Origin of the sequence: Paraburkholderia silviterrae (genome assembly GCF_004353915.1) — a bacterium.
In the GTDB taxonomy this organism is placed as follows: Bacteria; Pseudomonadota; Gammaproteobacteria; order Burkholderiales; family Burkholderiaceae; genus Paraburkholderia; species Paraburkholderia silviterrae.
The window spans coordinates 1-57671 of record NZ_SMRP01000012.1 but is presented as its reverse complement, the minus strand read 5'-3'; the positions used below and the strand labels follow the sequence as shown (position 1 = coordinate 57671).

Sequence of the window (57671 nt, the reverse complement as noted above, 5' to 3'; positions counted from 1 at the left end):
AAAGCTGGACGCTCGCGCAAGAGCGTGGCGACTGTGAAGAAAGCCGCAGCGCCGCGCAAAGTCGCAGCGAAGAAGGGCGCTGTTGCCGTCCAGACGACCGCCGCGCCTGAAGCCGCCGCAGAGTGAGTCCCGGTCCGGTTGTCGCGGTCAGGTCGTTTCTCTCTGTACATGTGTGACAGGCGACGACGACTGACGACACCGGTTCCGTTAAGGTGAAGCGCTGCATCGCTCTGGCGACGCGGTGCTTTCATCAGGAAACGCGGACCAGGATTCAGCAGCACCCGAGACATCCATGGTTACCCGTTTCGAGCTCGTTGCACTCGCGCCGCCTCATGACAGCGCACCGGAGTCCCATCCCCTGTCGGTCACCGAGTTGATCGCAGTTTGCTAGCCCGGCATGAGCCGCGCCCAGCTCATGGAGCGCGCCCGCAGGCTGGGGATGCGTACGTCACTGCGTGCCGAGCCCGGCTTCGGTGTCGATTGCCTGACGCGTTTCAGGCTGACTCTTGCCCTGGCCGGCGCGAGCAGTCGAACTGCGTGCGCATTTGAGTACTGTGCACAGGACGCGGAAAAACGCCCGGCGCCGGAAGCTGTCCTCACCTCCCGCGCGTGATGTCAGGCAGGGCAGCCTCTTTTAGCCCCTTCATAAAATAGCTCCCCGGCTTCGCCGTTCCGGGGGAGCGCGTCTGGGTCTCTGGAAGATGTTTTCGTCTTGCCCCGGCGCAGGCCCGCGTCCGTGCATGGGCCGCTTTCGAAGTGCGGTGGAATCGGTTAATCTGGTCACTCATCCCGATCAACGCTTCTGAACGTATCGACCATGCAGCAGCTCGATATCTTCGCCGACAGCCGTGACGTCATGTTGCGCAATGACGTACTGGAGAGACTGCAGCAGCGCGATGCAACACCCGCACGTGCCGCGCTGATGCGACTCACCGACGAATACCCGGACGATGAAGCGTCGCCGGCGCTGGCCGCGCTGGTTCGCGCGCTGGAAGCCGGGTCAGCGGCTCCCCTTGTTGACCACGAGGCCTTTGCTCAAACTCATCGCGTCCTCGCAAACGAGGTGGTACCGGCCGCGCAGCGTGTGCTGTCCAGGCAGACCGTCCAGGCCTGGCTGGCTCCGCTCTGGCGATCGCTTGCCCGACGGGCGGCGGGGCTTGCGTTTCGTGCTGCCGCGGAGGATTGCCACGCAGCGCCCGTGTGGCTTCGGGCAGGTGACTGGGAATCGGCCCGGGCCAGCGTCGAGGGCATAGAATCCTGGTGGCGCATTCCTGCCCCGCTCGCGTGGATGACGGACGCACGCTACCGGTCTGAGGGGCTGGATGCCGCCTGGCCGCTCCTCGCCGAACTGGCGTGGCTGGCACCCGTGCGGTTCGCGGCGTTGCTGTCCGGACTGGGTGACGCGTCGCTTGACGCGCTGCGCCGCCGCTTCGATGCCGGGTTCGCAGGCACGGGGGACGTCGAAGACTTCATGTGGTTCCCGGCCTTACGCGCAAGAGGAAAACAATGGACACCAGTCGGAGCCTTGAAAATACTGGGATCAGCTGTCTGCGAGGTGTCCATCAGATTAGCCGAAAAAGTGGACAGAACGACCGTCGGAGTGTCCATCTTCCGCCGCAAGTTTCGCATGGTCGGAAGCCCGATCAGGCAAGGCTTCCGACTATGCTAGAGCGTGTCAAGCCATCGCCCATCAAGGGTTCACCTCGCCGGGCTTCGGCCGCCCTTGACCCGTTCAGCGGTGTCACAGAATCACGATCGAATTTGATGCGACACTACGCCGGGTGACCCGTAGCGGGAACCTTCGCGAGCACCAAGTCGACGCAGGCGAAGCAGCCCAGACGACCTTTCGGGCGAAGACGCCCACCCGGATCTAGCGCGGCTGCAAGGGCAGGACGCTACCACCACGCAGTGCGGCCAGTTCTTTGCGCAGGCTGAACACCTGATGTAGCAGTGCGAGCTCACGAGCCAGCGATTCGTCAAGCTGTGCCTGCAGGTCCTTTGCGTCGCCCTTTGCGCGGTTCAGACGCTCGGTCAGTTCGAGCTTCGGGCGCCCGGCTACCGCGTTGGCCGCGTCGATTGCTGCGATCAGTTCGGTGAACTGCGGGCGCGACTTCTTGATGCTCCCCTTCTTGCGGCCCGCCTCGATCGCCACGGTGTCATTGTTGATACGCACACCTTTGCGTTTCTTCAGCCGCTCAAGGGCCGCGTAGTAGTCGGTCATGGCGTCGCTCATGCCGCCTCCGGTTTGATCAGTTTCTTCTGCGCGTCAAGCAGTCGTTGCAGCGTCTGGGCCTCGATACGGTATTCGACGCTCGCCTCATCGACAGCGCGCAGCTTCCCGACCGTAGCCTGCTGCGCCTTGATCACGCGCTGAAGCTTTGACGGCACAACCACGAGGTTACGGCAGTTCGATTCAAGGCAATCCAGCCGCATCCAGTCGAGCGGCGTCGACGTGCACTGTTCGACGCTGGCACAGCCGCCCAGCACTGTCTCGCGGTACGCCAGCTCGCCCTTCTCGAACATCCTGATCGTCTGCTCGCGCGAGTAGACCGACACAGGCGAGGCCTGCACGGCACGGCTCTGCGTCCACGCTGCATGCCCGCCGAACAGCCGCTCGTCAGAGAACAGCACCTGCTCGGCGTACGCAAGGTACTCGGACAGGCCCTGTGCCTCGGCCCATTCCTTCGCGAAGTGGGTCTTGTCGGTGTCGATGAAACCCTTCGCGAATGCCGAGCCACGAGCGTAGTACATGCTCATCTCCTGCGTGATGTGCTGCAGCTGACGCTTGAGCGTCGGCAGCGTTACGAGACCGCTGCGGTGCGCGTACAGCGCGAGCGTGCGGCGAAGCTGATGGCGCGTGAACGGCCACTGTTGCCCGGCCGCGTACTTCGGCTCGTCTTCCCAGGCGCGGTGCATGTCGACACGCTTCAGCTCAGCGATGTCCTCGACCGTGATCGTCGGGAAGACGCGCTCGCGAAAGGCTTCGATATCGTCATGTACGTTACTCGCCGCCCGGGTTGCCACGTACCCATAACTCAGATTCAGACCCATCCGGCAGAACAGCAGGTGCGAACCGTCCGTCGATTCGGCGTAGCCTTGCGCGCCGTGTGCTCGGTGCGCCTCGCCCGACAGCCGTTGCGCGAGCCTGACGGCGCGAGCAGCGAGCAGACTGGTCACCCAGCATGCGCGCCTGGAACGACCGCCCGACAGCTTGGTCGTGACGCCCTCGATGGTGTAGTGCGTCACGCCATCGAGACGGGTCTCGCTCAGGCAGTCGTACGGCAGGTTCTCCGCTTCCGCCGCGCGCATGCCGGTGAACGACACGATGACAAGCTGACATAGCGCGCTAATCGACGCGACAAGCGACGACACGACGTAACGGCGGTCCTCGCACCGGAAGTGCACAGCAGTCCTTACCAGTTCCGCAGAGACGCCCGGACTCTCGCCAGCATACCAACGTGCGAGGTAGTCCGACAGAACGTCAGCGACGCCCTCAGCGATGCCGAGGTCATGCTCACAGGTCGACAGGAAGTGCTGGTAGATCCGCGTCGGGATGACAGGGTATTGCGAGTATCCAGCGTGTTGCGCCCAGCGTTCAAGCAGAGGCTTATACAATTGGGCCAGCGGTACGCGCAGCCCTGTGGTCTCGACGCCCAGACGGTGAAGCTTCACCAGAATCGAATGAAGGCGTTGGGCCTTCGCCTCCATCCCGGCTTGCGCCGCATAGTCCAGAACGACGGCGACGTTGGACAGGCCCTCGTAGAGCGTAAGCTGACGTGCGGCGGCAAAGAACGTGAACTCCCTCAGGTACATTGAACGAGCTTGAAGCGTGCCGGACGCCGGTACAGTATCGGTCGCTTCGTGCATCAGGAAGTACATGACCTGCTTCCATTGACGCGTAGTCGCTTCTGAAAGCGCGCCGCTCACGCCGTCAGGCGAGTGACCCCTGAAATAGATATGGGTGCTGCGTGGCCCAACCGCGTATGCACGGATGTCCCAGGCATCGTCACTAAACAGCGAAACAGTGTTCCCAGCCGTGTCGCGCGTGACGACCGTATCGTCCTCGACCCGATACCAGTCGGGCCGCTCAGCGATCGGCGCGAAAAGCGTGTTGTTCATGCCACTCCCAATTCGTAAAGCTGGTCGAGCTTGGCCGTCCAGAAAGCGTCAAGATTCCCTTCGATATCAACGTCCTGCTCGATCTGATCGACCAGCGCGGCGTCGCGCTTGCGCAGTTCATCCAGCAGGAAGTCAACGCGGCGCAGCACCGCGCCGAACGAGCTGTCGTACTGCTCGATAGATCCAGCACGCCCGCTCACGAGCCTGACGCAGTGACGACAGCTCAGCAGCTTGCGGATGTCGGCGGCGTCAGCGTGCATGCGGTACTGGTCGCAGAAGAGACACCCTTCGGTCGAGCGGCAGTCAGGCTGAACGGTGACCGACGCCGCGATCGGCGCAGGCTTGTGGAACTCGATGCAGACGCCCACCGCGCTCCTGATGCTGCCCGCCGGGTCGTTGCCGAGCTTGAGCACGGTCTTTTCGACCGAAGCGAGGAACGCGCCCATCTCTGCCTTGTGCGCGGCGTCCGTGCCGTTCGAGTACGAACGCAGTGCCGTGGCCAGCGAGTGCCCCATCAGCCTCGCTGCGACGACGGGGCCGTGGTTGCTCACCGCCCAATCCTGCTTCGCCGCGCGCCACTGACGTGCGTTTATTCGCGGCAACTCGATCCCGAGCTTGTTGAGTCGTATGTAAAGCAGAGCCAGGAATTCGGTTGGAAGACCGATTGGCCGTCGTCGCTGTACATGATTGCCGACTACGATGAATAACCCGTCGCATTCTGCGTCCTGCACCAGATAGTCGCGCAACGCCAGATACGTCTTGAGCTTCGGCATGAAACTCAACGAGACGGTAAACGTGACGTCCTTCCCGGATGCACGGTACTTGACTTCGCGAAACTTCTGACGTGCAACTGTCGCATCCTGCAGGCTCGCGGCAAGCCCCGGGCTCCACTTCATGGCCAGCAGTTGCGCGAGGTTGATGCCTGTTTCTGCGAGAAACAGCGCGGCGAAACATGAGACCGCTATCGAAGCGTGGAAGCGGCGGATCGGAGACTGCGCGTCCGCGTTCGCCGCCGCAAGATTTTTAGCCGTTAGCCTGGCGATGCTCCACGAACTCGCTCGAGGATTTTTAGCTCCTGCCCCGGCCATGCGCGTCGTGAGTTCTTCGCGAGTGCGCGGTTCTCCCGTCTCCAGATTCCAGCCAAGCAGGCCACGCGAGTCGTCGCCTTTATTACGGCCGAATGGGTGCGGCACAAGGCAAAGATGCTCGCCTCGTGCCGTGGTCACGTGCATCGGGTACGGCTTGAAGTCGAGTACGAGCGTGCTGATGCTGTTGAAGAGTGCGTCAGCCCATGCGAGCAGGGAGGCTTGTGCTTCGGCATCTGGCACAGCCGTTGGCACAGAAGCAGCCTCTTGGTTGCGCAGCACCCTCGCATCGGAACAGAAGTCGTCGTTTCTGAAGAGCTCACGTAGCATCGACAACAGATCGTGCTGATAGCGGGCGACGGAATTGCGGTGTAGGCTGCCCAATGAGACCTGTTCGCGCTTCTCACGGAAGTAGCGATGAACCGCGTCCGCGGTAGCCTTCTCGTCACAGAGCACCTGATGCAGGCCCTGCATGTCGGCCCAGTTGACGAAGTCAAGCACGACGCGCAGAGCAGCGTAGACCGTCTTCGGACGCATCGCGCCAAGGGTCATACGCCCGGAAAGCTGCGTCACCAGCAGGCGTACGACCCTGGCCCGTTCGCTGCTGAAGCTTGTTTGGTCGAAAGTGCGTCGCGTGCGCTGTCGGCTCAACGTGTCACGCTTCAGGTAGCAGATCCGCCCGATATCGGAACTGCTGGCAAGGCCTTCCCACTTGAGCAACGCGCGCTCGGGGTGCAGCAGCGTTGTGCCCTCCGCGAGCGGCATGCACACTTCCTCGTACAGGCGGCTCATGCTGCCACCGCAGTGTCGAGGGCGCGCGTGACCAGTGTCGACAGGTGCGTGCCCCAGCCGTCCTGCACAGCGTCGAAGAGTTTTCGGTTCTCGCGGTAGCCGAGGTAAATCTCGGTCGTAGACGGCCGGGCGTGCCACATCAACTGCCGCAACTGATCCAGTGCCCGGGCGTATTTCGTCTCGTTCGCTGTCATCGTGTCGACCATGTTCAGCCCGTAGGTCGCGCGCAGGTCGTGGAAGCTGAACTCGTACCTGGGGTTGCCGAGCTGCACGCGCATCATGGGCAACAGTTCGTCCCTGATGAACTGGCGTACGGCCTGCCCTGTCTTGATATGACGGCGTACGTGCGGGCCAGTGCTAAGCGGGGCGCGCGACGCGCGGTCCTCGTAGAGCGGCGCACCGCGATGGCTCAGAAAGAGCGGCTGGTCGAAGTGATCGCCGCCGTCTGCCAGTTGGCGACGCTTGCGCGCCCGATCGCTGTGCACATAGATGTATAGCCGCTCGTAGAATCCGCGCGGCAGGTGCAACACGCCCTTGACACCGCCCTTCGTGTCGATGCCTGTACCAGGCCCGCAGGCGAGCCGGATGTCGTCGCCGTGAAAGTCGCGCGGCTTGCGCCCGACGTGTTTCGCACGCACGGTCAGAACCGTCTGGATGCGAGCGCCAGTCAACAGCGCGAACAGATGAACGAGCGTCATCTCCGTGTTGCCGAGAGCGGCTAACGACTCAAGCAGCACTGACTGCTCGGAAGAGGGGAGCGGGCGCAGGCGGCCGCCATCCTGAAGGCGATCGTCCCACGGGTCCTCTGCGCGCCGACCACTGATCGACAGGTCGGTGGTCTTGATCTCGATCACGCTGCTGAAGCCCTTCTGGTCCTTGAACTCGATGAACCGGTCAGATTCGACCCACGGCGCGTTCACTGGCCTGAAGCCTGCTTCGGTCATTAGCCAGCGATAGAAGCGCACGATAGTGCCCATACGACGTCTGGCGACGCCAGGAGACAATACGCCTGCCTGCACGGCCAGCTTGATCGACGCGCTATAGCGGTAGGTCGGACGTTGCCGCTTGTTTACGGGGAACACCAGCCAGTCGATGCCCTCGTCATCCAGATAACGACGGAACGCCACCAGATCGTCTGCGATGCTGGCGAAGGTCAGCATGTTGGGCGACGACTTCGACTTCATCATATCGATGAGCCAGATGTTCGCCTCAGCCCACGGCGCGCCGTCCGCGAGTCGGACAACAGGAAAGAGAGGGAAGGTGCCTGCGATCCACTGCGGGCGAGCGTTGCGTCGCCTGCCGGTATCGGGGTCTACGAGCGGCACCGTGTGATAGATGGTTCCGCCCTCGGGCGTGGTGATGCTGACCGGCGTTGCGCCGGGGGTGCCGCGGTCAGCAACCTCGGTCAACGGCAGTTGCCGGATGGTGGTTCGTCTTGCTGTCATCGCCCAGATCCTCATGCTGTGTTCGAGTGGGCGGCCTCTTTAACACAGCCTGCGAGTATCATGGAATCGTTCTTGGCTTGCGCATACGGCCTGGCTGCTGGTGGTCAAGCCGGCGCTTGCCGACCGCCTGGGTGAGGCGAGGGTCCAGCGCGATCACGCGCCGTCGCGCGCGACTGCCCTGATTGGGGAGCTCCTGCGCCGCGAGCACGAGGGCGACCAGCACGAACTGGTCGGCCTGCGTGAGCAGCTGTGCCGTCTGCACGGCGGACTGTTCGACGTGTACATGAGCACGCGAAAAGTGCAACACCGGTGAGGGGCAGCGCATTCCGCGCGCTCATGGGACACCGTTATGGTGAGGATCCTGGCTCAACCAGGTCGAACGCTGGTTTGCCGCGCTTGCTGCAACGTACCTTCGACACGGAATCCATCACATGCGACACGCCAACTCGAAGACGCGATCCGTGACGATCCTGAGGTCAATAGCGCGAATCATCGACCGTTCGTCTGGAGTAAATCGGCCGATGAATTTGGCTGGCCGTCGCACGGCTCTGTGCACCGCGCGGCGACGCATCGGAGTGAATGCCATGGACATCGATACTGCTGCCGTTGACGATGCAGTTCTCGCACTTCTTTACCTGACGCTGCATGACGATAACCGCGCGTGGAAAAGCTTTGAATGGAATGTGATGAACCGGCTTTTTGAACGAGGCATGATTGGCGATCCCGTCAACAAGGCGAAGTCCGTTGTGCTCACCGACGAGGGTTTGCGCGAATCCGAGCGCCTCTTCAAACAATACTTTGTGCGCGCAGGCAAAGGTTAATAACGGCGGAAGTAGCCGGGAGCGCCGTTCAGCCCCACGGCCGCACTAGCCGAAGGGGATATTTCGCGCTCGCCAGTGAAGAGCCCGTGGAGGACTGACCTGGCCGGCGGCGCTTGGGGCGCTGGCGTGCCCCAATATATGTCCTAGACACCGATGCCAAGCGACCGTTCCAGGTGCGCCTCGCCCTCTGCAATCAGGTCGGTAGCCGTCTCCAGCACTTCCGCCAGTCGATAGAGCAGTTCGTCGTGCCACTCCATGCCGTCGTCAAACGCCGGAGGCTTCGCGAGGGCTTCAATCAGTGAGTCGGCCGTTTCGAGAAAGAGGAGTGCGTTCTGGTAACGCTGGATGGCAAACGTCGCTTCGCCGATTGCCTCCTTCATCACGCGCATATACTCGTCGGCATGCCCGTTCGGCGGCAACTGCACCGCGGCGGCGAGCTGGTCGATGCGTGACGCGCCATGCCCTTCCAGCTGCAAACCGCGCTGTTGAAGGATCGCATACTGCTCGCGCAGTTCGGTTTCACTGAGCATCGGGATATCCGCTGATTCCATATTCATAGGCGCATTTTACGGCACCCAGAAAAAGAGGCCGCAGGGCTACCTCTGCGGCCATGCCATACACACGTCGCAGCTCAGGGGATCAAGTCGCGTAGCAAGTCTATGCAGGCGCACCGTCGCGAGGCGAGGTTAGGAAATCTCGCGCTTGCCGTCAGTCAGAGCGTTTTACCTTGACCAATATCCTCTGGACGCTAGCTTCCTGCTCGGGCCGTAGCTGCTGCTTGACCTCGCTGATGGTGTAGTCCACCATCAGCGGGGATTCGTCGTCGTCCACATTCTTCGCGATCAGGATTGTCCCGCCCGGCGTCAAGTGCTCAAGCGGCTCGTTCTTTTGCAATGTCAGCAGTAGCTCGTGCGGCGCCCTGCGACGAAGGCGTATTCATAGGTTGTCGTCATGACTGGCCTGAGTTTCTCTTTTGCTAGCGTCAACTTACTGCACAGTCGACGTGGCGAGTGATTGCTGGAGCGCGGCAGCGCATGCCGCCGCGTAGCGTTCGTCTGCGTGATTCAGCGAGAGCTCCGCGCAGTGCACCAGATGAGCCAGGCGCTTGTGTGCATCCTCTGCCGCATCGTTCCCGATTGCCGCACGGTGGTCCAGCTGCGCCATCGCTGTGACCGCGAGAGCGAGGCAGTGCATGGCGTTTTCGCAGCCCTGTAGCGCGCCGCCAGCGTCGTAGAGCGCACTGTGAAGCGGAGAGAGCCGTGCCGCTTCAGGGCTCTGGCGCCGCGCAATGTCCTCGAAGCGCTCTTCGATGTGGTCGCTCATTGGCTCCGCCTTCGCGTGAAGCGTATCAGCCCGTTTGCGTAGCTGGGCGTGCCTCTCCCTGCATTCGTTTTCCGTCGGCAGCGGCCCGGCGTTCTCGTTGAGGTTGTCCGGTGGCAGTAAGAAGTCGAATTCCTCGAGCTCGCTCATTGCGCGGCCCCGTCACACACCTTCGGGCTGTTGATCGCACCTGCGACGATGTCCACTGCGCGCGAGGGGGTCATCATCCTGTGGTAGTAGACGTTGCCCCGGATATTCCAGCCGCCTTGCTCGTCAGCGTCGACATCAAAATCCCCACACGCGCGCGTCTGCGTCCAGCCTTCGCCTTCCTCCGTCAGCACGATGCGCTTCTGTCCGCTCGGGTCCACTGAGATCGTGCCGAGCGATCGGCAGTTCGTCACATACTCGAATAGCGCCTCATGGATCTCAGGGATCGTCTTGTCGATGTGCACCACCTTGGATGCGTATTCGGGCTTGCGCAGGTCGTTCGCCGAAATGTTTCGCAGGTTCGCGCGCGCAGCGTGGGACAGCACGCATGCCGCGCCGATTGCCAGTTTCTTCATTGATTCCCCGTATTCCAATTCGTTTTTTTCTACCACGCGGACCATCCGGCATTCTCGAGATCCGCGTCTGCAAGCAGTGCGTCTGCCACTTTACTGAGGTCGTCCTGCTCGCCCGGCGGCTGGGCAGATGACGCAGGGGCGGCATTTTGCACGATTTCGGGCTCGCTTGCCTCTGTGGGCGGCAGGCCCGCGCGCTCGCGCAGCATCGCTTCGATATGGATCAGGCACGGCTGCGTCGCGTCGCCCACGAAGTGCATGTAGCGGCGCTCCTTGTCGCGCAGCGAAGCGGTCTGGATCGTTCCCGCCGACGCAGAAATGGACCGGTTACCTACGGGCCGGTGATCCGTTCTGCGAGTTCGCTATGCCGCCAATTCTCGGATCAGGTCGACATCGGGCCGGCGCACGTAAATCCCGGCATCCGGCTCAAAACGGAGTCGGCGAGTACACACCAGGCCAAATCAACCCTGGTACAGGGATACTTTTATTCATGGCGCTCGGCGAGGGTTGCGAGACGATCCGGAGTGATGCCGCCCAGCCGAATTCGCGGAGGGCGAACCCAGGCGCGTGGAGGGCCAACCCGGCGTCCTCTTTGACAGGCTCGCGTCGATTGCGCGAGTGCACGCACCTGAATGCCGGCCGTTCGATGCACCGGCCGGGCGGACGGAGGGACAGGAATTTTTGACGGTTCCGCTGTAATGTCAAGATTCGAAAGGCGAACAATTTGACGCCTCGGACATGTCCGGCGAGCCGGTGAGCCAGACATCTGCAGCGTAGGCAGGCAATTGACGCCCGGAAGAGGGGAGGGCTTCTGAGCGAATGCGAACGAAATATATGGGCATCCCGCAGAGTCAATCGACGGCAGGGCATCGGCCTGAGGCAGAAACTAACTGATACAGGGTCAATGTCCGCTTCGAAGCGGCGAACCGACACCGCAAAGCATTTGCATGTGACCGAGTGCTCGAGGCGGCAGTAGTTCGGAAACGCCCAACCCGCGGCCGCGGCGCGTGCCGGAGAGACACGCGAGCAACGGGTCGTCGGAAACCACGCATTCGATTGCATGGCGAGGGGCCCAGTTAATGTTCAATTCGTCTCAATCCTCTTTCTTATGTTATAGGACGGCGAGATCCATCACAAAAAAGCCACCGTAAGGTGGCTTGGTGGGCAGATCAGAGGTCGCCTGCCCACATCTCGGTCACTCATGCGTTCATTTTTTCTTAGGATCGTGAACGGGGAGAGTTGGATGCTTGGGTTTGTTGGGAGGATTTACATGATGTCTCCGATCATCTTTTCCATCTTCTCGCTTGGGCTTTGGACCTGGATTGATAGTCGTCATCGTTGAGTCTCCTTTCGGCTTTGGTGTGGCCACAGATTGGCGAACAGTCCAAGGGATCATGAGGGCTGATTGCTTCATTTTGATGCGAGCAAGCCAGCGCTATTGTTGGGTTGCCGTTAGTAGTTTGCCTCAGTTTCAGTAGTGAGGATACCTGATTCGATGGTGATTGATTGCGTAACCCCTACGCGATGCCTTGAGTCGATGTCGTTCGCACGTTCGGGCTCGATATCGATTCTCCTCTTCCGCTAAACTTGAGGATAACTTATTCACTCCTCCTGTCGACCATTGACGATCTAGATTCCGAAGTGAATGAGCGTTGTTTGCGGGAGGGATATTCCTCAATTGCATCACGCATGCCGCGCGTTTGCGCGGCTAGACACTTCTTTGTGTCTAGTACGAAGAGGACGACCGGATTGGTATGCACACCGCCCCGTAACGTAGATATTCGTCATCGCATTGCCACTGGCCATCTTCCGACACGCGATGGGCATTTGCCGGCATCGCCGTGGGTACACATCCACCAGGACCGGAGGTCATGCCAGCCGGACAGTAGGTAGGGTATCGTTGCTGCGACGAGGGGCAGTCTAGACGGTCGACACCTGGCGGACAAGACGAGGCGCTCGCGACAGAATCTTGACGTGGCTCGGCCGGGGTTGACTGCGGTTGAGTCGTAGCATGGTTGGATGCCGGTAAGTTCTGAGTGGCCGCAATCTGTGCGGGCCCGAGCGTTACGGGCCCGACCGGTTTGCCGCGAAAAGCATTGAGAAATTGCTCAACCTGGCCTGCCTGGCCACTTGCGTCCTGCGTATGTCCAATCATTGAATAGGAGGCGCAGGCCATCACAGCGAGTATGCTCAAAAGCTCGAATATCGTATGGCGATGCACTTCTATCATGGCTTCCTCAATGCGACGTCCCGGTCGGCCTTGGCCTGTGACAGAACCTGATGTGCTGCTTCCAGGGCGCCTCTCGCATTGTTCTGTCGGGCGATGATTTCGTTGCGTACGCTATGAAGATGCACACCGCCGTCACGTAGCTGTTGCTCGAGCCGTGTCCGCAAACCAGCAATTTTTGAGTTTACCGAGCTCACGTCTTGCGGATTGGGGGTGATGTTGCTGGACGGTACGAACCGCTGCTCCAGCGTTTTTCGCCACGCCATCAGATTGGCCGTCAGTCCGGCGCCGAATCCGGGTACCGACGCGATGGCAGAAGGCGAAATATCCGCGGCGGTCTCGATGCCAAAGGACGCGAGCGTCTGCTTGCGCTGTTCGCCGACGCCGGAAATTTTGGCCGCGCGGATGAAGTGTCGATCAAGGAAGTCATGCAGTTGGCGAGCCAGCAGTGTCGAATGCAATTGCTTCATCTCCCGTGCCAACACTTGCGGGAGGTCATCTATCTGGGCTTTGATATGGCTAAGGTCCCGCATGATGTCTGCGATGCGCCGATCAGAGCGTAGGCGTTCATACTCTTGAAGCAAGCCATCGTAGGTCCGTTGAGTTGCATCGACCTTTGCTTTGCGGGAGTTTAACTCAACAGGTGAGGGCGGATTGACGCCGTTGATAGCGAATGCCCCAGCGACTAACCACAGCCACCAAAGCTTGGGCGCAACGATAGCCAACGCGAATGCGGCAAAACAGATGAGTCCATACGCGAGTGCGGGGTTCAATATACCTTTGCGCACAGACGCGGGCATCGGGGCGCCTGTGAGGTCAAGCACTGGCGGTGAAAAGGCTGGCAGAGGCGGCAGCGCTCCAAGCGATTGAATCTGTGACCACAACGCCGCGATATTTGCGCCAACGTTCTGGAAGTTGATGTTCGGGCCGGTGGCCGCGGCGTGCGTGAAGTAAGGGGTCCCAGCCTTGTCTTTCTCGCACCAGATGCACGTATGAAGATGACCCGGATACTTGTGTTTCGGTTCGACGCTACACGCGCGCAAAGAATGCAACAAGCCGTCAAGCGCGGCAACCCATACCTTTGCTTTGGGGCGCCCCTGTTTAACTCCGAACTCCGTAAAAGCTCGCCAGAACAGATCGCCCAAGTTAGGCGGCAGATAGTCTAGGCCTAATGCCTTTGGTGGCATATCGTTTTGCCGAGCGACTCGATCAGCGCCATACGCGAATCGGAATTCCTTGATCGACCGTTCAAGCGGTAAGTCATGCCCCGTCTTCGGAACGCCGGAGAACGGATGTCGGGCCATGAAGAGCAACTGGAATATCAGGACGGCGAGTCCGAAGTTGTCGTGGTTCGCCGTACGGGTGACACCATGGAACGAACCAAGCCCTTGAAGCTCCGGCGGCGTGTAGTGCGGAACACCCACTGTGCAGGGGTAACTTGCAGTCAACGTGTTGACGTGGAAAGAGTCGCAGTCCAGCAGTTTGACTGTGCCCTGGTGGCTGACAATGATGTTGTTCTCATTGACGTCACCAATCGCGTGGCCATGCGCATGGATTGCGTCGAAGGCCGCTGCAACATTGCGTGCTGCACCTACAAGGAATGCAAAGTCGGCTTTCGGAAACTGATGGCGACGACTTCCAACGCCGTAGAGTTCGTGTACCGGGTGATAGCCGGAGAACTTCGGCATGGTAAAGCCGCTGACCGGCCCGGGACGCTTCGAGAGCAGAACACTGATCGGCCATGCCGATATCTCTTTGAGATAGGAGTCGCCGACCTGCGCCATCGCACGAAGCTTTGCTTGACGCTCAGACGGCAGCGCATGCAGATAGATTTTTGCTGCAACGTTTTCGCCATTATGCATGGCGTCGAACACTGCGCCTTCTCCACCTTCCCCGAGCTTCTTGCCGAATTGAAGCTGGTTTCCTTGCTCATCAAACGCCGACGACACTGCCTGCTCCTGACCTGCGCGTGGCGAGAATCAACGTCTTGTCGTCGTCCGTGCGCTCATTTATTGCATCACTACCAAGAAAGCGTTTTAGGGCCGCGCAAAGCTCATCGGTCTGTTCATCCGAGGAAGCACGTAGCATCTTGAACATCGGGTCAAAAAATGGCGCGTGAGCCGTTTCCGTCGCGAAAACCAGCGCCAGTCGCTGCAATCCGTCTGTAAACAAGGCGATTTCGTCGGTTGCGCCACGCGTTTCGTAGCGGAGGTGTTCGGCGGCACTGGCGTCGGTAACGAAGTAAGTCATGTTGGCGTACTCGCCTGACTCCGGCCAGAAAACGGGCGAGAGGTCGTCGTCATGACGTACCACAATTGCCCCGTCGCCGATCTGGAAATACATGGCTTGGGTTGGTCCTACGACGGCGCCAAGCAATGTGCAGGCGAGTTCGCGCGCCGAGACCTCCCGTGCCGAGGCCGCTCTTTCTATCTTTGCCCTAACGGCGTGCAGGACGCTCGACGCAAGCGACAGGGAAAATGCCCGTTCGCCTGACTCTTCAACGGCGGCGAGAAGCGTTTCCCCGCCAGTCTCGCATGCCAGCTCGGAGCCAACTTCGCCGAACTTTGCGCTACCGGCGCCGTCGGCGGCCAAGGCGATGAGGTAGCTCGCGCCTGTGGCGTCAGCGGTCACGTAATAGAAGCAACTGTCCTGACACGGGTCTGAACTGTGGCTGTGCGAGCTTCCTGCAACCGAGGAACCAATAACTGACCAGCTCACACGGACGCCCAGCCGGTAGGGGCTGCGAGCGGAACCTCTGTACCTGGCGTCGAACGGGAGACGGCACCCATGGACGACGACAGCCACTTGAAGAGTTCACGGAACTTGAGGCCTTGAAGCGAGACAGGCTGGCGCGACGAGATCTGTGTCAGGACGTCCATATTCGCGCCCTGGATCCCCACGGCGAAGAATGCGAACTTCTTCGAAGCTTCGCCCTCGCGAACGCGTGCGGCAGCCGCTTGCCATGAATCGGTCGGGCCGCCATCCGTAATTAGGAAGACCCACGGGCGATAGTACGAGATGCCGTTGGCCTTGTACTCCGCTTTACGTGCTTCGAGCGTATCGAGTGCGAGATTGATTGCGGACCCCATTGGTGTATCCCCGCCAGCCGTCAGTGTCGGTGGGAAGAAATTCGGAGCCGTGTGGAAGGGCATTTCCAGTGTTGCCGGGCCAAAGCTGACAATCGCCGTGTCCACACGCTTCATCGCGAGCGAGTCGGCCGCCAGTTCGTCCTTAAACGTTACCAATCCTGCATTCAATTGCGCAATCGCATCGCCAGCCATTGAGCCAGAGCGATCCAGCACCAGCACACAGGGGCATCGTTGTTCGGGATTTTCGGCAAAGTTATCCGTACCAAATGCTACCTGCGTAGCGAAATCATTATGTTCGTTCATGGTCTTCTCGCTGCACGGTGCTAGCTATCCTCGGAACCGCGCGTTAGTATTGAATACTTGAGGTGATAATAATCCAAGAAACATGTCCGCAAGTAAAGTTCCGGCGTACTTTTCTTTGCTGGTTGCCGTCGCTGCGGGCGTGCTCATTTCCGGGGCCAACAGGACTACGTCAAGCAGCGTCATTCCTACTCCAGAGATTGCGAGCGCGCCTGTGGTTGCGACTCAGCAGCCTGAAGCATACGTTGGCAAACCCGTCGTCTGGAGGTCGCAGACTCTGAGTATGGGGTCGTTGCGGCTCCACGCGACGCTCCCAGCATTGCCGGGAAATGCAAAATGCATAAAGCCGGAGCCGACGGCAGACGAGGTCAGTATCTGTCAGCCGTCTGAAGCAGGCCCTGATGATCCACACTGGCAGGTGCGCGTGGTTACCCAGAGAGACCGCTTTGTGCCGGTGACATGGTTTGAGGATGAGATCCAGTCGTTGCGTACGCTGCCAGCAGACGTACTAACCCGGCAACTCGGCAACGAGGCGAACCGCGTAACAGGTGCCGCTTTTACAGAAGCCGAGCTCGTTCCTCAGGCAAGTGCCCCGGGCGCGGTGGCGATTCAGGGCGCCGCGTCAGGACCGCCTGCTTTCACGTCGTCGAAGCAACAGTCATGCATCTACGCGTACCTGCTGGCGGCCAATCGACCAACGACTGTGCTCTATTGCACTGCAAGTTTCGGGGATGCGCTTGTCGGAGCGACGACTATCATCGCGTCCCTGATGAAGTCGAACCCTTCGCTTGAGTACAAGCGGTCGAGTGCGCAGGCCGCGGAGCGCGGCCTCTATTTGAAGCGCCTGAAAGCCGCTGGCGGGGCAGCCAATTCACCGGACCTTGTGGCATCAGAGCAGGCATACGAGCAGGTGACCCAGAACGAGTGCCAGAAATATCCGCCCATATCGCAGGAGCGGTTCCAGTGTTTCGAGGGATTCGCGGCGAATCGCCTGTCGACACTGTGACAAGATTTCGACGTAGAGATTTGGCCAACTGCGGAACGTTAACGGTTGCGCAGTGGAAAACACGGTTGGCTACCGCGTGAATGCGCTGTAGTTCAGAAGAATTCAAGACCAGCTTTTAGCGCACTCAATGTGCTTTCGGGGAATAGTATGGCAGCGCTGGGAAGTGGTTTGATGGTCGTCGGTGTGCTGACTGCGCTGGTTGGCATAGGGGGATTCGTTGACACGCGCAAGGTTGATCGACGATTCAAGACGGGCTACAAGAACAACGAGACCGACAACAGGAATTTTGGCCGTGCAGGGAAGATTTTGCTGTACGGAATTGGCATTTGTATCGTTGGCGGGGCCATCAATAGCTTCTTTGACACCAATAGCGGCTCGGCTGCGCCCACGATCGCCCAAAGTCAGGCCGCGTCTGCCCCAGAACCGGTCCAAGCGGTTGCGAGTGAAGCGGACGCAACCGGGGCGGGCATGGTCAAGCTCGATCCGAATGACGCACAGCCGTCACAGCAAAGCTCTGACGCAATTTCTTCTAACGAGCGCGTGCTGAATGCAGATGTCAATCCTGCAGATACAAGTGCGCAGGGAGGATCGACGCCGGGTTCTGACAGCACTGGGGCAGGCCCGACAGGGACGAGCCAGTCGCAATCGTTCTTGACGAGCTTCGATTGCAGACGTGCAACGCATGATGATGAGGCTGCCATCTGCGGTGACGCAGGGCTGGCGGCCATGGACCGACAGTTGAGCCAGTTGTATAGCTCCGCGATGAAGACAATCTCGGATCCACGAGCTCTAAAGCAGTCGGAGGCTGATTGGGTGCTTACGCGGCGCATGTGCAATAGCGACGTTGACTGCCTTCGCCATCTATACGGCGAGCGTATTGGTCAGTTCCTGGGATCGCTGGGTTCGAAGCCGTTGCTTGCCACGGATGCGCAGGCCGGCAATCCGTAACAGCCAACCACCCGAAGCCCTATTTCCAAGGCGCCATAATGCATTTGATTGGTACTGGCGCCTCTCTACGTTACCGTTGAAAGGTGCATCTATGTCACGCGTGGTTCCCGCTATTCCAGTGTCAGGAGACATCAAACTTCGATTTCTAGAGCTTTGTCAGTTCCGCCGACTCGGCAAGGTTCAATTGGACATCGACAAGAAGACCACCATTTTGGTTGGCGCGAACAATAGTGGGAAAACCTCGGTGCTTGCGGCTCTCCGCCATTTCCTTGCGGACGGTAGTCCATTTGGAGCGTTCGACATCAGCCTCTCACAGTGGCCAACACTGCGATCTCTTGGAAAGACGTGGGAAGCACTGACAGACGATCCCTTAACTGTCGCTGGAGATGAGGAGCAGTGGAAAGAGCAGTTTGAGACTCTTCTATCGACCATGCCGACTTTGGATCTCTGGTTCGACGCTGAGCCGGGTATGTATCACTACGTGGCGCCATTTCTTTCCAAGTTCAGCTGGAAAGGTGGTGCCGTGGGTATTCGACTGCGTTTGGAACCAGCCTCGAGTGTTGAAGAGTTAAAGCAGCTCGCCTGGACGTATCACACGGCACGCGAACCCGTGAAGGATATGGGCGCGGACTCCTTGGCCTGGCCTATTGACCTCCTGGATTTTTGGCTTCGAGAGCCGTCAAAGCTCGGCCAGGTGTGTGCGTACAAGCTTGATGCAGAAAACAATCCGCTAGCTGGTTGCAAAACCTATATTACCCAGAAGCTTGCCGCAGATGCCAGCCCTATTGAGCGCAAACACCTGTCTAAAGTAATACGCGTGGACTTTGTCGCTGCCCAGCGAGGCTTGGGTAGTGAGGAAGCTGAATCGCGGTCCGCATCCGGCCCTCATCGAGTCGGTATGTTCTCCAACCAGCTCCTCAAGTTTGCCCGTCAACACTTGAACGTCGCAAGGACAGGGCATGGTCATCGAACGGACCTCATCAAAGCCGTGGCCGAGGCTCAGAGGGAGCTTGACAAGAAAATTCACGACGCTATTGCCGATTCAGTTGAGGAAGTGAAGGAGCTTGGCTATCCAGGTCTACACGACCCACAAGAGATCCGCTTCCGAACGCGCATCCAGACAGCGGATCTGTTAGACCATGGAACTGCGGTTCAGTACAGCATGCAAAAGGATTCGCTCGAAGAACTCCTTCCCGAACATTCCATCGGACTCGGCTACCAGAATCTACAGTCCCTTAGCTACCAGCTGGTTTCGTTCAAGGCAGCAAGGCTCAAGCCGGAAAAGGGGGCTCCTGCGCCCGTTCACCTTGTAATGATTGAGGAGCCGGAAGCACACCTCCACGTCCAGGTGCAGCGTATCTTTCCAGATAAGGCACACAAGCTCATCAGCCCGACAGACGCAGACGCTTCGGCCCTCAAGAGCCAGTTACTCATTAGCACTCACTCGAGTCACCTCGCGCATGCTGAAGATTTTGACCGCCTTAGATATGTTCGTCGTATTGCGAAGAGCGCGGCGAACCCGATGCCGACCACTGAAGTGGTCAATCTTGGACAGGTCTTTGGTAATGACAAAAAGACGCGTCAATTCGCCGAGCGGTACTTCCGTGTCCAGCACACCGACCTGCTTTTCGCCAATGCTGCCATCTTTGTGGAAGGCGTCGCCGAACGCATGCTCGTTCCTCTCTTCATGGAGCGGGATTTTGAGGAGCTGAACAGTCGTTACATATCGTTTCTTGATATCGGTGGGAGTCATGCCCACCGACTCAAGCCACTCGTCGAAAAACTCCGGATCCCCACTGTCATCATCACTGACGTCGATCCCTGCGAAGAACAGGATGGCAAGCCAAAGAAGAATGGTGAGCCCACCAAAAAGCTGGTTGCGGTTGCGAACATGGGCCAGGCAGGACTTCACTGTGGCAACCCGACGCTGCGTGGTTGGCACCCTAAGCTCCAAAGCCTCGAAGACTTCAAAAATCCTACCGACGCTCAGCTGGTATGGAGCGAGAACGCAGACTGCCTCGTACGGTTCGCCTGGCAGTTGCCAGTTGCTGAAGCAGGTGGCAGTTGGCCCAGTTCCTTTGAAGACTCCCTCGTTCTTACGAACATTCCTTGGTTCAAGAGCCTAATGGAAGAAAAGGTCGATGATGACGGCGTAGACGTCGAGCCGCCGACCGGTGCACTCGGCTCTGTGGCCAAAGCGGTGGCCGAGTCCGGAAGCGTTGCCGACATGGTTGCGGAGCTCCATACGGTAATGCACAGCTCGCTCAACAAAGGCGAGTTCGCCGCAAGTATCTTTGAGAAGCTGTCCTTCGGTGAGCCGGTTGCTTGCCCAAAGTACATCGCGGACGCGCTGTGCTGGCTGCAGGCGCAGCTTGAACCCAGCAAGGAGTCGACGGCATGAGCGCGATTCCCAGCTTTGCCGACAACGACCGCGATGCTGGAGTCGTCGAGGAAATTTGCGGGTATCTCACGGATGAGCCGCCGCGCAGCTACTTTCTCTTTGCCGGCGCCGGTTCCGGCAAGACGCGTACCTTGGTTGAGGTGCTGCGTCGCATAACGGGCGTCGTGCCGCACGAAAAGGGCGGGCAACTCGCCCGACGACTGCGCATGTATGGTCGCTCTGTACGTGTAGTAACGTACACGAAAAACGCCGTCGCGGTCATCAATGGCCGTCTCGGAGACAACGACCTGGTGGAAGTCTCTACAATTCACGCGTTTTGCTGGGGGCTCATCAGCGGATTCAACGACGACATCCGTGCAGCGCTTGTCGCCATCAAAAAAGCTCAGTTAGAAAGGGAAACGGCGGAAGCGGTGGCCAAGCCGAAGGGCATCACTCCTGCGAAGCAGCGAGACCTTGATGAAATCAAGGCAGACATCGAGGCATTCGAGCAGACGGATATGTTCATCTATCATCCGGACCGCGAGACACACGGCCCGGGTGCGCTTGCCCACAAGCACGTGCTGGACGCGACGGCTTGGCTGCTACAACACAAGCCTACGCTGCAGATGATTCTGAAGGATCGCCACCCCATTGTTCTCATTGATGAGTCGCAAGACACAATGAAGGGAATGCTTGATGCCTTGATGAGCTTTTCGGAACCGAGGGGTAGCGGCCTCACCGTTGGACTGCTCGGCGATCATCGGCAGCGCATCTATCCCGAAGGCCACTCCGACCTCCCCGGCCTGGTTCCAGCGAGCTGGGCGACGCCAGAGTTGCAAATGAACCATCGCAGCCAGCGTCGAATTGTTGATCTCATCAACAGAATTTGGGAAGCGGAGCTCGAGGGTCGGACGCAACCGGCCAACGGCGTGGAGCAGCATGCGAGAACGGAGAAGTCGGGAGGAGTGGTTCGACTCTTCGTTGGCGACACATCACGCTCACCGGAAGAGAAAGTAGCTGGCGAACAGTGGTGCGCAGACCAGATGCGGCGAGCGACTGGGTCTGACGCCTGGAGCCAAGGTCAGTATCAGCTGCTTGCGCTGGAGCACAAGCTCGTCGCAACTCGTGGTTCGTTTCTCGACGCATACAGCGCAATGGCACTGATCGACCCGAATTCGGCCGCGCCCTCGGGGAGCGGGGAGAACAAGGGGCCCTCCGCTGTACAGATGCTTCTGTATGAGCTCGCGCAGTTGGAGGCGTGTGTCGGTGCTGACGGCACTGTTGACGAGTTCCAGGCGACCGAAGTTTTTCGCCGCTTCGGCTGTCTCGACAGTATGCCGGAGGGCGCGGTCGAGCGAGCAACGCGTGTCGAGGAGATGCTTCAAGCCATTTGCGCTTTTGCGACGACCATCGCAAATCCTGCGGCCACTGTGGAACAAGTTCTCGCGCCAGTATTGGGTGCGAACTTGTTCGAGGTCGATGATCGCCTTTCTGAGGCATTTGCAGACAAATCTCCCGCGCCGGCGGCTCCGGCTCGGGGCGAAGATGAGTCTAGGAAGGACCGTATGCGTCGGGGTTGGTGTGTGCTGTTCGCCACCCCTTGGCGTCAGTTGCAAAATTACCGGGCCTACCTTGCAGGAAATTCCGTGCTCGCCACTCATCAAGTAGTCAAGGGTTCGGAGTTTCCCAACGTCATGGTCGTAATGGACGACAAGCTGGCCGGGGGGCATCAGATTTCGTACGACAAGATCTTTGGCGGAGTCCAACTCAGCAAAGCGGACTGGGACAACGTGGGAAAAGGAAAGGAGACCACCATAGACCGAACCTTGCGTCTGCTGTATGTCACCTGCAGTCGAGCTAAGGAATCGTTGGCCCTAGTGCTTTGGTCCTCTGATCCCACCGGTGCTCTGAACAGAGTCAGGGAGAGCGGTTGGTTCTCGGCTGGTGAGTTTGAGGCAATTCCGTAGCCCACAAGCATTGTCTTGTGAGGGCTGCACGCTCGCCTACTCTTCGCCGACACCCGGAGCCGTGGAGCGAAAAACTGGCCATTTGCGTATGCACGTTGTCGTTGCTCACCGGTGTGACCTTCAGAGGATCCAGTCGCTGGCCTTCTCAAAAAGCTCGAGGCGCACGGCACTGGGTATGTGGTCGTACTCGTTGACGATATCAGTCAGGCCTTCGATCAGCTCCGTGCCGGGCTCGCTCCGGTCACCAGTCCGGTCGAAGGCGCGAATGCGAGTTCCATTTTTCCAGCATGGTCTCTTTATAAAGTGGTGATCTTAGGCAGTAAAAGCGCTCTCGCCAAAGTCGACGACGTTGGTGGAGAAAAACCGTTTCGTAAAACACAATAAATCTGTCAATCCAGATTCACGCGGAAAGCCCCGTCGCGCAATGAAAGTGGTGTGGCGGATTGACAATTCTATTGCCACTCGAAGCGCAATGAAAGCGTTAATTTACATGCGATCGTATTGAATGTATCAATTCGCCTGCAACACGGCGAACGCTTTTCGATGGTCTTGTCTCTAACGAAAATCGTGTTGGTTGCATCAGAGACAGTTGGTCTAGTCAGCTGCTACCCGCGCGTGACGGATCGAGACGCTTCGTCAAATATTTGGTCTTCCTGCAGCGACCAAAATGCGCCATCTCTCGAATCTGCGCCTACCCAGCGATCGCTGAGGTGATTATCTTCTCTGAGTGTCTCGGAGATGATCAGACAGAAAAACCTACCTATTCTTATGTATAAGTTTCATTTGCATTAACATCGGAATCCTATTCAATGAAAATGCGGTCCATGAAAGGATGCGTTATGGTCGGAATCCTGAGGGATTCTCCAGTGCTGGTATACCTTGTGGTGCCGCGACCGACTCATCAATCGCCGCTACGTTTGAAACTGCAATCTGCTTGCCTCGCAGGAGGACGGCTTCCTCCCAATGTGATGATGGCTGGTTTGCGTTGCTATGCCGTTGCCACTGACAGCTTCTCCTCTCTTGGGCGGCAACCTGATGTCCGATTGACACGTTAATGTCGCAACGGTGACAGATTTAATATGTTCTACGCCAGGGGATGACCGCCCCTGTGTACTGGATCTGAAGTTACCCCGCCAGGCACGCGGCGGCGGTCAGGATAAGATACGGAAGCGACGAAATCCGGAGAGATCAATGGCTTTGCGTGACGGAACGTATCTGGCGCGCTGCAAGGAGCGAAGCGCCTTGTCAGCCGCAATGAATGGACACGGTCCCGTCTATCCACAGGCGCGATGCACGGTGGTGAAGGGGCAGGCGATTTTTGATCGCGATGGGAGGGAGCTCTGGCGATGCAATGCCGCATACGCGGAAGTGCATTTCGAGCTCGATAGAATTGAGGTTTCGCGAGATTCGGCCGGAAAAGGCGCCTGAAAAGCCATGACACTATCTTTCGATGAGATCAGGACGCTCTACCGGCAGGCGATCGATCCCCGGGCAAGTGACCACGAACCGTCAGTCTGGTGGGACGCTGTCGCTGAAGAGATGCGCGAGGTCATGTCGGCCAGCACTGATCGGGAGGCAGCGGCGCTCATCGAGTGGTGGCACAACGACTGGACGTCGGTTTCCGATACGCCAGTGGCGGCGGCGCGGAGGATCCGTCGTACAGCCCGCCAGATGATGAGCCGCGTCCGGGAGCGGACATGATGCGAGCACATATGCCGTCGGACTATCAGATCGACTCCCCGCAAACGCGGGACAGGGTGATGCGTTTCTTCAGTGAGATTGGAATTCGCGCCCGCTACGAGACCGGCGCGAACGGCTTTTCAAAAGGGTGCCGTCTTGACCAGGGGGAACTGGTCGTCGATCCCGCATGCCGTATCTCGACGATGCTCCATGAGGCGGGGCATCTGGCGATTACGCCACGCTGCTTCCGGTCACTGATGGACGGGAACCTTTATGCGGGCCAACGCGAAATGCTGAGGATGGTCGAGGATGCCGGCCTGCACCCGGACGAACCCCTCTATCGGGCTGTGATTCAATGTTCAGATCCGGAGGCGACCGCGTGGGCATGGGCTGCGGGCGTCGAGCTTGCGTTGCCCGGCGAAGAAATCATTCGTGACGACGAATACGGCGGCGACGGTGAGGCGATCCAGCTGGCCTTGCAGATGCGTGCGTACATGGGTGTGCACGGGCTCGCGCACGCCGGGTTTTGTGCGATTCGTGAGCGTAACGGCAAAGCCGCCTGGCCATGCCTGAATTTCTGGACGCAGGAAGTTGGCTACCCGGCGCCGGGCGAGGCCACTGTTTTGACGAAGGAGGATTGGCAACTTGAAGACGCCAGGTAAGCCTTGCGCATCGTGTCCCTGGCGCCGCGCAGCGGCGGCGGGGGATATCCCAAATTTCAGCCTTGAACTGGCCGAAAAGCTGGCCGCCACTTGCCCTGATCATCGCGGCATGGGACCCGATTTCGGTGCCAGCATGTTTGCGTGTCACCAGTCGCGGGAGGGAGAGGAATTTGCCTGTGCCGGCTGGCTGGCAAAGGTTGGTCATTGCCATCCGGCAGTGCGTTTTGCGGTAGCGTCTGGCCGCCTCGATCCTGCCGTACTGGCGCCCGACGATGACTGGCCCGAGCTGCATCACAGCTATGTGGAAGTGCTGGACAAGCTTCGCGCCTCCTGAGAGCGGCGATGCCAACGACGACGAAGCCTCTACGGCACGGCCAGCAAGCAACTTCTCACAAGCTGCTGGATGGACAATCAACGCATGGGGAGATCGTCCCCGGGAGTAAGGAGGCAGCGCCAGTCGAAGGCGATGGATTGGAGGCCAATGCGGGTATGCAACCAGTGTTCGCGAGGGAAATAGCGCGCTTCCTGCGCTGGCTCAAGGTTTTTGAGGGCGTATCCCGAACACGCCCCATGGGGATGTCGCGATGGTACAGAGGGAACGTGCTCGCCGCGTACTGTAGAAGTGGCACGCCCGGAGCTCGTCTGCGAGGTGGCAAAGCACTTTGCCTCGCTAATATTGAAGTGAGCCCGGAGTACCGCGGCAAGGGCTTCTTTACGTTGTTGATAGAGGCCATAAGCAGCGAATTTGAGTTGCGTTTCGATCGCATCGAGATCCAGGAGGTACAGAATGATCGATTCGCTATTTGGCTGGAGCGCAACGGATTTCAACAAAACGGACGAGCAGGAGCGCTCGATGGTGTTGCTCACACGTTCAGTCGTCCATAAGGTACCAAAACGATGAGTCTTACATCTCTACAGGCCGAACACGTAGCGAAGGTCTACCCGGAGTGTCGTGCCGAAATGACTGGCTATCTAAAAGGTTCTGCTCAAGTGGTCATTTACCGGCAAGACGAATGCGGTGACGATGTGCCGCCCTATGCGATTCGCGTGGAAGGAACCGACTTCTGGATTGATTGTTGCGCAACACCTGAGGATGCGAGGAAGCGTGCGGAAATGCTCGGGCTCATGGTTCTAAAGGTACAGGGCTAGCCCTGGATGTCGGATTTGTGCGAGAGCGTTTCCAGCGCGGTTGTGAGACGTGCATGGAGTCGATCGAGTACCGCCCGCGCGTGTTCCTGGCGATGCGCGCAGCGCTCGTCGGGCGGCTTGTCCCGGATCGCTTCAACATCCAAAACAAAGAGTCCGCATTGCGCTGCCCTGCGGCCCGGAAAGGAGCGCTTATCGGCACCACTGCGGCCGGATCGCCTTGGTGACCGTTCGCGCAGATTCTCAGGTGACACTTTCAGTTCGCAGGCGCCACGCTACGAATTCCATTGAGGATCTTGTTGATTTCGCCGCGACGGGTGTGGTTGTTGACACATTTACCGTCGAAGTTGTGACACTTTTAGTACGGTCTACGGGAGGCTGAAACTAGTCCTCCCCGGTAAGAAGAGGCGCCTGGATGCAGGGCGGCGCGAAGTTCGTCTTGCTCCAGGCTTTTTTCTAACCCGTCAATAACAAATGATACAGACAGGGTAAGAAATTCGCCGCGATAGCAAAAGATGGCTTGCCCATAAGGAGGCAGATTAACGTCATCTACGGCTACGCCCTTGATCTCCCCCAGTGACCACATGAGCAGTGCACCTAGATCTGTGCCCTGCGCTCAACCAGTTGAGCGGACAGTTCCTCGATCGTCTTGGTACTCAGCGAGAAGCCGTCAAAAAGCCCATAAAGCGGCTGCAGCATTGACGTCAATAATCCACCGATCGCTGAAGGCGGTGTGCTTAGGGGTACGGACTGGTCAAGCGTTATTTCATCCTGGTACGCTTTGCGGCCCGGAGAAATGTAGCGTCCCGGAATAATCCATGATGTCAGCTCCCGATCACGAAGGCCGGACCACCGGAAAGCGAACTCTAGCGTTACACTGTCTTCATCGCATCCCATCGCCTTGGCAAATGCCAACCCCACTGCGATTGCTTCTGCACAGTCGAAAACCGGCATCGAAATATCGAATGCCGTTCCCGGTTCGGGGCTCCGGTTTGTCGACCGCATATCGTCGTATAGCGCGCGCAGATGGTAAAAGGCCCCTTTGGGATCAAACTGCATGAAGTCAATATGTCTCCCGAACTGGACTACGAGCGCCTCCCACTGATCCTTGTACACGTGTGGACGATCCGCGGCATGCTGGAAAGAAGTGCTGCTAAACCATACTGGCCAGCCGGTGTATTCAGGATTGCTCGCACTCACCAAATTCATGAACTTGCCCAAGTTCTGCGGCGGAACCTCTCCGTCAAGGATCATCGAGACCTCCCAAAACCCCGTTGGTGGTAGCGTTAGCGATCTCTCGGCAACGACCTCCGTGAAGCGTTCCCGTCCCCGGACCAGCGACGTCCCCGGGTCAACTGTTTTGCCCTGGGGCTCGGTGCTTTCCTCACCCACTGCGCCCAGAATCTGCTTTAACGCGCCGGCGGAGAATCCTGTGAGGTGCCGGCGCAAAAAACGTCCGATGTCCGCTTCGCGATTATCGAAGCAGATCTCCGCGATCCTCTGCCAGTCTCTCCATTGCGCAGACGCCGTACTCACCGTGTTGTTGCTTGAAAGGGTCCGCACGAACACCGCGTGAATCGGGACGAGCGCTTTCTGGTTGGTGGCATCCTTCAGTTCCGACTTGGTCGCGACGGGGGTACGAACCCCCGCCGGTACGCAGATGACTGGAAATTCAGCGCCGTCATAGTCGACGTACTGAATCGCGATCTCGAAAGGCTCCGAAGCGAAACGGCTCACGAGCGCCTGTATATCGTCTTGCACAAAGACAGCACGAACATCCTGCGGGCTACCAGTGTGGACAGGCTGCATCGTCTCATTATCAAATCCAATGACCAACCTTCCACCACCGTTGTTTCGCAACGCAATGAGCGCTCTGATGACCTTCGCTTGCCCTTCTTGTTGACCCGGATCAAACCAGCGCTTGACTTCCACCGCGTAACTTTCGGACAGGCTCTGAAGGAGCCGTCGCGTCTCATCGATTGTCGGGAACACTGAATGGCCTCGCGTAGCAATTTCGACGGAACACAATTATCGCGTACATTCTGGACGCTAATGACCCGCATGGATGTCCGTAAATGCCAGCCCATAGACATCTGTACGGCGCCGAGCGCGTCTTACTGCAACTCGTGGTCGGAACTGACGCACCATTTCGACGATCGCGTCGGCCTCACCGTCAGTGCAGCCGCATCCGATGATGATTCGCTCAAGCGCGTTTTCACTCATTGCTACAAAGCCATCGCTTGCAGTGGGAACTCCTAGGCTCGCGTATTGCGGGTTCTTCGCCACCACCCGGAATTCGCGTTCGTAGCTCCAGACGTCCGACTTTGTTAGCAGGGCTTTTGTCATCGCATCGTCTTCATGCTCTGGCAACGTGCTCAGCGGTAAGCGCTCTTGATACGAGACTTGGCATGCCCCGACAAACGGCTCGCTCCGCACATTAAACTGAAGGCAAATTCCTTTGTGGTCACCGCTGTAGTGCGACCACATCAGCATGTTTTGATCGCTTGGGGTCAGGCAGTAAACACGATATTCGTCATTCATCCGCACACCGAGGCTGCGCGAACAATCTTCCACCATGAACCGGAGCAGCTCCGGATTCCTGCGCATTTCCTCGGCGTCCGTATCACGGGCCTGAGGAAGGCGCATGAACCACGCGATGTGTTCCTCGCGGCCGGCTTGAGTGTCAAGGGCGGACAGATCGAACCACGGGCGACAGTCCCACGGGTCATTGAACCGGGCCGGACTCGACAGATAAAGCCTGTTTGATCGCAGCATCGCCTCGAGGCGAGTAGACGCCTGGCCACCATAACGTTGATAGTGGTACAGGTACCGGATTCGCAACTGCGCGGCTGTTGTCGGCATAGCGATGTTGGAAGGAAGGCCGAAAACCGCATTCTAGGGTAAAGATTCTCGACGGAGTGGTCGACAAAAGAGTCCGGCTCGGTTAGACGTGGCCGAGCATGGTTCTGCGGCAACACCTTATCCCGCAGCGGCAGGCGTATTCGCTGAGGGATTTCCTGGACGGTTTCGATGGAACCTCGAGCGCGTAGTCGATGAAGAGCTCTTCGCCGGGCGCAATGTTGCGGATGGCCTCGATGTAGACGCGGCCGCCTTCCTGAGCCGCTTCGCAGTTTGCGGAGCACGCATGGTTCAGCCACCGGGCGCCGTTCCCGCCGCGCCCGCCATCGATCACCCGCCCGTCGGACAGGCCGAACAGGAACGTATGGCTCTCATCGTCGCGTCGCACGTAGTGACGCGACGCTTCCCGCCAGGTGGTTACGAGCCCCCGGTATTCGAACACGCGCTCACCACGGGAAAGCGGACGAAGGGCGAACACGCCCTTGCCGTGGTTCGGGGAGCGCCGGACGGAAACGCGTTTCATGCTGGGCAAATGGAAGGAGGGAGGCCTGGAGTAAAGTCGCGGAAAAGCCCACCCACATGTGGCGGCCGACACCTCCGCGTGTCCCGCTCATGGGCGGCTGCATATGAGCGACCTCATGTTCATTTTGCTTTGCTGAACGCCTCCGCAATCTGCCGCGCGCGCTTGACCTCGTCGCTGTGCAGGTAGATCGAAGTCGTCGACACCGAGGCATGCCGCAGGTTGTCGCGCACGGTGGTGAGCTCTGCGCCGCGACCCAGCGCGTGCGTGGCGTGCGTGTGGCGCATCCAGTGGGGGCTCGCGCGGCGCAGCTTTTCCGCGAGCGGCGCGTGATCGGCCTCGATGGCATCCGCAGCCAGCACAAAGAACCGCCGCATCACCATCCACAGGCGCACGCTGCTGATCGCCGCGTCGCGGTCCGCGCGGGTGCCCACGTCAAGGCTGCCGATCATGGGTGTTTGCGGATTCCAGCGCACGGGCAGCACCGGCAGGCCGCGTTCGGCGAGATAGCGTGCGAGCGCGTCCCACGCGAGCGGTGGCAGCGCGACGCGTGCCAGTTTCCTGCCCTTGCCTGTCACGCGCAACCAGTGGTCGCCGCGCGGATCGGTTTCGACGTGTCCCAGCGTCGCGCCGATGAGCTCGCTCGCGCGCAGGCCGGTCGCATACCCGAAATCCAGCAGGAAGCGCAGCCGCTGCGCCGCCGGCGCCGACCAGCCGTACGACCATTCGAGCCCATCGGCGATGGTGCGCACGAGCGCCCATTCGCCCTCGCTGAACGCGTGCGAGGTATCGAGCACCCGGGTGCCGGTCGCGTCGCGCACCTTCACGCCGGCAAACGGATTGGCGAGCACGTAGCGCTGCTCGATTAGCCAGCGGAACAGCGCGCCGAGAATCGACAGGGCGTGCGCGACGGAGCGCGCCGAGAGGCTGCCGTTGAACGGCCGCCAGTCCGGCGAGGTGCGCGCCCGCACGGGACCCACCCAGCGGCCGCGGGGCGAGGGGTGGCGCAGGAAGGTGCGGTAGGCGATGGCGTCTTCGGTCGTGAGCGACGACAGCGCCCGTCCGCGCTCGACGATGGCCCACAGGATCAGCCGCTCCGCTTCCTTCCGGTAGGTGCGCTGGGTGGCGGGCGATTCGTGCAGTGCAAGCCAGGTCTGGACGGCCTCGTAATCGTTCGACGCGTCGAGCGTGCAGGTGGCGGGCGGCGCGCGGAAGGTTCCATCGGAGCCGTCGACCTCGTGCGGCACCCGGATCGCTTCCCACGGCACGCACATCATGTCCATCGGGCCGCGCCGGTCCGCGACCACGAGCGCGCGGGCCTTTTCCGTGAGGGCGGGCCACGCCGCGAAGAACGCCTCGATCGCGCGGGCGCTGGCCAGTCCGAGCCCCGGCACGGCTTTCCACCACTGGCGCCGGCGCGGGATGCGCACGGTGAGGTCCGCCAGCGTCGTGATGCCGTGCGCGTGCAGCACCCGCACCGCGCGCGGCGCGAACCACTGCGCGATGGCATCGGCGATCTGCGGCTCGGGTGGGCGCGCGGTGCGCAGGGCGTCGATCGCCTGGGCGACGGCCTTCGCGTGCCGTTCGCGTTCTTCCGCGGGATGGTCGAACAGGGCTACCCAGTCGTCGCGGTGCGCCGCGCGCGCGCGCGCCTGCAGCCGGCGCCGGAGGGTGCCCAGCACGCCGCGTGCGGACTTGCCGTCACCGAGCCGCGCGGGCAGGTAGCGCGCCACGGCCTGGCGCACGGACAGGCCCGAATACCAGGCGCGCAGCATGGCGAGTTCATCGGCATCGGGAAAGCCGGCGGGTTCGGGGGCAGGCGGGGCGGGCGGCCGGTCAGGACGATTTGTCATGCACGGAGTTTACTGCGAAAATCGATGCATTGTGATAAGAAGGATTATCTTAATGGCTTGGTTGTGTTGCACATTTTTGGGAAAAACCTGGATCCGCTTTGGCGCGGCGGTGGTGCTCTACGGTGCTCTGGCGGCTTCTGCGATGGTCAGCGGGTAGCGATGAAGCCGGCTGCGCCAGGGGTTTGCAGCGCAGCGGGATTGATGCCGGGATGGGCAGGTCGCCCGGTCTTCCCAACAGGTTAGAACAGCATTTCCCCACGATATGGCCGTCCGCTTCGAACTCGTTGCTCTCGCGCTGCCCGCCGGCTGCGCCCCCGAATCCCTTCCGCCGCCGGTCGCGGCACTGGTCGCCGCGTGCTGGCCAGGTATGAGCCGCACCCAGCTGCTCGATCGCGCGCGGCGCGTGGCCCTGCGCATTTCGTTGCGCGCACGACCTGAATCCGGACCCGACGGCCTGCAGCTGTATTCACTGGTACTGGTGGCGGAGGGCGTCCGGGCCGAGCTCGTGGCCCATGTGCGCCGCCTCGCGCGCCGTCGCACCGCTCACCGCGCGAAGGTCTCGCTGCCGCCCCCGCGGGATGTGCGGCAGCAGGGGTTGTTCTAGTCACTGGTGGACCAGCTGCAGGCGCGCCAGGGGGCGCGTGCCGGGTCTGGATTCCCGCTTGCGACTGGGGGGCAGCTGCCGGTCGCACTGACGCGAAGCGGGCTATGATCGCCATCACCGAATCTACGTGGGGGAGACGAATCTTGGCGACATTCAAGGAGCTGAAAGCCCAAATGGCCGAGCTCGAGGCGCAGGCGGCGGCGGCCCGGGCGGCAGAGTTTCAGGAGGTCCTCGCGGACATCCGGGCCAAGGTGGCCGACTACGGGTTCACCGAGCAGGACATCTTCGGACGCGGGCGCGGCAGACCGAGGAAAACGGCCGAAAGCGCTGTGCCGGCCAGATATCGTGATCCGAAGACCGGGGCAACCTGGTCGGGCCGGGGCCGTGCGCCGAACTGGATCAAGGATGCGAAGAACCGCGACCGGTTCCTTCTATGAGCAGAGTGTCCCGCAGCCAGGGCTGCGCACCGGAGGACAAACCTCGGGGTGGATTAAGGTCCCGAGGCGGGGGTATCGCCTCGGTGACGGATGGCAATACTGCCGTCGTGCAGGGGTGAGTGAACGCGTACGACGCCATCGGGCAAGGGCGCGATGCAAGCCGGCGAACGCAAAGCGTTGCGGACTCGCCGACGCGTGCGGGCAGGTACCGCGTTACGTGTTCCTGACGCGCAGTGCATGACGTCCGGGAGCCTCCGCGTAGAATGCGCATACGTTGAGAATTGCGGAGCGCAGGTTGGTCAGGCCCAGGAAAGCAGAAAAATTGAAGGTTGTCGCAGTCCGCATCGATCCGGCGATCGAGCGCAGGCTCCGGCTTCTGGCTGAAACGAGTGGTCGCAAGCCGTCGTTCTTCCTGCAGCAACTGATCGAAGGCGGCATCAGCACGCTGGAGGAGGTCTGGCTGCCCCCGCGCCTGCTGGAGCAGGTCCGCGCCGGCGAAGTCCCCGAGCCCGCCGCGTCTCGCGTGGGCCCCGATCTGTTCGACGAACCTGCGTTTGAGCGCTGAAGGGATGCGTGCCCAAGGCCTGGTGTTCGCGACTGTCGGGCCATGCGGGACGGGCAAGCCCGTTGTGCCCCTGCGTCGCTAGCGGGATGTGGGGCGCAAACAATCTGTCACCGCTTCGGGCACGTGTCGTTCGAACGTCATCGGTGGCTCGGACAGGGTTTTTCGCCCTATGCGGTCATCTCCGAATACCGGGCGCTGCGCGCCAGTGTGGTGAGCCACTGGCTGATCACGGGGACCTGTGGTGGCATGGATGCGTTCGCCGGGCGGGTCGAAAACATTCACTTCCGGGACGCGCTGACTTTCACTTCGTCGGACGCCCGCCGGGCCCGGCACGGGGGCGAAGCGCCCGTGTGCCGGGGTGTAGTCAATGAATGCATTGACTGCAATGCATTCATTGACTACAGTGAATGTCGTGTACACCCCGGAGGCTCCCATGGCCATCATGACCATCCGCAATCTTGACGAGCCGCTCAAGGCGCGCTTGCGCATCCAGGCCGCCCGCCACGGGCGCTCGATGGAGGAGGAGGCGCGCGACATCCTGCGCAGCGCGCTCGCCGCCGAGCCCCTGCAGGGCGACAGCCTGGTCGACACGATCCGCCGTCGCGTGGCGCCGTTCGCGGGCGTCGAGCTCGAGCTGCCGCCCCGCGAGCCGATGCGTGAACCGGATCTGGGCGTCGCATGATCGTGCTCGACACCAACGTGCTGTCCGAACTGCTGCGCCCGGCGCCGGAACCCGCCGTGCTGGCCTGGTTCGGCCGGCAGCCGCGCGCCGCGCTGTTTACGACCACGCTGTCGCGCGCCGAGATGCTGTACGGCGTGAACCTGCTGCCGGCCGGCGCGCGACGCGAGGGTCTCGCCGCCGCGATCGCCGCCATCTTCGACGTCGACTTCGCAGGCCGCGTGCTGCCCTTCGACTGGGACGCCGCTGACGCCTGGGCCGTTCTGGCCGCGGAACGCCGGCTGGCCGGCCAGCCGGTCAGCCAGGTTGACGCGATGATTGCGGCGATCGCGCGCTCGCGCGGCGCGGCGGTTGCGACGCGCAACGTGAAGGATTTCGCGGGCTGCGGGGTCGACCTGGACAATCCCTGGTTGATGCGCGGCCAGGCGAACTGAACCCGCCGGGAGGCCACCGTGACTCACAAGACGCGCGGAACACGGCACGAATACGACCTGCAGACCGATGTGCTGGCAACGATCGTCGCGACCACGCCGGTCACGAAAAAGCACGCCGCGCTGCTGACGGCATTCGCCACACGTACCGACTGGCGCGCGGCGCGCTATGTCATGACACGCGACACGTACAGCGACTGGCCGGCGCGCGTGATCGATGGCGAGGGTCGCGAGATCGCCCCCGACTACCGCGCATGGATCGACGCACAGCTGGCCGCACACGGGTCGGTCAGCGCGGTGATCGACGCACACCGGGAGAGCGGCTACTGGCTGACCGAGATCCGGCCGCTGCTGCATTACTTCGTGCATGACCGCGGCGGCGCCCAGGACAACTTCGCCCAGTTTGCGGTCTGGGAGGAGCAGGAGTACGTCGAGCGCGCCGTGTTCCCGTCCGACCCACGCTGGGGTCTGCCCGATGTCAATGAGCTCCGGCGCGCGTCGGGAAACGGGACGGAGGAACGGATCGAACGGCGCACGCTGGGTGAACCCCGTTACACACTCCAGGAGGCGACCGACATGCAGCGGTTCGTGGCGCTCGCTGGGGCGACCTGGCACGCGCGGCGCCAGGCCGAGGGCGACCGCCGGCTCGTGGAGCGCAATCTCACTACTGGCGAGGCGCGTGAGCTCACCGTGCGCGAGCTCACGCCCGGCTATGACCGGCAGCGCTGGCCGGGCCGCCGCTTCTTCGACGACTGGACGGACTCCAGCGCGGGCCACGCCGGCGAGCGTGCGTGCGCGCGCTGGACCTTCAATACGTCGGATTACACCGAACCGGGGGGCGGGCGGCACCTGAATTTCGTGCCGCAGTGGGCGCATACGCGGAAAATCGCGGCCCTGAAGGACACGCACCGGCTCGATGCCTACGGTCTGTACGGCAGGCTCAACCAGTTCGACGAGCGCATCGGCATGCCGTTCGCCTGGTACTTCTACGGCCTGCACGGTAACCTCGTGAAAAGCGGCCAGATGGAGCGCGTGCTCGAGGCGGCCGAGGCCGGCCTGATCGTGCTGCCGGAGTGCGACTATGCGGTGCTGCGTCGCTGGCAGCAGGACCCGTACGGGTTCTAGCAGTGGCTGCGCATACGTAAAGGACTGCCGATCAATGAATGCGGGACAATGCCCGCCAGGGCACGGCCTGTTCCTCATTGACACGTGCGGCGAGCCGGTGTTCTCACGGGAGTAACCGATGACCATAGTTATTGCGGTGTGCTTCGTTATCACAGCGACGGGCTGGGGCATGAGGCGATGGGCGTTCGCGTTTCTCCCCGTGGGCCTGATTTCACTGGAGCTTGTCTCTATCGCCTGCGGCTGGCTGTTTATTTTCACGATCGTCCGCTTCGACCAGTACGGATCCCTTGCCGCACCTGCCGCGGCAGGTTGTCTCGCGGCTGCCTTGATGGCGCGGGTGCTCACGAAGCGGTACTGGGCGGCCGTCAAGGCGGAAAACGCCCGCAGGGCCAAATTCCCGGCCGTTCCGGGCCGCGGCGATTGAGGCGCTGGAGCGCTCTTGCCCCCTGCAGGCACGTCCCCTGCGCGGATTCGTGTCCTTCCGACGCGGGTGTATCAGACGATGGCCAGTTGATCTGGAGGTGAGGATGGAAGACACAGCGCAGGTTCTCTACGTGTACCGGTGTCCCGCGTGCAGTGCCTGGGGTGAAGTCCGCCTGCCCGACGACACGCACGACGGCGAAGCGGCCCGCTGCAGGTCGTGTGGCGGCCCGGTTGTCCTCGAGTGGGATGGCGGGGTCACGCTGCACGTCACGCCGCCGGCCGGGGACGACAGCGCGGATTCCCGATGACACGCAACGCCCCGCCCGTGCGCCGCGCCTCACCCGCGCCGATTTTGCGCTGTGCCGGGCGTGCGCCTCGAAGGGGTGGACGACTCGGCGCCGCACGCGAGCGACGGAACCGCGGGCACCGACGTGCGGATCACGCGGCAGATCGCGCTCATCCGCGACACGCTGTCGGCCGCCACACGCCACACGCCGCACGCCGCACGCCGCACGCCACGCGCCACGCGCGCGTCACGGACGCCGCGCACCTGTTGCGCCTGAAACCGGGCAGCCTGCGTGACCAACTCGCCGCCGCCGGGCTCGCACCGGAGACCGGCGCCGCCGCTGCTCGCGCACCTCGGCACGGGCAAACCGCTGTCGGCCAGCATGGTCCGGGCACTCTTCAATCGGGTATTCGTGCGCGCGGCGGACCAGCTGGAGCGGACGTATCCGGGTGCCGCGGCGGATCTGCGACGCGCGAGCACGCACTGGCTTGGGCGCCCGCACTCAAACATGCGCTGGACGCCGGCGGCGTCGTACGCGACTCGCAGGTCGGGCCGGGCCATGCGAGTCTCGCGACGACGACGCTCCACACGAAGGTCGACAATGCGCGGCGTTTCGGACTCGTCGATCAGTTCTTTAACGCGGCGGTGCGGCCAGATCGGGATGGGGCGGCGGGAAAGTGAAAAGGCGGCGTGGCCGTACTTTCCTTGGGCGGCCCAGGCGGCCTTTCAATGATTGTCTCCACACGCCAGACGAACGACCCGGAGCTCAAAGAGCACGTCGCGCGTCGTGAATATGCGGCATCCCCGAACGAAGCGACAACGGAAGCGCCGTTCAGCCCGCTACCGCCGGCCGCGAACTACCGATATCGTCGTCAGTCATCCTGATGGCCTGCCGCCGTGCGGCTCAGACCGTAGCCCATGGCGATCATAAAACTCGAGAGCCCCGTCCAGACGATAAAACCACTGGCGTAGTAGGTCAGCCCGTCAGTGCCGTGCGCCACGGGCAGACTGAAGAACTGATTGACGAGGTGCGTCAACCAGAGTGTCACACAGTGAATGGCGTATGCGCTAGGCTCGCCAAGGTCTCCGCGAAAGAACGGAACGATGCTCCAGAGCACGTAAATCGTCGCGCATAGCGCGATTGCCTCAACGGCGGACGCAGCAAGGTACCGGGGAAAAGAGACAGGCGTATGGGGCATCTATAAACCTCCACATACAGGGGCTTTCCACGCAAGTTGAGCATCCCGGGCCGGGTGTGGTCGACCATGCGCAGTGTCGACAGCGGCCACGTGTTTCATCAGGACAGATCCACCCAGCTGGACATGGTTTTCACCCTGTCTTGCGCGGCGGCTATCCGCTGTTCAAGCCGGGCGTGACCGAACCCGGCTGGCTGCTCGCGTGTGGACATGGCATGCCAGGCCTGTTTCATCCGAACGAGTGCATCGCGACAGTCGCCGATGGTGGCTACCGAAGCGGCGTCCTGACCGGTCCAGATTCGCTCGATGAATTCTTCGGCCCGTCCAAAAGCCTCCGCGAGCTCGTCGGCCGATGGGGGCGTACTTGAAGGCGGCGGAGCATCGGCGGGTGGTGAACCACCCTCGGCCTGCCAAATGCGGCCCAGGCCGGCGACCTCACACAGGATGGCCCAGCTCGCATAGGGAATCGCCGCGTCGCCCCCCGTGTACCGGCGGATCGTGCGCGATCCGCCGGTACCGAGGCCCAGTATCTGCGCGGCCTTCGCGCCGGTGAGTTTGCCCCGTCGGAGCACTTCGCGTACTTCATTGGCTTCCGGTCGAATCCAGAAGTCATTTGCTGGACGCAGACATTCTGGCCGGATACTCGTTTGTTCATCCATCGTCGGTCCGGGTTAAAAAGACGATCCACATTCCACTCCCCACGGCTTCGCCGCGGGGAATACACGCTCCCTGCGGGAGCTTGACGACCCCGACCGGTGGTCCACCCAGGCCCAGCCGGATCGTCACGCCGCAGCCGCGGCGTGCCGGCGCTCTCCCCACGCCTGCGGCGTGGGTCCCCGTGCGCCTCGATCCGGGCGCGCGGCGCGCGCGAGACGTTGCGTGATTATCGCAAGTCCGGCCGGCAGGGAGGAGGGGCGGTCACGGCGTACCACAAAGTGGCGTCGCCGGGTGTGCGTCCAGGCAGCCGGCGGGTCGTGCACGATGCCATGCGATGCTCGGCGCATGCTCACAACGGACGCTCCCACTGGTCGAGCGCGACGCGTGCGGCTTCGACCGGCCCGGGCATCAGCCGTGACACGGCAATTGCCTGCAGGCGTTCGAAGATCATCTGCCCGTAAGCATTAGCCAGCAAACGCGCCTCCGCTCACAACATGCCATCCTCGCCCGAGGCCTCGCGCGCACGCCAGTAATTGATCGCCTGCTTGATTTCGGCGACTGTGAGGGAAGCTTTCATGTGCGTCCACGCATGCTAAATCAGCCCGCCGCAAACTGCGGGCCGGTGGTTTCGCTTTACAGGTCCGGCAGCAGTACCTCGTACGGGTGGTCTCGGATGATCGACATGGCTGCGGACCCGAAACAGGCAATGCCGCTGACGAAATCGAACGGGCCGAGATATGGCCGGATCTCCAGAATGGTCAGGGTGCCGAACCACGTCCGTACGACCTCGCCTGGCTTCAGTTCGGCACCGCGTCGTCTGGCACACCTCATCCGACCTGCTCCAATCGCCAGACCTGTGCCGTGACCGGCGCGCCAGGCGGCACGCGCTGAAGCTCGGCGAGGGCGTTGCGTGCGATTGCACGAAGCTCGTCACGATGCATTTCGATCGCGTGTCCGTCGCGGTCTCGCATGTCGGCAATCTGTTCGAGCGCGCGGGCTGCGCGCGCCGCCGCATCTGCCGACAGGGCCATGCGGAAAAGTTCGCTGCGCGCCATCGATCGGTCGCCGTATTGCCAGACGGCGAGCAGGGGCAGCAGGGCAGTCAGCCACGTCGGACGCATGTTCAGGGTGTCCATGTGATATTCCCCTGGTGGGATATGCCCCGACCCGAAGGCCGGGGCAATCCGGTTAGCCGCGCAGGCGGCGCAGTTCGTCAGCCAGTACCCACAGGGCACGATTGAGGCGGATGTTCTGGTCGATGCCCGTGACGGCGCGGGTCGTGGTGGCCCGACCGCTCGCGTTGCGACCGTGCAGTCCGCCGCGAATCATGTTCTCCTGGACGCGGTTGAAGGTGGTCCATAGATCGGGCGCGCGATCTTCCATCCGGCGCGGCGCGAGAAGCTGGCGTTCCGTGACCGGCGCAGGCTTGTCCTCGTCATAACGCAGCGTGAGCGCCGCGCGGGCAAACGCAGCCTGTTCGCCCTCATCGAGGACCATCGCCGCCATGCCTTCGCGTTGCTGGGCCGTTTCATCGAAGCTCTTCAGTACCTTGAACGCACCTTCGACAACCTGGCCGATCACATCGCCCTTGTGCGGTATGCGGATATCGCTCAGGTCACTACCGCACACAATCCCGTTCTGGCACGCCCAGCGGATCATTCCGGCGAGCATCTGATAGCTGCTGGCCCCGTTATGGCTGTTCAGCAGGATGACCTCATTCGCTTCGCTCGTGCCCGTGATCTGGTCGGCATGGCGCAGCCGCAGCATGTGCTTGGTGTATTCGCGCATGCCGTCATTGCGCACGCGGGTCTGGCAGACCATGAAGGGCTGGAAGCCCTCCTTCCGGAGTGCATCGAGCACATCAACGGTGGGAATGTAGGTGTAACGCGCCGTACGGCTTTCGTGTGGGCAGTTGGCAAGGACCGAAGGCGCGACTTCGGCAATTTCGTCGTTCGTCAGCGGGTGATCCGAGCGCAGGACAACGGCATTGCTGCTAAAGCGGCTTGCAAGCGTACTCATGTCTTTTCCCCAATGATGGAGCAGACCCGGCCCGAGGGCCGGGGCCGGTCAGTTAGTCGATGGCGCGCAGGATATTGGCCGCTTCGGTGTGCTGCGAGGCGAACTCGCGCAACTGGTGATAACGCTCGATGACCGAATCGTCGAGCGTCTTTTCGGAGAGGTGGCAGAGGGCAAACAGCGTCACGGTAACGCCGAACGCGTCCGCGCCCATCATGTCGCTGTAGCCGTTCAGGTGCCAGCGCACATGGACGCGCCCGGAGTCAGCCGGAGCCATGTAGAAGCCGCCGTTGGAGAGGGTGAAGAAGTGCCACAGGCCGCCCTGATAGCTACGGCACAGGCGAGCGGCCCAGTCGTACACGTAGGACTCGCCGGTGAGGTAATGGCGACCGAGGTAGCGCGGAAGGACGTTCAGGCGCAGTTCGTCGGGGACCACTGCCGAGGTAATACAGGTTTGTGCTTCGCTGGTCATCGGAAATCTCCGGAATAGACACCCGAGGCGGGATGCGTGGGTTGTCTAGCTCTAATATAGGCTAATATGCCCTAACATACAAGCTAGCTTTGCTTGTATGTTAGGGCATATTAGCCTATATTTCATGTGAGGCCGGGCTTCCTGCTCTGGCCACTTACCGGAGGCAACTCTGATGCAAAACGCTGTTGAACCCACGGCGGATCGTGCCGCCATCCAGTACGTCCCGTATGCGCGGCTGGCACGCTCGCCGCTTAATGTGCGCGGGAAAGCGCCGACCGGCATTGAAGCCCTTGCCGAATCGATTGCCCAGAAGGGTTTGCTCCAGAATCTCGCCGTACACGAATTGAAGGAACGCGCGAAGTCGCCCTGCCTGGGCGTCTGCGCGGGCCAGCGCCGCCTGGCCGCGCTCGACATGCTCTATGAGCAGGGGCGAATTACGAAGGACTACCAAGTGCCGGTCCTGATCGTCAGTGAAGGTGAGGCGGTCGCCGCGTCGCTGATCGAGAACCGGGAACGAGAGCCTATGTGTCTCGCGGATGAATGCGTGGCTTTCCGGCTGCTCAGCGAAGAAGGAAAAACGACGGGGCATATTGCGGCGCTGTTCAGCATTCCGGAAGTCGCGGTGCGTCGCGCGCTGAAAATCGCCAACCTTGCGCCCGTGCTGCTGGACCTGCTGCGCGATGACAAGCTCGACTACGAGCAGGCGAAGGCGCTTGCGCTGGCCGACGATCACGCGACCCAGGAGCGAATCTGGAACGACGCCATCAACGCGTGGCAGCGTCGCCCCGCCGAGTTGCGCGCGGCGATCACGCGCGAGGAAATCGACACGAGGGACAATGCTCTCGCGCAGTTCGTTGGCCTGGAGGCCTACGCGGCTGCGGGCGGTCGTGTTCGCCGCGACCTGTTCAGCGACGACGAGCACGCGGGGTACATTGAGGATGCCGAACTGCTGTACCGGCTCGCGTCGGACCGGTTGATCGAGCTTTCGCAGACGGTCGCCGCGGAAGGCTGGCAGTGGACGGAATGCCGGACCCGTTACGACGCGATGGAAATCATGCGTCATGGACGCATCGCCTCGACCACACGCAAGCCGACGAAAAAGGAAAAGACGGAGCTTGCGGAACTGATCGCGATGCGCGACAACGCGCAGGCCGAGCTCGACGCGTATTACGACGACGACAGCGAACCCGACGAGGCACGGCAGGAGCGTCTGGAGGCGACGGCCACCGCCGCGACGTATGCCGCTGACCAGTACGCCGAGCGCTTCGAGACGTTCGATCCGGAGGACATGAAGCAGGCCGGGGCGTTTATCTATCTCGATGACGAGGGGCGTGTGTGTATCGAGCGTGGCCTGGTGCGCCGGGAGGCGACGCCTGGTGCGCTGGCAAGCGCGTCGCCTGTGGGCAGCGCGATTCCAAACGCAGTACGCGCCCCGAAAGAGCGCCCCCTGCATGGCGAAAAGCTGTGTAGGCGATTGACCGCGCACCGGACCGCCGCCGTGCAGATCGAGCTTGCGCAGCAACCGGGCGTGGCGCTTGCCGTGCTGATGCAGCGCATGATTCCGGTTGTATTCGATGACGTCTATGCGCGGTCGTACATCGACCACGCGGTGAAGATTGAACTGCATACGTCGCGCGATGCGCTGGTATCGAATGCGGACGACATGGCCGGGAGCGTGGCCTGGAAGGCACTGGAAGGCGAGCGCGCGAAGTGGGCGCGGATGCTGCCCAGGCGGGTCGAAGAACTGCTGCCCTGGCTGCTGGAACAGGGCGAGGACGTGACGTCGAACCTCTTTGCCTTCTGCGTGGCGGCCACGGTTGACGGGATCAGCAGCGCCGACCGTCCGCACGCCGTGAACGAGGTGGCCAACACGCTAGCGGTGGACCTCTCGCGTTACTGGAAACCGACGCGCGCCGGTTATTTTGCGCACGTGGCGAAAGACCAGATTGCGGCGGTGGTGAGTGAGAGCGTCTCGCCGCAGGTGGCGGGCGAACTGCGCGGCATGAAGAAGGACGACGCAGCAGCGACGGCAGAGCTTCGCATGACGGACTCGGGATGGTTGCCGGAAGTCCTGCGCAACCGCGAAGTGCCGGAGCGCGTCACATACGGATACCGCGAGGACGACGACGAAGAGGATGGAGTCGACACCGGGGCCGAAGCTGACGAACTATCAGAAACTCAGGCGGGTTCAGGCAAGGAGGACGACGAGCCGCACTGAGCGGGGTTGCCCCTCAGGTCTTTGACGTCCGTTGTGCGTCGCATCACGACAACCCCGCTCAGGCGGGGTTGTCTTTTTTGGGCGGCACCGGATCGAACGGGTTAGGCCAGTACTGTTTGACCTTCGCATCCGCGCGTGCGCTTCGCTGTTCAGGTGTCAGCAGTCGTTTCTGTTCGCGCGTCAGGTCGGTGGTGAGCCAGTCATCGGGGAGCCTTGCGCCGACCGGCGCGATCGGGCGACGTTCGCGCACAACGGGCGGGGCGGGTACCACGTCCGGAGCGGATCTGGCGTCATTGCCAGGCGCTGGCGTGCGTGCCGCTGTCGGGTCTGGCGCGTCCTCCGCGCGGTGGGCTGCCGTGCCAGTGTCCGGGTGTGGCGCGCGGGGGTGGCGGAGCACGATGCCATGCTCGCGCCGGAGTCTTTTGAGGGTCAGAGCGAAAGTCTGGTACGTGAAGACGAGGCCGGTCTCGGCCAGGTCCTGAATGATCGCGGCGTACCGGACGCCTGCGCGAATGGCGCGCTCGACGCTGTCGAACACATCGCGAAGCTGGGCGGTCTTGGACCGGCCATCCGATGCCGCCGACAGGGCATCGAGGCGTTGTGCGCGTTGCGCGGCGATTTGGGCGTCCATTTGAGCGCTCGCGGGAGAGGAAACCGCGTCAGTATGCCGCGAATGATCGAAAGATGCACCATTAGCGCTCAACCTGTGATCCTCCATGCTCTGACAGCGATCCAGAAATGATCCAAAAGCGATTCATTCTGATCCAAAAATGGCCTGTCGTCGGGCGGTCGGCTCAAAGCCGAGGCACGACGTATATGTAGACGGAAATGCTGACGCATTTCCGTCTACATATACCGTGCTCCAAGGGGATGCCCCTTGGAGAACCCGGCCGGCTCCGCCAGGCGGGGCACACCGTGCGAAGCACGGTGTTGCGGGTATCCAACGCGAGTGCCTCCCGAACCAGCTAGAACGCCGGCCATGCGTGCAGATCGGAGCCCATTGCAGGGCTGACCGTCGAGCGATGATTGTGTGGACATTCAACTCGGCGCGCGTAATGCGCTTGCGCATTTGAAGCGAAGAAGCACTGCGCCGCACGCTGGAATCCCGCCCCCACAAGCGCGAAGCTCGGACGTGAATTCAGCGAACTCATCAGCGTGAGGGAATGGCGCCGTGAAAGAGGCAGAAGAAAGAGGTCGTAAATATACGAAAACTTATCACAATAGCGCGATTTGGCGACGCGTTTTGGAGAAAACTTGAATTCGTGGCGTGCTCCGGTGGTGGCTCCACGGCTCTCTTAGCAGGTGCGCGTCAGAGGCATATATCACGCGAGCCCTTGATGGCGAGCGCGTGGACACCAACTTGCCCTTTTGTCATTGTCAAGCGGTGGCAGGAGGGTTCACCTACGGTATTTGGGGAAACACAAGCCGCATAGCGAGTGTATGGCCTCACTCATCGGCAATTTCGAGCGACGAGTAGGACCGGGCCGTCGGGTCGGGGAACTGGCGCACCCGCGCGAAGTGGTCACGCCGTAGACGGCCGCGCGACGCGCCCACCAATTCTGCCATGCGTCCAGACGACGCCAGCAGGTCGCGCCCGAGCGAAACCCGAGTGCGGTCGGCAAATGGTTCCATCGTATCCCGGTGCATAACACGAACAGGACGCCATTGAGCGCTGCCCGGTCCGACACACGAGGTCGGCCTCTACGTTCGTTGTTTCGACGTTTCGGCTTCGGCAGTAAGCTGTGCTACTACTATGCCGAGTAGCACACAACTACTATATAAGCCGAATAACTAATGATGCGGCATGTGCCATCATGACCGCGCTCGCTTGCGAAGGTGTTGTCAGGTTGTTATGCCAGTCACTTAAGATGGCGTGATGAAGAAATCGAAATCGCACTATCACTGTCACCGTTTCCCAGCCGAGGTTATCAGTTACGCTGTGCGCTGGCATTTCCGCTTTCAGTTGAGCTTGCGCGACATCGAGGAACGGCTCTTCGAGCGCGGTGTGGCCGTGACATACGAGACAATCCTGTGTTGGCACGATAAGTCCAACAGGGGCTTCGCTCACTGGGTCAAAGGTTCGCGATAAAGCTGCGGCCAAACGCCTCGTCAAGCGTGTGCTGCGCTCGATTCCGGTGCCTCGCGAGATCCTCACCGTTCAGTTGCGCAGCTATCCGGCGGTAAAAGCCGAGATCCCGGAGCTTGCGAGCGTGAAGCGCGTGTTCGTCAAAGCGGCCGCTCGGCTGAAGACCGTTTTCTGATCGTCGTCACCCCTCCCGTCGTGCCGTCTCACCCTCGACAAGTTGACAGAGCCGAAGCCTGCACGTGTCAACTCGAAAGCGCCCGCGTAAAACCTCCTAGTTTTGATAGGTAGATCGGTGTGCGGGCGGGTAGTATCCTCTGCGCTCATCGACGATTGGCCTGAAGGCCGCGGCGGTTTGAATGTTCGTGAGGTTTCGCGAACCGGCCGCGCGCCCGGGGGACTTCTACGTTAAATATATAGGATTACTAACATAATGCGTCGATGGCCAAATTGAGAGGACCGGCGCCGCGGTGGTGGGCGCAGTAGCGAGGCGTTCGCCGGGTCATAACAAGAACCGAGTTGTTCTCACGATCCAGGAAGCGGGCATGACCAACCCATTCCATTCGCCGCTGACCGCGTGTATCGCCGCGTGGCTGCACACGCGGCTGCCGCCCGATTCTCTCGATTTCTTTTGCGCAGCGTCGGCGGAAATCAGCGAGGGCGCCTCAGCCCAGCGGCGCGCACAATTGTTCGCGCTCGCCAGCCGTCACACCCGCACGAGCACGGCGCTCGCGCTCGACGCCGAAGAACTGCGCACGCTGCACGCTGCTGGCCACTATCGCATCGAGATTTGGCGACGGAAGCGCAGCCCTTAGCCGCTGCGCGTCCAAGGCTTTCTGTCCCAAAAATCTTAATTCGTTTACAAACAAGTTGCGCCGTAATATATCGTGGTCAATCCGGTTGAATATGAGCAAAATTATAAACAATAGATTCGCAATAAACAGACCTGAATTTCTTGACATTTTTTTGGAATGAACATATCTTTGATTGTGCACTGGTTGATTCCGAAATTCGACGTACACACAGGCCAAAGGTCGCGTGCGGACACTAACGGAATTTCGTGGTACCCATCCAACTTCAACCAATGAAGCAGCCGGACTGGATATTTGCGTGAACCAGCAGGACAACCGTGCGGCGTGACCTTTACGAAGGCTCATCGATGTATTTATCTATTTTTCTGTTTTAAAATGAAAATAAAAGTGGATATTTTATTTAATAAATAGTTGGTTATTTTTGATGATAAAATAAATCGTATTAGTAGATAAATATTTTGTATTGAAATGCATTGACAACTGACTTTTTATTGATGTTTTGAGTTCCGACATTATGTCGCCGGTTTTTCTGGACTGGAAATGAACAAGCAGACGTTTCGGCAGGCGGCAGGTCTGTCGGAGGAACTCGCCAATCGCTGGTTTGAACTTGTCGTTGCGGCGATGGATGAATTCGACATCAACACGCCAGCGAGACAGGCGGCCTTTATCGCGCAGATTCGTCACGAGTCTGGGGGATTCAGGCAGCTTGTGGAGTCGTTTAACTACAAACCGTCAGCGCTCGCGATTTTCTCGCGCGTGCCGGCGCAGCAACGCGAGATGCTGGGGCGCAGGCTGGCCGAAGCGGAGGTCCCGCTCGTCCGTCAGCAGCAGATTGCCAATCTGGCCTACGGTGGACGGTACGGCAACGGCGACCCGGCTTCCGGCGATGGCTGGCGATATCGGGGACGAGGACTCAAGCAAATCACGTTTCGGGACAACTACGCTGCATGCGGCAAAGCGCTCGGATCGGACCTGCTGTCGGCGCCGGATTTGCTGGCAAGCGCAGACAATCTTGCCGCTCGCTCGGCAGGATGGTTCTGGAAGACGAATGGCTGCAATGGACCAGCGGACCGTGGTGACTTCGCGGGCACGACGCGGATCATCAATGGCCCGGCGATGGATGGGCAGGAGAAACGTGTTGCATTCTGGAACGACGCCAGGTCGGCGTTGCGTTTGGCCTGAATCAGGCTGCGCCGTAACCAGACTGTGATGGAACATTGAATGGAAGTTCGTTTGGTGTGTGAATCTAACAAAACATTTCGTATAACGAAATAAAATGCCACGTTCTAACTGAAAAAAGAATCGACCAGACATTGAAACGGGAATCATGACTACGTTAGCCGACCAGGCAAGGGGTACGGGGGCAGCTGCCATGGGCAGCCCGCGCTTCACGCGCGACGATTGCGACAAGATCCATGACTACGTGACCTATGCATCCAGCCTGCCGACGATATTGCAGGCCGTGGAGGTGTTTGTCGGCTACCGGACAGCGGGAGTCGCGGGGCTGGAGCCAGCCGATCTGCGCACTCTCTTCGAACGTATCCGCAGCAATGCGGACGACTGGGACCCCACGAAAGACATGATCACGCAGCAGGCAACAACGCTGCTGTCGATCTCCGACAGGATCGTCCGCTCGGGCGAATTGCTGATCGACGCCATCAAGGCGCTGCCGCCTTACGTGCGAGCTTGCGCCACGGTCGGCGCAGACTTGAGCGAACTACCGGTCGGTGACATACCGGACGAGAGCTTCGGACCCGCTGACATCCAGGGCAAGAGCCAGCTGGCCGGGAAGATGGAGAGTCTCCAAAAGATCAATCGCGAGCAGGTCGGAGATACCGCCCATGCCATGCGCCTGCTGTTGAATTTTCGTGAAGGCGTCGTGGCACTCGAACCTGTCGTGGCGGGGAAGAGGCTGGTCCTCAAGAACTCCAATCGGGAAAAGATCGGCAACGAGATCACGGTCGAACCCATGATCGCCGCCTTTCAGCGCGAGTACGACCTGGCCGTGCAATCCAATCCTCGTGACGCAGCGATCGTCGAAGCGAAGCGACGAGAACTGGACACTGCAATCCAGACGCTCAAGAGTCAGATGGAAGTGTATCGCAGCCGGCAACGTGTGACCTACACCATGGGCCGGCTTTTCGTGCATTTCACTGAACTGGGCCTGGTGATGCTCGACGCCGAAATGGCCGTGACCCATCTCTGGCTCGCCTGGCAGGAGGCTTGCGTGGCGCTCACGAACGCGGCAGAACAATTCGACAGCATCGATGGCAGACGAAAACTGCTGACCTTTCTCATCGATTTCAAAACGATCATCAACAACTGGAAGTTTGTGCAGAGCAGGGCTATGGAACTCAGTAGCGTTTTTTGATTGATTCCTCAAATAATTCGGGCAACGCAACGCTATCGAGTCACGAATACAGTATCGCTTGACGCGTAACCAATAATCGCGGTGTCACACAGGAGAACTGATTATGTCTCAGCCGATGACGAATCAAGAGAAGACCATCAAGCCGCAAGACGTCGCGACTACGGCGTTGAAACTGCTCACTGGCAAGGAGCAGGGTGTCGCGAGATCGGGTGGCATTTTCACCAAAGAAGATTTGCTGAATATATGGTTGTACGCAAGGAATGGCCGGAGCCTACCGCTGACGCAAAACGAAGTCGACGAATACGTCGGCTACAAATCGAGTGGCATAGCAGGTCTGGAGCCGTCAGATATCCGGGACCTGTTCCAGCAGATCTCCAGGCATTGCTACGACTGGGAGCCCGTGCAGAAGGCGGTGGTCAATCAAGGCATCGAACTGAAAGGGTTTTCGGGAAAGTTCGTCACGACGGGCGAAGGACTGATCGGCTTTATCAAGGAAATGCCTGTGCTCGAACGGGTCAAGGGCACGCTACGCGGTGCATCCGGACTCAAGCCCGAGGACATCACCTATGAGGCCGAAGACAAAGAGATTGCTCAATCACTCGGTGAAATCCTCGAAAAGATGCGCGTTGACACCGACGCACAACAGAAGAAAACGCTCGCCGTGAAGACTGCGGTCAGCGATTACCGGCTTGTTCTGGTTGGCGGCAAGCTTTCGACGGGCACGGATATGCCCGGACTGGAGCCACAAGTCGCCAGAAAACGGAAGGCCATGGTTGAAAACAAGTTGGCAGAGACAATTGCGGCGGACGAGAAAACGTTGAAGGAGTACGACGACAGAATCGAGCAATTGAAGAAGGACTACGACAAGTATGTCGGACTCGCATTCACCGGGGCCGCGGGAGGGATCATCGGATTGGCGATCACCGGAGGAATCTTCGGGGCGAAGGCGGAGGCGGCGCGTAAAGAGAAGAACGAGTTGATCGAGAAGGCTCGCGTCCTGAGAGATAAGGTTTCGTCGTCGAAAAAGCTTCAGAAAGCCATGGACACCCTGGCGCTCGACTTCAGCGAAATCGGTACGCGCATGCTCGACGCAGAGACCGCGATGGGCCACCTCGAGTACATGTGGGCTTCGATGCTCAGCCTGATCGAGGCTTCGCAGGAAGAATGGAAGAACATCGACAACGGAATGAAGCTGACCACATTCATCTCTTCGTTCAGGAATGTGATCGATCCATGGAAAGAGGTGGGCGACCTCTCCGGCACGCTCATGGATGTCATCGATGAAGCGCGCGCAGAATACGGGAAGCGATATGGGACGTAAGGGCCACACACACACGGTGCCCGGCGACCATCGCCTGTTCCTTCAACGATGAGGTGCTTCATCATGTCGAATGTCACGCCATTTGTTTCACCAAATGCAAGCTATGCAGAACCGGACTTTAGTCTGATCGTTCAATCGACCAAGGATATTTCACGGCTCGCCGTCTTTCAGAGCGAGCAGTTGATGACCGTCATGGACAAAGCCCAGCGGGCATCCGGCTACGCGCTGGATCTCGACAAGGCCATGGCAGAAGAACTGGTGTCGATATCGACGCAGGCCAAGAGCCTCGACTTCCGCGAAATCTTCAGCCAGTTGGCGGAGATCGATGCCGCTATCGCCACACCCAAGCTCAGCCCGTCGGACCTCAAGGAACTACAGGCGGCGCGCGAAGAACAAAGTGGGCTGTTCGCCACGCGGATCACCGGCATCAAGGCGAAGTTGCGCAACGCTGCGGACCGCTTGAACGAGAAAGCGAAAGAAGTTCGCGGTGTGGTACTCGCCGAGCGAACCAAGGAACTACTTGCCGAGCGCCAGCAACGCCAGCCGGAGTTGAGTCAGGCCGTCATCGACAAGCGCGCCAGCTGGAAAGCGATTGACGATGATCGCGCGAAGATCATCGCGGCTCAGGATGTGATCCGAGCGCGCGGCATCATCGATATCTACAAAGACTTCATTCCGAAAGATCTCGAGAAAATCGACCTAAAAAAGCCGGAGGCCGAGGCAATCCGGCTTGGCGTCGAAGTGCTGAAAAAGATCATGGGAGAGGTATCGGAAGGGTTCAAGTACTCGGACCTGGCCGACCAGCGCAAGGCGTTCGACGCCAAGATCGACGTACTGGACGCGGACATTCGTGCACTCATCGCCGAGCAGCAGGCGAACGACATGTTGATTGGCGATCTTTCGGCTGTGATGTCCATCGACCAGAAACGGGACGCATTGCTCGGCGAAGCCAAGAAGTTGCCCGGCGCGTTCTCGGGCTTCGCGGACGAGTTGGACCAACTCAACGGTGTTGCTGTTACCGAGGCCAGCGCTAGCAAATTGCTCGGTGCGATCGAGAGCTACACAGTGAAGTGCCTGGATGCACGCAACAGCGTCATCGTCACCTGAGCTCAGAGGGACTTCCGAAAGAGTCTAACGACCCGCTGCCTACCAAGGACATGATATGAAACTGGATCAGGAAAGGAAAATACTCGAGTCCCTCTACGACCGGATCTACGACGCGTTGACTTACGTGCCGGGCGGGGGAAAGACGGGTGATTTCGATAGTGCTACGACATTGCTTCAGATGACGAAGAACTACGTGCTCAATCCGAACGACTTCCGCAACGCGAGAAGCTCGATCAATCCGAATGGAGATTTGCGGAGCGCTTTTGCTTTCTCCGACATGGTGGATGCGATACCGGAGGTGCAGGCTGAATATGCAGAGTCCGGCAGGAAAGTGTCCAAAACCTACAAGGACATTGTCGATGCCGCAAACGCCGTTCAAACGGAAGACCCTGCGCAGAGAGCGGTCTATGACAAGGCCTACGCCTTTCTCAACACCAAAACGTCGATCCCTAACTTCGACGGGCCGCCGACGGAAACCTTTGGCCCGTCACCCATCGCGCTCGCCTATGACCAGAATCAGACGGCGTACGTCAACGCCATTGGCGGGTACCGTCTGGCCTACAACGGCTATGACCTGGACAAGATCGAAGATCAACGGAAATTTCAGGCGGTTGCGCCGGGCCTGCAGAACACCATCGATCAGGCCTGGAACAGATGGGTGCGAGAAGGAAAACAGAACGTCGAGAAGGCTTCGAATGCGCTGAGAACGACGATCAATAACGCGGTCTCCGCCGCGATCGCTCAGGCTCAGGACGCGATGAGCAATCAGAACATGGCGGCCGATCAGACGTCTGGGGGAAACACATGGTTTGCCAGTTACGCGATGCCTACGAACTGGTGCGAACCGGCTTGCCAGGGGACGCAGTTGACACTGTCGAGCAAGTCACTGTCGACTAGCACGAGCGAGCGGGCGTCAGAGTATTCAAGCCATTCGGATGGCATCTTCTGGTGGAGTAGAGCAGCACAGAGCGGAAGCGATAAGACTGATTCCGCTACTTTGGAGGCAAGTGAGTTCGAGTTGACCGCGGAGCTGATTGTGGTGCGAATTCGACGTCCCTGGCTAAACAGCATGTTGTTCAGCATGACGGGCTGGTCGCTCACAGACCAGAAGCCCGATAGCATCTCCAATGGCCAACTGAAAGGCAATTCGACAGGGCTGCTTCCTTTAATACCGGTCGCTTTCATCGTCGCCAAAAACGTGTCGATCAAGGCGAATTTTACCGAGCAGGATACGTCCCGATTCAATTCGGAATCGTCCTTGAGCGAAAGCAGAGGGTGGGGATGGGGACCATTTAGCTGCGCCGGAAATTACCGAAAAGAGAAAAAATCAGGCGAAGCGTTCAAGTCGACTTTCTCGAACGGGGTCCTTAAGCTTCCGGGGATGCAGGTGATCGCGTGGATCAGTTCCGTGACGCCAGCTTCTCCGCCGGCACCCGCCAGCCGGTAGCCCAGGGAAAGACGACATTCATGGGCATCCTCGACTCGATCGTCGCCGCGCTGGGCAGCGCGGTGGGAGAAACGGCCGCCCAGGCCGAACGTTCGCCCGCGACCGAGGGCCTCGCACGCGCGGCGAGGCCCGTTCTTCAGATTAACCGGTTCCCGGTCTCGATCGATACGGCTACGTTCCAGAATGCGCTGTCGGGCCGCAATCCAAACGGTGACCTCAAAGCGCTGTTTGCGTTTCATCAGCTCGTCGATCCGGTGCCGACATTTACACGAGGCTACTCGGCATCCACCGGATCGACGCAGCAGATTTACGGGTCTTTGCTCAACGGTGCTTCCGTGAACGGGGATTCGCCGTTCGCCGCAGGCATCTTAAGTGACGCGAAGAGCGCGTTCGAGTCCGAGAAGTTCGCCAACCTGGACGGCACCCACGGCTCGTGGCGACCCGTGTATGCAAGCCCGGAAGACTGGAGCACGGCGGGCCCGGAACGCTTCCGGAGCCTGGACATCGACCCGGATGCACGGGGCACGTCGCAGACGGCATTCACCACGATCGGCGACGACGAAGATCTCGAACTGCGCATCGGTACGGACGACGCGGAGGCGGATGCGGCGGCGATGGTCACCCGGGTACGCTCGGTCAGCGTCGAGTACCTGCTGGTGAGTTTGCGCAGACCGTGGCTGCACCCCATGGTGTTCGAGACGAACGAATGGTTCCTGTCCGGAGAGGATGCCGGATTTTGTTCGTCGGGAAAGTTGAGCGGCAATGGCGGTGTGCTGCCCTTGATACCGACGGGCTTGCTGCTCGGCAGAAACGTCAACGTCGAAGCGGACTGGAGCTCGGCCGGGACTTCGCTTCTGAACAGAGCGAAGTCGGCGGGTGCGTCCGTTTCGTTGGGACCGTTTCTGCTGTCTGCATCGGACAGCGCGCAATCGTCGCTGCAGGTGATCGGCTGGATCAGCAATCTGGTGCCGTTCTCTCCCAAGATGACGAAGAGCACGGCTGGGTCAGTGCTGGTCGACAACGACGGTGGCTTCGTCGCGCGCTTTTCAGTGGAGTGGAATGAAGGCCCCGAGCGCCGCTCCAGGCAGTCGGGCAACTTTCTCGTGATGTCCTCCGCAGAAATTCCGATACCCGTCAACGCGTCGGCCATCGACGTGAAGATCGAAATCATGACATGCCCGCCGCCGCTCGAAAGCTGGAAGGTCTTCGAAACACGGAAATTCGACAAGCCGGTGATGAAAAAGTATGTACTGTCCGGCACTACGTTTGATCCGGTTCTCAAGGAAGCATGATTCGCTCAATGCGCTATAGGAGCACTATTCATGGCTGCGAAAACGCTACGCCTGTCCGCGTTCAATGCGAAACGCCTTCAGGAAGGCTGGACACGAATTGCTGAACTGAGCGACTTCAGCGCGTTCACCAATTTCGTCAACTACTCCGCGAACGAAAACCACGCGCGGTTCGGCTCCTTCGTGATGAAGCAGGTAAAGGACATCTATCTGGAAGTCCAGAAGCAAGCCGGTCCTGAGGCACGCAACCCGGGGCCAATTGCCTTTATTCTCGACGAAGGCGTCAATCAGAAATTCGTTTCGCTGGTGAAGACCACGGAGGACACTGTCCTGCTCTGGTCATTCGACCGGGCACCCTTCACCGCGTTCCGGCGCACGAAAGGCATCGTCTCCAACGACGGAAATCCGGAAACAGAAGCCGACGTGATTATGACGGCGGTGACCTTGGGGTTCGCCGGGGCGTATATCGCGGAGTCCGGCAGTCCGATCCAGTTCGACATGGACCCATTGGAAGGGGCCAAAGAGCCTGCGAAGACAAAACAATTCGAAGGGATCGTCGGCAAGATGGATAGTGCAGTTGCCGCTTACCTCACGAAAACCGGAAAGCTCCGCAGCGAAGTGAAAGCAGGTTTGAGTCCCGGCTATAGCGAGGGCGCCGTCATCATGGGTGTGTATTCGCTGGCCGGAAAGAATGGTCCGAAAAGCGTATCGGCGCCCGTATTGTCGGAGAAGGGTAAAGCGCTTTGGGAAAAGATCCGGACCCTGTCGGTTGCGCAATATACGGGGCGGGGTGCGTATACGGGGTTCGTCGACAACAAGAACACCGAGGGCGACACCGATCCCGTCGGACCGCGTTCGACAGCACGTTTTCGCACTCCACGGCCACGCAATGGCGAACCCGGTTCTCACCCGCGCTGGTTGCCGCCGGCGGACAGCCCGCTTTGGGAAGGGCGCAAGCGCGCGGACAGCGACACGCTTGTGCCGTGGGGCCTGATTGGCGGAGAAAGAGCCGGTGTGGCGCGTGGCGAGACAGGCAACGGGGCGCTGAACGAAGCAGACCTCACGACGATCTCGATCCGCAGTGCGGGCATGGCCTATGTCGATGACGTCACCACAGACGACATTGCGGCCTATACCCACGGCATGATCCAGGCGATCTACAAGGCCTACCATCTGGGTCCGGCGTGTGAGCCCTATGAAATTGCCGTGGGCGACGTGACGAAGAAAATGGCTTCATGCCTGACTTGCACGCTCTTCATGAACGCGGCTGGCTATCCGCCCACTTCGATTCACCTCGGACGGGGCGAGTCGTGGGCGCCGCTCTATCGTCCCTACAACCCGAACGGTTCCGCAGACGAGCACGAAGCAGCCGTCATCCGCGATCTCAACAACGCGTGGTACGCGAAGTGCCTCGAATGGTTGAAGACCGGACTGGCCATTCTCGACGACACCCGCATCACCAAAGATCATCAGGCGAGTCGCGACGCGGTAAGCCGGTATCTCGACAGCAACCAGGCGGACCCGACCGTGGGCGGCGTGCTGGTTCTCGACGCGGTGACCATTCATGCGGGCGAACTCGACAGGCTTGGCCGAACGTTGAAATAGCACGCACCGTCAGACTCATTCCAATCCGGAACAGGAGATCACGCATGGCTGCGAAGTCCTATAGTCTCGCCGACTTCAATCGGCGTCGCGGCAATGAGAGTTGGACTCGCGTAGCTGAGTACACCGACTTTCAGCGCTTTGCCAACTTCGTCAATTACGCGAGCAATCAGGAGCATGTGAAGTTCGGCGAATACGCGATGGGGCAGGTGAAGAAGTTTTATCCGGAGGTCGAGCGCGAAGCCGGACCGGGTGCATCTCAACGCGGTGCGTTCCTCATCTGGCTCGACACGGGCGCGACACAGCAATTCGTCTCGCTTTACAGGGAGTCGGGTGATCTTGTGAAAGTCTGGACGTGCCAGGCAGCGCCGGAACAGCCGGATGTACCGGCGCCGACTGTGCTCGACGGCGCTGGATGTCTGACCCGACTCGGTCTTATCGCGCTCGGTGCCCGTGAGAATGTGCGGTTGCCGTATCCCGCGCAGGAGGATAAGGCGTTCATGTGGAAAGCGCCTTCCTTCCATCCGCTTCAGGTATTGGAGAACGTCTATCAGCGCGTCGTGCGCAAGGCGGGACATGACGCCATCTCCGACCAGGTGCAGGCGCAAACGGAGACGCTCGCGCGGTACTTCATTCAGGACCCCGGGTCGCCTGCGTTATTCAGGTACAAGCCGCTGGACGCGTTTGAAGGCCAGCATCTGGCCGCGGTGAAGATGAATCACCTGATCGACTCGTTCTACCTGTTCCGGTTGCTCGTCAATTACCGCGCGGAAGCTAACGAAGCAATCAGCGATGACTTGCGTGCGGAGCTAAGCGGGGACTTGACCAAACTGCTGCACAATGGCGACCGTGCCAAAATGAAGTGGCTATCAGAATGGTTGACGAAAAAGATCGGGGCATTGGGTGCCACCGCGAATGCGTTGAATGCGAATGGAAAGCAACGGGTCATCTTCTTTCTGAAAGGTGGCCGCGCGCTCAACTATTTTCTCGGTACACCCGAGAAGGGCGAGAACGACTGGGACACTCAAGTCGTGATCAATCCCAATCTTCCGCCGACGGAGTGGTATCAATGCCTCGCCGAAGTACATGACGCGCTGCTATTCGATCTGGAAACGTTCAAGGTCGAATTCACCCAACTCGTTGAACAGAATGCCCCGCAATTTTCGGCGTATCTGCAAAACGCGGCACCGCAGGAAATAGACGACGAAGAGATCGACGAACATGATGCGGGCGACGACGACAGTCTCAAGGAGCATGCGAACTGCAAGGCCGAACTGATCGACATCGGCATCCCGCGACGCGATTCGCCCTCCGCGCTCGAAGAATGGACCCACTTGAGCACGCCCGGTGCGCTGCTGCAGTCGGACGGCGTGATCTACCCCCATCGCGAGTATTACCTGAGCGAGTACCTGATGATGGTGCGCGACGCGTTCACAAGCGATGAAGTGAGAAAGGCGCCCAAGCGGATCACGCGGCTCGGCCTGATCCTGCAGAGCGACCGGGGCAGGGAAGCGCCGTCGGCGGCGCAACAGAAGCGCCTCGCAGCGCTGCCTGGCACGGCACGCCTGCTCACCGACTTCGAGGACGCCGGCAAGCGTGAACTGTTCAATCTGATCGTCGCCCAGTTTGTGGAGGCGTACAACCTTCATCAGGATACGGAACTCGCTGTCCACTTCGATAACGAATGCGTGACGATGATCGGTAGGCGCCCTGCGCTGCCACCCGCACTCGACGGCTTGCTCGATACAAATCAGAAGGAGATCGCGTCGATTGTCGCGGTCGCGCATCATCTATCCGTGCGGATGGACGAACACTACGGGCACCGCAATCAGTTCTTTGAAGAGCGGCTGCCGTTCTTTACCGAATTCGTGCAGAACCTTTCGAGGATCACGCATGCCGGACTTCAGAACGTTGGAGCGCAGTTCGCGGTAGCCGGCAGCTATGCTTCGCGCTTGCACGCAAAACATCTGCGTATACAGGTGGATGGTCTCGAACCGATCCGGCGCGTGCTCATCAAGTTGCAATGCACGCAAGGCAGCAACCGCGCGACAGTGATGAACGCCGTCCGCGAGGATATTCGCCGTGCGGCGGAAGCGACGGGCAAGCTCAGCGTGGTGGATGCATCCGAGGGCGACAAGCAGTCGCTATTGATCTACTGGACGGAGAAAGTGAAGATCAGTGACTTCACATACGCGCCGCTGGTGATGAAGGTGCGAGTTGCCGAGCAAAAAGGCGCACAGTTGCCGGTGCTATCGTCCATCGAGGCGATGCCCGTGCTCGACCCGCGCTACCTTGTCGCGGACTATCTGAAGAAGACATCGAAAATCGACGAGCGCGGCGCGCGACGGGTGCTTGCTTCCGCGACTGCGGCCGTTTCCGAAATGCTGTCCCGATTCGATTTCGACTCAGACGATCCGGATTGATGTCTACGAGGTCACGCCACGGTCTGGCGACCTGCAGGGTGATGCGCACTTGCAATCGAAAGAGTGCAGCCTGTGGATGGTTAATGCGTATGCCCCCGGGCTTGCGCGCCGTGATCATTGCTGAGGGGCGCCCGCGACCTTGGCAGTGAACACGTGTCAACGCGATGCTCGCGGACCTGCACGGGACGATCGCCGAGTTAGGCTGGGATGCAGCATCGTTCAGCCCACCCCGTTACCGTGAAAGCTGGATAGCAGGGGCATGTGCATACCCCCTCGCGTGGCCCGCGAGTAAAAAATATCGCCATGCCCGACCCCTCGTGGTGACGATCGTTAGGTGGCTACAGAGGCTGACGCCTCATCGGGCCATTGGCCGATCGCCTTCAACGGCAATGTCAGGTTGGCGGCGGAACCGACTAGAATGGTGGGATGAAGAAGAGCCGATCCCCTTTCAGCGGTTTCCGCTTTCCGCCTGCAATCATCAGCTGTGCGGTACGCTGGTATCACCGCTTCAACCTAAGCCTGCGTGACATCAAGGAGCTTCTGCTCGAGCGCGGTGTGGGCGTGACGTACGAATCGGTGCGCAACTGGTGTGACCGCTTCGGTGCGAAGTTTGCGCATTGTGCGACGGCCGTGCGCCGCAAGCCCGGCACGACCTGGCACCTCGATGAGCTGTTTGTGATGCTGCGAGGTAAGCCGTACGTGCTATGGCGCGCCGTGGATGAGCACGGCATGGAACTCGACGTGCTACTGCAGAAGAGCCGCAACAAGGCTGCGGCTAAGCGCTTCTTCAGGCGGATTCTGCGCTCAAACCCCGTGCCATGCAAAATCGTCACCGACCAGCTGCGCAGTTACCCGGCTGCAAAGGTGGAGGTGCCAGAGCTGGCCGGAGTGAAGCATGTGTTCGTGAAGGCCTGCGCGCGGGTCAATAATCGTGCGGAGAACAGTCATCAGCCCACGCGCCGGCGTGAGCGCCAGATGCAGGGTTTTCGCGATCCACGCCGGACCCAGGCCTTCCTCTCCCGCTTCGGTCCGATCCGGCAACACTTCGCGTTACCCCGTCACCGCATGAGCGCTGTGGCTCACCGCAACCAGTTAAAGGAACGCATCACCAACTGGTACTCCTGGAGCGAGGCCAGTCTGTCCAGCCTTGCTCCATAATCAGGAGGACTCCTTTACGTATTCCTTCCAGATGACTTCTTGCCGTCAACTTGACACCCATTAGTCGGCCGGAGTCAAGGTACACCCATTAGTCGGCCGGAGTCAAGGTACAAATCTCTTCCCCCTTGCGATTGCCATGTCGATATGTCTTTCATCGACATGGCAATCGC

General features: G+C 60.3%; 56 protein-coding genes and 3 pseudogenes (1 of these 59 running past the window's edge). 32 read left to right on the top strand and 27 right to left on the bottom strand.

The window, feature by feature from the left end; genetic code table 11:
- Positions 1-126, top strand: partial view of an H-NS histone family protein gene (locus EYW47_RS22625; protein WP_133197075.1) — the end only. 480 nt of this gene lie to the left of the window's left edge; only the last 126 of its 606 coding nucleotides appear in the window; the start codon falls outside the window, past its left edge; the stop codon is at positions 124-126.
- A 691-nt stretch (positions 127-817) separates the two neighbouring features.
- Positions 818-1669, top strand: coding sequence for a hypothetical protein (locus tag EYW47_RS22615; RefSeq protein WP_205710130.1), 852 nt, complete (start codon positions 818-820; stop codon positions 1667-1669).
- A gap of 201 nt (positions 1670-1870) precedes the next feature.
- On the opposite strand, the gene EYW47_RS22610 is transcribed toward EYW47_RS22615, so the two are convergent.
- Genes EYW47_RS22610 through EYW47_RS41000 form a run of 5 tightly spaced genes read right to left on the bottom strand, consistent with a single transcriptional unit; the run spans position 1871 to position 7703 of the window.
- Positions 1871-2233 carry a hypothetical protein gene (locus EYW47_RS22610; protein WP_133197074.1) on the bottom strand — a complete coding sequence of 121 codons (363 nt, stop codon included), beginning with the start codon at positions 2231-2233 and terminating at the stop codon, positions 1871-1873.
- On the bottom strand, positions 2230-4119 hold the full coding sequence (locus EYW47_RS22605; RefSeq protein WP_133197073.1) for an integrase: 1890 nt from the start codon (positions 4117-4119) through the stop codon (positions 2230-2232). The genes EYW47_RS22610 and EYW47_RS22605 overlap by 4 nt, the downstream gene beginning before the upstream one ends.
- A complete protein-coding gene (locus EYW47_RS22600) occupies positions 4116-5996 on the bottom strand; it encodes an integrase (RefSeq protein WP_133197072.1) in 1881 nt (626 codons plus the stop codon). Before EYW47_RS22600 ends, EYW47_RS22605 begins: the two co-directional genes overlap by 4 nt.
- On the bottom strand, positions 5993-7441 hold the full coding sequence (locus EYW47_RS22595; RefSeq protein WP_133197071.1) for a site-specific integrase: 1449 nt from the start codon (positions 7439-7441) through the stop codon (positions 5993-5995). The genes EYW47_RS22600 and EYW47_RS22595 overlap by 4 nt, the downstream gene beginning before the upstream one ends.
- A 58-nt stretch (positions 7442-7499) precedes the next feature.
- Positions 7500-7703 (bottom strand): hypothetical protein, encoded by a 204-nt coding sequence (locus EYW47_RS41000; RefSeq protein WP_165976653.1) that lies wholly within the window; start codon positions 7701-7703, stop codon positions 7500-7502.
- 322 nt (positions 7704-8025) lie between these two features.
- On the opposite strand from EYW47_RS41000, the gene EYW47_RS22580 reads away from it, so the two are divergent.
- Entirely contained in the window at positions 8026-8262 is a 237-nt protein-coding gene (locus EYW47_RS22580) for a DUF6429 family protein (protein ID WP_133197070.1), read from the top strand.
- A gap of 143 nt (positions 8263-8405) precedes the next feature.
- Here the strand turns inward: EYW47_RS22580 and EYW47_RS22575 are convergent, their stop codons facing one another.
- The 8 genes from EYW47_RS22575 to EYW47_RS22540 all read right to left on the bottom strand — a co-directional run bounded on the left by EYW47_RS22575 (position 8406) and on the right by EYW47_RS22540 (position 15761).
- Complete coding sequence (locus EYW47_RS22575; protein ID WP_133197069.1) at positions 8406-8792, bottom strand: hypothetical protein; 387 nt, start codon at positions 8790-8792, stop codon at positions 8406-8408.
- Positions 8793-8970: 178 nt separating this feature from the next.
- Positions 8971-9156 carry a hypothetical protein gene (locus EYW47_RS22570; protein ID WP_133197068.1) on the bottom strand — a complete coding sequence of 62 codons (186 nt, stop codon included), beginning with the start codon at positions 9154-9156 and terminating at the stop codon, positions 8971-8973.
- 93 nt (positions 9157-9249) lie between these two features.
- Complete coding sequence (locus EYW47_RS22565; RefSeq protein WP_133197067.1) at positions 9250-9732, bottom strand: hypothetical protein; 483 nt, start codon at positions 9730-9732, stop codon at positions 9250-9252.
- A complete protein-coding gene (locus EYW47_RS22560) occupies positions 9729-10190 on the bottom strand; it encodes a hypothetical protein (protein ID WP_133197066.1) in 462 nt (153 codons plus the stop codon). Before EYW47_RS22560 ends, EYW47_RS22565 begins: the two co-directional genes overlap by 4 nt.
- Positions 10175-10402, bottom strand: coding sequence for a hypothetical protein (locus EYW47_RS22555; RefSeq protein WP_133197065.1), 228 nt, complete (start codon positions 10400-10402; stop codon positions 10175-10177). The genes EYW47_RS22560 and EYW47_RS22555 overlap by 16 nt, the downstream gene beginning before the upstream one ends.
- Positions 10403-12368: 1966 nt before the next feature.
- Positions 12369-14318: a helix-hairpin-helix domain-containing protein gene (locus tag EYW47_RS22550; RefSeq protein ID WP_133197064.1), complete on the bottom strand. Its 1950-nt coding sequence runs from the start codon at positions 14316-14318 to the stop codon at positions 12369-12371.
- Positions 14302-15087 carry a PP2C family serine/threonine-protein phosphatase gene (locus EYW47_RS22545; protein ID WP_133197063.1) on the bottom strand — a complete coding sequence of 262 codons (786 nt, stop codon included), beginning with the start codon at positions 15085-15087 and terminating at the stop codon, positions 14302-14304. Before EYW47_RS22545 ends, EYW47_RS22550 begins: the two co-directional genes overlap by 17 nt.
- Positions 15084-15761 (bottom strand): vWA domain-containing protein, encoded by a 678-nt coding sequence (locus EYW47_RS22540; protein ID WP_133197062.1) that lies wholly within the window; start codon positions 15759-15761, stop codon positions 15084-15086. Before EYW47_RS22540 ends, EYW47_RS22545 begins: the two co-directional genes overlap by 4 nt.
- Positions 15762-16182: 421 nt before the next feature.
- Here EYW47_RS22540 and EYW47_RS42005 point away from each other — a divergent pair, with 421 nt between their 5' ends.
- The 8 genes from EYW47_RS42005 to EYW47_RS41395 all read left to right on the top strand — a co-directional run bounded on the left by EYW47_RS42005 (position 16183) and on the right by EYW47_RS41395 (position 24735).
- The gene (locus tag EYW47_RS42005) at positions 16183-16764 is read left to right on the top strand and encodes a hypothetical protein (RefSeq protein ID WP_240763856.1); all 582 of its coding nucleotides are present in this window, start codon (positions 16183-16185) and stop codon (positions 16762-16764) included.
- A gap of 147 nt (positions 16765-16911) precedes the next feature.
- Positions 16912-17712: a hypothetical protein gene (locus tag EYW47_RS22530; RefSeq protein WP_133197060.1), complete on the top strand. Its 801-nt coding sequence runs from the start codon at positions 16912-16914 to the stop codon at positions 17710-17712.
- 91 nt (positions 17713-17803) lie between these two features.
- A complete protein-coding gene (locus tag EYW47_RS22525; RefSeq protein ID WP_133197059.1) occupies positions 17804-20113 on the top strand; it encodes an AAA family ATPase in 2310 nt (769 codons plus the stop codon).
- Positions 20110-22059: a UvrD-helicase domain-containing protein gene (locus EYW47_RS22520; protein WP_133197058.1), complete on the top strand. Its 1950-nt coding sequence runs from the start codon at positions 20110-20112 to the stop codon at positions 22057-22059. The genes EYW47_RS22525 and EYW47_RS22520 overlap by 4 nt, the downstream gene beginning before the upstream one ends.
- 1191 nt (positions 22060-23250) lie before the next feature.
- Positions 23251-23487 carry a hypothetical protein gene (locus EYW47_RS22515; RefSeq protein ID WP_133197057.1) on the top strand — a complete coding sequence of 79 codons (237 nt, stop codon included), beginning with the start codon at positions 23251-23253 and terminating at the stop codon, positions 23485-23487.
- A gap of 6 nt (positions 23488-23493) precedes the next feature.
- Positions 23494-23760, top strand: a complete 267-nt coding sequence (locus EYW47_RS22510; protein WP_133197056.1) for a hypothetical protein — start codon at positions 23494-23496, stop codon at positions 23758-23760.
- Positions 23757-24401 (top strand): hypothetical protein, encoded by a 645-nt coding sequence (locus EYW47_RS22505; RefSeq protein WP_133197055.1) that lies wholly within the window; start codon positions 23757-23759, stop codon positions 24399-24401. Before EYW47_RS22510 ends, EYW47_RS22505 begins: the two co-directional genes overlap by 4 nt.
- A complete protein-coding gene (locus tag EYW47_RS41395) occupies positions 24385-24735 on the top strand; it encodes a DUF6283 family protein (protein WP_205710129.1) in 351 nt (116 codons plus the stop codon). The genes EYW47_RS22505 and EYW47_RS41395 overlap by 17 nt, the downstream gene beginning before the upstream one ends.
- Positions 24736-24812: 77 nt before the next feature.
- Here the strand turns inward: EYW47_RS41395 and EYW47_RS22495 are convergent, their stop codons facing one another.
- On the bottom strand, positions 24813-25268 hold the full coding sequence (locus EYW47_RS22495; RefSeq protein ID WP_133197054.1) for a hypothetical protein: 456 nt from the start codon (positions 25266-25268) through the stop codon (positions 24813-24815).
- Positions 25269-25298: 30 nt separating this feature from the next.
- Between EYW47_RS22495 and EYW47_RS22490 the strand changes: the two genes are divergently transcribed.
- On the top strand, positions 25299-25550 hold the full coding sequence (locus EYW47_RS22490) for a hypothetical protein (RefSeq protein WP_133197053.1): 252 nt from the start codon (positions 25299-25301) through the stop codon (positions 25548-25550).
- A gap of 53 nt (positions 25551-25603) precedes the next feature.
- Complete coding sequence (locus tag EYW47_RS40995) at positions 25604-25774, top strand: hypothetical protein (RefSeq protein WP_165976652.1); 171 nt, start codon at positions 25604-25606, stop codon at positions 25772-25774.
- 370 nt (positions 25775-26144) lie between these two features.
- On the opposite strand, the gene EYW47_RS22485 is transcribed toward EYW47_RS40995, so the two are convergent.
- The 4 genes from EYW47_RS22485 to EYW47_RS22470 form a co-directional block, all read right to left on the bottom strand.
- Complete coding sequence (locus EYW47_RS22485; RefSeq protein WP_240763855.1) at positions 26145-27539, bottom strand: AlbA family DNA-binding domain-containing protein; 1395 nt, start codon at positions 27537-27539, stop codon at positions 26145-26147.
- A 57-nt stretch (positions 27540-27596) separates the two neighbouring features.
- The gene (locus tag EYW47_RS22480) at positions 27597-28409 is read right to left on the bottom strand and encodes a DUF2971 domain-containing protein (RefSeq protein WP_133197051.1); all 813 of its coding nucleotides are present in this window, start codon (positions 28407-28409) and stop codon (positions 27597-27599) included.
- Between the two features lie 82 nt (positions 28410-28491).
- Positions 28492-28929: an SET domain-containing protein gene (locus tag EYW47_RS22475; protein ID WP_133197050.1), complete on the bottom strand. Its 438-nt coding sequence runs from the start codon at positions 28927-28929 to the stop codon at positions 28492-28494.
- A 119-nt stretch (positions 28930-29048) separates the two neighbouring features.
- Positions 29049-30779, bottom strand: coding sequence for a site-specific integrase (locus EYW47_RS22470; protein ID WP_133197049.1), 1731 nt, complete (start codon positions 30777-30779; stop codon positions 29049-29051).
- A 262-nt stretch (positions 30780-31041) separates the two neighbouring features.
- Here EYW47_RS22470 and EYW47_RS22465 point away from each other — a divergent pair, with 262 nt between their 5' ends.
- From EYW47_RS22465 to EYW47_RS22435, 7 genes are all read left to right on the top strand, one after another.
- On the top strand, positions 31042-31383 hold the full coding sequence (locus tag EYW47_RS22465; RefSeq protein ID WP_133197048.1) for a hypothetical protein: 342 nt from the start codon (positions 31042-31044) through the stop codon (positions 31381-31383).
- Between the two features lie 143 nt (positions 31384-31526).
- Positions 31527-31820, top strand: a complete 294-nt coding sequence (locus EYW47_RS22460) for an H-NS histone family protein (protein ID WP_133197047.1) — start codon at positions 31527-31529, stop codon at positions 31818-31820.
- A gap of 322 nt (positions 31821-32142) precedes the next feature.
- On the top strand, positions 32143-32385 hold the full coding sequence (locus EYW47_RS22455; RefSeq protein WP_240763854.1) for a hypothetical protein: 243 nt from the start codon (positions 32143-32145) through the stop codon (positions 32383-32385).
- 433 nt (positions 32386-32818) lie between these two features.
- Positions 32819-33067: a FitA-like ribbon-helix-helix domain-containing protein gene (locus tag EYW47_RS22450; protein WP_133197045.1), complete on the top strand. Its 249-nt coding sequence runs from the start codon at positions 32819-32821 to the stop codon at positions 33065-33067.
- Positions 33064-33498, top strand: a complete 435-nt coding sequence (locus EYW47_RS22445; RefSeq protein WP_133197044.1) for a type II toxin-antitoxin system VapC family toxin — start codon at positions 33064-33066, stop codon at positions 33496-33498. Before EYW47_RS22450 ends, EYW47_RS22445 begins: the two co-directional genes overlap by 4 nt.
- An 18-nt stretch (positions 33499-33516) precedes the next feature.
- Positions 33517-34620 (top strand): hypothetical protein, encoded by a 1104-nt coding sequence (locus EYW47_RS22440; protein WP_133197043.1) that lies wholly within the window; start codon positions 33517-33519, stop codon positions 34618-34620.
- Positions 34621-34738: 118 nt separating this feature from the next.
- A complete protein-coding gene (locus tag EYW47_RS22435) occupies positions 34739-35044 on the top strand; it encodes a hypothetical protein (protein ID WP_133197042.1) in 306 nt (101 codons plus the stop codon).
- Positions 35045-35380: 336 nt separating this feature from the next.
- Here the strand turns inward: EYW47_RS22435 and EYW47_RS40990 are convergent, their stop codons facing one another.
- From EYW47_RS40990 to EYW47_RS22395, 7 genes and pseudogenes are all read right to left on the bottom strand, one after another.
- Entirely contained in the window at positions 35381-35713 is a 333-nt protein-coding gene (locus EYW47_RS40990; RefSeq protein ID WP_165976651.1) for a hypothetical protein, read from the bottom strand.
- 488 nt (positions 35714-36201) lie between these two features.
- A complete protein-coding gene (locus tag EYW47_RS22420) occupies positions 36202-36528 on the bottom strand; it encodes a hypothetical protein (RefSeq protein ID WP_133197039.1) in 327 nt (108 codons plus the stop codon).
- Between the two features lie 98 nt (positions 36529-36626).
- Positions 36627-37184 carry a hypothetical protein gene (locus tag EYW47_RS42575; protein WP_338117835.1) on the bottom strand — a complete coding sequence of 186 codons (558 nt, stop codon included), beginning with the start codon at positions 37182-37184 and terminating at the stop codon, positions 36627-36629.
- 347 nt (positions 37185-37531) lie between these two features.
- Positions 37532-37759, bottom strand: a pseudogene (locus tag EYW47_RS22410) (DUF3717 domain-containing protein).
- A gap of 250 nt (positions 37760-38009) precedes the next feature.
- Complete coding sequence (locus EYW47_RS22405) at positions 38010-38318, bottom strand: hypothetical protein (RefSeq protein ID WP_133197038.1); 309 nt, start codon at positions 38316-38318, stop codon at positions 38010-38012.
- Between the two features lie 52 nt (positions 38319-38370).
- A complete protein-coding gene (locus EYW47_RS22400) occupies positions 38371-39201 on the bottom strand; it encodes a DUF932 domain-containing protein (RefSeq protein ID WP_133197037.1) in 831 nt (276 codons plus the stop codon).
- 52 nt (positions 39202-39253) lie between these two features.
- Positions 39254-39670, bottom strand: a complete 417-nt coding sequence (locus EYW47_RS22395; protein WP_133197036.1) for an antirestriction protein — start codon at positions 39668-39670, stop codon at positions 39254-39256.
- A 256-nt stretch (positions 39671-39926) separates the two neighbouring features.
- On the opposite strand from EYW47_RS22395, the gene EYW47_RS22390 reads away from it, so the two are divergent.
- Positions 39927-41888: a ParB/RepB/Spo0J family partition protein gene (locus EYW47_RS22390; protein ID WP_240763853.1), complete on the top strand. Its 1962-nt coding sequence runs from the start codon at positions 39927-39929 to the stop codon at positions 41886-41888.
- A gap of 58 nt (positions 41889-41946) precedes the next feature.
- On the opposite strand, the gene EYW47_RS22385 is transcribed toward EYW47_RS22390, so the two are convergent.
- Both EYW47_RS22385 and EYW47_RS22380 read right to left on the bottom strand, forming a co-directional pair.
- Positions 41947-42519 carry a hypothetical protein gene (locus EYW47_RS22385; protein WP_133197034.1) on the bottom strand — a complete coding sequence of 191 codons (573 nt, stop codon included), beginning with the start codon at positions 42517-42519 and terminating at the stop codon, positions 41947-41949.
- A 928-nt stretch (positions 42520-43447) separates the two neighbouring features.
- Positions 43448-43624: pseudogene (locus tag EYW47_RS22380) on the bottom strand (transposase); the annotation flags it as partial.
- 140 nt (positions 43625-43764) lie between these two features.
- On the opposite strand from EYW47_RS22380, the pseudogene EYW47_RS42680 reads away from it, so the two are divergent.
- The 11 genes and pseudogenes from EYW47_RS42680 to EYW47_RS22325 form a co-directional block, all read left to right on the top strand.
- A pseudogene (locus tag EYW47_RS42680) lies at positions 43765-44134 on the top strand (IS6 family transposase); the annotation flags it as partial.
- Positions 44135-44516: 382 nt separating this feature from the next.
- Positions 44517-44786: a hypothetical protein gene (locus EYW47_RS22370; protein ID WP_133197033.1), complete on the top strand. Its 270-nt coding sequence runs from the start codon at positions 44517-44519 to the stop codon at positions 44784-44786.
- A gap of 537 nt (positions 44787-45323) precedes the next feature.
- Positions 45324-45965, top strand: coding sequence for a glycoside hydrolase family 19 protein (locus tag EYW47_RS22365; protein WP_133197032.1), 642 nt, complete (start codon positions 45324-45326; stop codon positions 45963-45965).
- 145 nt (positions 45966-46110) lie between these two features.
- Complete coding sequence (locus EYW47_RS22360; protein ID WP_133197031.1) at positions 46111-47154, top strand: hypothetical protein; 1044 nt, start codon at positions 46111-46113, stop codon at positions 47152-47154.
- A 103-nt stretch (positions 47155-47257) separates the two neighbouring features.
- A complete protein-coding gene (locus EYW47_RS22355) occupies positions 47258-48475 on the top strand; it encodes an alpha-xenorhabdolysin family binary toxin subunit A (RefSeq protein WP_133197030.1) in 1218 nt (405 codons plus the stop codon).
- Between the two features lie 63 nt (positions 48476-48538).
- A complete protein-coding gene (locus EYW47_RS22350) occupies positions 48539-49582 on the top strand; it encodes an alpha-xenorhabdolysin family binary toxin subunit B (protein ID WP_133197029.1) in 1044 nt (347 codons plus the stop codon).
- 55 nt (positions 49583-49637) lie between these two features.
- Entirely contained in the window at positions 49638-51029 is a 1392-nt protein-coding gene (locus EYW47_RS22345; RefSeq protein WP_133197028.1) for a hypothetical protein, read from the top strand.
- On the top strand, positions 50978-52321 hold the full coding sequence (locus EYW47_RS22340; RefSeq protein WP_133197027.1) for a hypothetical protein: 1344 nt from the start codon (positions 50978-50980) through the stop codon (positions 52319-52321). Before EYW47_RS22345 ends, EYW47_RS22340 begins: the two co-directional genes overlap by 52 nt.
- 30 nt (positions 52322-52351) lie before the next feature.
- Entirely contained in the window at positions 52352-53923 is a 1572-nt protein-coding gene (locus EYW47_RS22335; RefSeq protein ID WP_133197026.1) for a hypothetical protein, read from the top strand.
- A gap of 44 nt (positions 53924-53967) precedes the next feature.
- Positions 53968-56343, top strand: a complete 2376-nt coding sequence (locus EYW47_RS22330) for a hypothetical protein (RefSeq protein ID WP_133197025.1) — start codon at positions 53968-53970, stop codon at positions 56341-56343.
- A gap of 426 nt (positions 56344-56769) precedes the next feature.
- Positions 56770-57501, top strand: coding sequence for an IS6 family transposase (locus tag EYW47_RS22325; RefSeq protein WP_133197024.1), 732 nt, complete (start codon positions 56770-56772; stop codon positions 57499-57501).
- The last annotated feature ends 170 nt before the right edge of the window (positions 57502-57671 follow it).

Bases quoted from the DNA above. Each gene is read 5' to 3' on its own strand.
- EYW47_RS22370 (WP_133197033.1), top strand. From the start codon at position 44,517: ATGACCAACCCATTCCATTCGCCGCTGACCGCGTGTATCGCCGCGTGG.
- EYW47_RS22385 (WP_133197034.1), bottom strand. From the start codon at position 42,519: ATGGACGCCCAAATCGCCGCGCAACGCGCACAACGCCTCGATGCCCTG.
- EYW47_RS22575 (WP_133197069.1), bottom strand. From the start codon at position 8,792: ATGCTCAGTGAAACCGAACTGCGCGAGCAGTATGCGATCCTTCAACAG.
- EYW47_RS22355 (WP_133197030.1), top strand. From the start codon at position 47,258: ATGTCTCAGCCGATGACGAATCAAGAGAAGACCATCAAGCCGCAAGAC.
- EYW47_RS22465 (WP_133197048.1), top strand. From the start codon at position 31,042: ATGGCCGTCCGCTTCGAACTCGTTGCTCTCGCGCTGCCCGCCGGCTGC.
- EYW47_RS22580 (WP_133197070.1), top strand. From the start codon at position 8,026: ATGGACATCGATACTGCTGCCGTTGACGATGCAGTTCTCGCACTTCTT.
- EYW47_RS40990 (WP_165976651.1), bottom strand. From the start codon at position 35,713: ATGCTGGCCGACAGCGGTTTGCCCGTGCCGAGGTGCGCGAGCAGCGGC.
- EYW47_RS22360 (WP_133197031.1), top strand. From the start codon at position 46,111: ATGACTACGTTAGCCGACCAGGCAAGGGGTACGGGGGCAGCTGCCATG.
- EYW47_RS22560 (WP_133197066.1), bottom strand. From the start codon at position 10,190: ATGGTCCGCGTGGTAGAAAAAAACGAATTGGAATACGGGGAATCAATG.
- EYW47_RS22350 (WP_133197029.1), top strand. From the start codon at position 48,539: ATGTCGAATGTCACGCCATTTGTTTCACCAAATGCAAGCTATGCAGAA.
- EYW47_RS22610 (WP_133197074.1), bottom strand. From the start codon at position 2,233: ATGAGCGACGCCATGACCGACTACTACGCGGCCCTTGAGCGGCTGAAG.
- EYW47_RS22365 (WP_133197032.1), top strand. From the start codon at position 45,324: ATGAACAAGCAGACGTTTCGGCAGGCGGCAGGTCTGTCGGAGGAACTC.
- EYW47_RS22405 (WP_133197038.1), bottom strand. From the start codon at position 38,318: ATGGACACCCTGAACATGCGTCCGACGTGGCTGACTGCCCTGCTGCCC.
- EYW47_RS22445 (WP_133197044.1), top strand. From the start codon at position 33,064: ATGATCGTGCTCGACACCAACGTGCTGTCCGAACTGCTGCGCCCGGCG.
- EYW47_RS22325 (WP_133197024.1), top strand. From the start codon at position 56,770: ATGAAGAAGAGCCGATCCCCTTTCAGCGGTTTCCGCTTTCCGCCTGCA.
- EYW47_RS22505 (WP_133197055.1), top strand. From the start codon at position 23,757: ATGATGCGAGCACATATGCCGTCGGACTATCAGATCGACTCCCCGCAA.
- EYW47_RS22520 (WP_133197058.1), top strand. From the start codon at position 20,110: ATGAGCGCGATTCCCAGCTTTGCCGACAACGACCGCGATGCTGGAGTC.
- EYW47_RS22565 (WP_133197067.1), bottom strand. From the start codon at position 9,732: ATGAGCGAGCTCGAGGAATTCGACTTCTTACTGCCACCGGACAACCTC.
- EYW47_RS22515 (WP_133197057.1), top strand. From the start codon at position 23,251: ATGGCTTTGCGTGACGGAACGTATCTGGCGCGCTGCAAGGAGCGAAGC.
- EYW47_RS22555 (WP_133197065.1), bottom strand. From the start codon at position 10,402: ATGCACTTCGTGGGCGACGCGACGCAGCCGTGCCTGATCCATATCGAA.
- EYW47_RS22435 (WP_133197042.1), top strand. From the start codon at position 34,739: ATGACCATAGTTATTGCGGTGTGCTTCGTTATCACAGCGACGGGCTGG.
- EYW47_RS22615 (WP_205710130.1), top strand. From the start codon at position 818: ATGCAGCAGCTCGATATCTTCGCCGACAGCCGTGACGTCATGTTGCGC.
- EYW47_RS22490 (WP_133197053.1), top strand. From the start codon at position 25,299: ATGAGTCTTACATCTCTACAGGCCGAACACGTAGCGAAGGTCTACCCG.
- EYW47_RS22450 (WP_133197045.1), top strand. From the start codon at position 32,819: ATGGCCATCATGACCATCCGCAATCTTGACGAGCCGCTCAAGGCGCGC.
- EYW47_RS22475 (WP_133197050.1), bottom strand. From the start codon at position 28,929: ATGAAACGCGTTTCCGTCCGGCGCTCCCCGAACCACGGCAAGGGCGTG.
- EYW47_RS22335 (WP_133197026.1), top strand. From the start codon at position 52,352: ATGGCTGCGAAAACGCTACGCCTGTCCGCGTTCAATGCGAAACGCCTT.
- EYW47_RS22345 (WP_133197028.1), top strand. From the start codon at position 49,638: ATGAAACTGGATCAGGAAAGGAAAATACTCGAGTCCCTCTACGACCGG.
- EYW47_RS22595 (WP_133197071.1), bottom strand. From the start codon at position 7,441: ATGACAGCAAGACGAACCACCATCCGGCAACTGCCGTTGACCGAGGTT.
- EYW47_RS22400 (WP_133197037.1), bottom strand. From the start codon at position 39,201: ATGAGTACGCTTGCAAGCCGCTTTAGCAGCAATGCCGTTGTCCTGCGC.
- EYW47_RS22480 (WP_133197051.1), bottom strand. From the start codon at position 28,409: ATGCCGACAACAGCCGCGCAGTTGCGAATCCGGTACCTGTACCACTAT.
- EYW47_RS22420 (WP_133197039.1), bottom strand. From the start codon at position 36,528: ATGCCCCATACGCCTGTCTCTTTTCCCCGGTACCTTGCTGCGTCCGCC.
- EYW47_RS22530 (WP_133197060.1), top strand. From the start codon at position 16,912: ATGGCAGCGCTGGGAAGTGGTTTGATGGTCGTCGGTGTGCTGACTGCG.
- EYW47_RS22540 (WP_133197062.1), bottom strand. From the start codon at position 15,761: ATGAACGAACATAATGATTTCGCTACGCAGGTAGCATTTGGTACGGAT.
- EYW47_RS42575 (WP_338117835.1), bottom strand. From the start codon at position 37,184: ATGGATGAACAAACGAGTATCCGGCCAGAATGTCTGCGTCCAGCAAAT.
- EYW47_RS22330 (WP_133197025.1), top strand. From the start codon at position 53,968: ATGGCTGCGAAGTCCTATAGTCTCGCCGACTTCAATCGGCGTCGCGGC.
- EYW47_RS22470 (WP_133197049.1), bottom strand. From the start codon at position 30,779: ATGACAAATCGTCCTGACCGGCCGCCCGCCCCGCCTGCCCCCGAACCC.
- EYW47_RS22600 (WP_133197072.1), bottom strand. From the start codon at position 5,996: ATGAGCCGCCTGTACGAGGAAGTGTGCATGCCGCTCGCGGAGGGCACA.
- EYW47_RS22395 (WP_133197036.1), bottom strand. From the start codon at position 39,670: ATGACCAGCGAAGCACAAACCTGTATTACCTCGGCAGTGGTCCCCGAC.
- EYW47_RS40995 (WP_165976652.1), top strand. From the start codon at position 25,604: ATGGAGTCGATCGAGTACCGCCCGCGCGTGTTCCTGGCGATGCGCGCA.
- EYW47_RS22510 (WP_133197056.1), top strand. From the start codon at position 23,494: ATGACACTATCTTTCGATGAGATCAGGACGCTCTACCGGCAGGCGATC.
- EYW47_RS22525 (WP_133197059.1), top strand. From the start codon at position 17,804: ATGTCACGCGTGGTTCCCGCTATTCCAGTGTCAGGAGACATCAAACTT.
- EYW47_RS22605 (WP_133197073.1), bottom strand. From the start codon at position 4,119: ATGAACAACACGCTTTTCGCGCCGATCGCTGAGCGGCCCGACTGGTAT.